The organism is Micromonospora sp. CNB394, assembly GCF_000374985.1.
In the GTDB taxonomy this organism is placed as follows: domain Bacteria; phylum Actinomycetota; class Actinomycetes; order Mycobacteriales; family Micromonosporaceae; genus Micromonospora; species Micromonospora marina.
Window position 1 is genome coordinate 1 of the sequence record NZ_KB895861.1, and the last position, 52,196, is coordinate 52,196.

The 52,196-nt window shown below is 71.9% G+C and carries 29 protein-coding genes and 1 pseudogene; 17 read left to right on the top strand and 13 right to left on the bottom strand.

The genetic code is table 11. From position 1 onward, the window contains the following. The 6 genes from C569_RS0126180 to C569_RS0126205 all read right to left on the bottom strand — a co-directional run. The coding region (locus tag C569_RS0126180) for a transposase (protein WP_026268672.1) at positions 1-231 on the bottom strand (231 nt) is incomplete at its 3' end. Then, positions 194-685 (bottom strand): transposase family protein, encoded by a 492-nt coding sequence (locus C569_RS32675; protein WP_018788701.1) that lies wholly within the window; start codon positions 683-685, stop codon positions 194-196. The genes C569_RS32675 and C569_RS0126180, both read right to left, overlap by 38 nt. A gap of 360 nt (positions 686-1,045) precedes the next feature. After that, on the bottom strand, positions 1,046-1,672 hold the full coding sequence (locus C569_RS0126190; RefSeq protein ID WP_018788702.1) for an isochorismatase family protein: 627 nt from the start codon (positions 1,670-1,672) through the stop codon (positions 1,046-1,048). Between the two features lie 3 nt (positions 1,673-1,675). Beyond that, the gene (locus C569_RS0126195; protein ID WP_018788703.1) at positions 1,676-3,268 is read right to left on the bottom strand and encodes a (2,3-dihydroxybenzoyl)adenylate synthase; all 1,593 of its coding nucleotides are present in this window, start codon (positions 3,266-3,268) and stop codon (positions 1,676-1,678) included. Beyond that, positions 3,265-4,419, bottom strand: a complete 1,155-nt coding sequence (locus C569_RS0126200; protein WP_018788704.1) for an isochorismate synthase — start codon at positions 4,417-4,419, stop codon at positions 3,265-3,267. Before C569_RS0126200 ends, C569_RS0126195 begins: the two co-directional genes overlap by 4 nt. A gap of 20 nt (positions 4,420-4,439) precedes the next feature. Beyond that, entirely contained in the window at positions 4,440-5,213 is a 774-nt protein-coding gene (locus C569_RS0126205; RefSeq protein WP_026268667.1) for a 2,3-dihydro-2,3-dihydroxybenzoate dehydrogenase, read from the bottom strand. Between the two features lie 150 nt (positions 5,214-5,363). Between C569_RS0126205 and C569_RS0126210 the strand changes: the two genes are divergently transcribed. From C569_RS0126210 to C569_RS0126285, 17 genes are all read left to right on the top strand, one after another. Then, positions 5,364-6,359, top strand: a complete 996-nt coding sequence (locus C569_RS0126210; RefSeq protein ID WP_231394896.1) for an ABC transporter substrate-binding protein — start codon at positions 5,364-5,366, stop codon at positions 6,357-6,359. After that, entirely contained in the window at positions 6,359-7,003 is a 645-nt protein-coding gene (locus tag C569_RS0126215) for a GNAT family N-acetyltransferase (RefSeq protein WP_018788708.1), read from the top strand. The genes C569_RS0126210 and C569_RS0126215 overlap by 1 nt, the downstream gene beginning before the upstream one ends. Before the next feature lie 56 nt (positions 7,004-7,059). Next, positions 7,060-8,412, top strand: a complete 1,353-nt coding sequence (locus C569_RS0126220; protein WP_018788709.1) for a lysine N(6)-hydroxylase/L-ornithine N(5)-oxygenase family protein — start codon at positions 7,060-7,062, stop codon at positions 8,410-8,412. Next, the gene (locus tag C569_RS0126225) at positions 8,409-8,663 is read left to right on the top strand and encodes a phosphopantetheine-binding protein (RefSeq protein ID WP_018788710.1); all 255 of its coding nucleotides are present in this window, start codon (positions 8,409-8,411) and stop codon (positions 8,661-8,663) included. Before C569_RS0126220 ends, C569_RS0126225 begins: the two co-directional genes overlap by 4 nt. After that, positions 8,660-8,881, top strand: a complete 222-nt coding sequence (locus C569_RS0126230; protein WP_018788711.1) for an MbtH family protein — start codon at positions 8,660-8,662, stop codon at positions 8,879-8,881. The genes C569_RS0126225 and C569_RS0126230 overlap by 4 nt, the downstream gene beginning before the upstream one ends. A 49-nt stretch (positions 8,882-8,930) precedes the next feature. Beyond that, on the top strand, positions 8,931-23,567 hold the full coding sequence (locus tag C569_RS0126235) for a non-ribosomal peptide synthetase (RefSeq protein WP_018788712.1): 14,637 nt from the start codon (positions 8,931-8,933) through the stop codon (positions 23,565-23,567). Beyond that, positions 23,564-30,925, top strand: a complete 7,362-nt coding sequence (locus tag C569_RS31100; RefSeq protein WP_018788713.1) for a non-ribosomal peptide synthetase — start codon at positions 23,564-23,566, stop codon at positions 30,923-30,925. Before C569_RS0126235 ends, C569_RS31100 begins: the two co-directional genes overlap by 4 nt. Before the next feature lie 2 nt (positions 30,926-30,927). Next, complete coding sequence (locus C569_RS0126245; RefSeq protein ID WP_018788714.1) at positions 30,928-32,589, top strand: ABC transporter ATP-binding protein; 1,662 nt, start codon at positions 30,928-30,930, stop codon at positions 32,587-32,589. Then, entirely contained in the window at positions 32,582-34,258 is a 1,677-nt protein-coding gene (locus C569_RS0126250) for an ABC transporter ATP-binding protein (RefSeq protein WP_018788715.1), read from the top strand. The genes C569_RS0126245 and C569_RS0126250 overlap by 8 nt, the downstream gene beginning before the upstream one ends. 4 nt (positions 34,259-34,262) lie before the next feature. Next, positions 34,263-35,063, top strand: a complete 801-nt coding sequence (locus C569_RS0126255; protein WP_018788716.1) for an alpha/beta fold hydrolase — start codon at positions 34,263-34,265, stop codon at positions 35,061-35,063. Next, on the top strand, positions 35,060-35,863 hold the full coding sequence (locus C569_RS0126260) for a siderophore-interacting protein (RefSeq protein WP_018788717.1): 804 nt from the start codon (positions 35,060-35,062) through the stop codon (positions 35,861-35,863). Before C569_RS0126255 ends, C569_RS0126260 begins: the two co-directional genes overlap by 4 nt. Next, a complete protein-coding gene (locus C569_RS0126265) occupies positions 35,847-36,884 on the top strand; it encodes an iron ABC transporter permease (protein WP_026268670.1) in 1,038 nt (345 codons plus the stop codon). The genes C569_RS0126260 and C569_RS0126265 overlap by 17 nt, the downstream gene beginning before the upstream one ends. Further along, on the top strand, positions 36,881-37,966 hold the full coding sequence (locus C569_RS0126270; protein ID WP_018788719.1) for an iron chelate uptake ABC transporter family permease subunit: 1,086 nt from the start codon (positions 36,881-36,883) through the stop codon (positions 37,964-37,966). The genes C569_RS0126265 and C569_RS0126270 overlap by 4 nt, the downstream gene beginning before the upstream one ends. After that, positions 37,963-38,775, top strand: a complete 813-nt coding sequence (locus C569_RS0126275) for an ABC transporter ATP-binding protein (RefSeq protein WP_018788720.1) — start codon at positions 37,963-37,965, stop codon at positions 38,773-38,775. Before C569_RS0126270 ends, C569_RS0126275 begins: the two co-directional genes overlap by 4 nt. Before the next feature lie 127 nt (positions 38,776-38,902). Further along, positions 38,903-39,121, top strand: a complete 219-nt coding sequence (locus C569_RS32680; protein WP_196806789.1) for a hypothetical protein — start codon at positions 38,903-38,905, stop codon at positions 39,119-39,121. Positions 39,122-39,497: 376 nt separating this feature from the next. Next, on the top strand, positions 39,498-43,895 hold the full coding sequence (locus C569_RS31105; RefSeq protein WP_155945615.1) for an AAA domain-containing protein: 4,398 nt from the start codon (positions 39,498-39,500) through the stop codon (positions 43,893-43,895). Positions 43,896-43,904: 9 nt separating this feature from the next. Then, positions 43,905-44,723, top strand: coding sequence for a hypothetical protein (locus C569_RS0126285; protein ID WP_018788722.1), 819 nt, complete (start codon positions 43,905-43,907; stop codon positions 44,721-44,723). A gap of 818 nt (positions 44,724-45,541) precedes the next feature. On the opposite strand, the gene C569_RS33850 is transcribed toward C569_RS0126285, so the two are convergent. The 7 genes and pseudogenes from C569_RS33850 to C569_RS0126320 form a co-directional block, all read right to left on the bottom strand. Beyond that, positions 45,542-46,201: a recombinase family protein gene (locus tag C569_RS33850; RefSeq protein WP_018788723.1), complete on the bottom strand. Its 660-nt coding sequence runs from the start codon at positions 46,199-46,201 to the stop codon at positions 45,542-45,544. Between the two features lie 603 nt (positions 46,202-46,804). Next, the gene (locus C569_RS33410; protein WP_155945616.1) at positions 46,805-47,035 is read right to left on the bottom strand and encodes a hypothetical protein; all 231 of its coding nucleotides are present in this window, start codon (positions 47,033-47,035) and stop codon (positions 46,805-46,807) included. A gap of 521 nt (positions 47,036-47,556) precedes the next feature. Beyond that, complete coding sequence (locus C569_RS0126300) at positions 47,557-49,863, bottom strand: ATP-dependent RecD-like DNA helicase (protein WP_081636037.1); 2,307 nt, start codon at positions 49,861-49,863, stop codon at positions 47,557-47,559. A gap of 72 nt (positions 49,864-49,935) precedes the next feature. After that, the gene (locus C569_RS0126305; protein ID WP_018788726.1) at positions 49,936-50,382 is read right to left on the bottom strand and encodes a hypothetical protein; all 447 of its coding nucleotides are present in this window, start codon (positions 50,380-50,382) and stop codon (positions 49,936-49,938) included. 103 nt (positions 50,383-50,485) lie between these two features. Beyond that, on the bottom strand, positions 50,486-51,067 hold the full coding sequence (locus tag C569_RS0126310; protein ID WP_018788727.1) for a TetR/AcrR family transcriptional regulator: 582 nt from the start codon (positions 51,065-51,067) through the stop codon (positions 50,486-50,488). Between the two features lie 219 nt (positions 51,068-51,286). Further along, positions 51,287-51,517: pseudogene (locus C569_RS33855) on the bottom strand (aldehyde dehydrogenase family protein); the annotation flags it as partial. Between the two features lie 411 nt (positions 51,518-51,928). Beyond that, positions 51,929-52,196 (bottom strand): transposase (locus C569_RS0126320; RefSeq protein ID WP_018786881.1); only part of this gene is annotated, 268 nt, incomplete at its 5' end.

Here is a 52,196-nt window from a genome sequence, read left to right on the forward strand (position 1 = left end):
CTTGCGCAGCCGACGCAGCTCCTCGCGCTCGTCGGCGTCGACCGGGTCACCGGCCCGCCCGCGAACCCGGGCGGCGGTCTCGGCGGTCTTCGCGGCGTTGACCCAGTTCCGCAGCGTCTCGTGGTTGACGCCGAGTTCTTGACCGACCTCACGCAGTGATCGACCCGACGAACGGACCAGATCAACAGCGTCCCTACGGAACTGCTCGGGGTACTTCGATGAACGTGCCACCAGGACATCCTTCCCCAGACCGCTGTCTGGGCTCAGGGTGTCCGGTCCGCAGGGGGAACTTCACGCTGTACACCTGCCGTCCACCGCCCGCTGGCGGCCGGGACGCGAGGATCCACCGGCCGACTGTGTCGTCCAGGGCGTCGGCGTCGATCCCGGCCAGGATCCGCCGGAACGTGGACTCGTCCGGAGCCCGGAACCGGCCGGTGAACGGATCCCGGAACACGCCCAGCTCGGCGAGAACCTGCTGCGGCGCGTCGTCGGCCCATTCCGCGACCGCCGTTACGGAGCGGGCACCGGTCAGTACCGCCGCGACGAGTGTGGCCAGGACTCCGGGCAGCGCATGGACGACACCGCGAGGGTCTCGCCGGTCCGGCACTGCCGCCAATGCCCCGACCAGGCTCGACCGGCGCCCGACCGGCACCGGCTCGTCCAGGCGGTCCGCGTGCACGGTCACAACGTCAATCAGCGATGATGATCCCAACGGGCGTGGTCCTCTTTGATCTTCCCAGACTCGACACCTGGATGATCATCGAAAGGCCGCGCCCGCCTCTATACCACCATGATCCGGAGCGTCTACACCCAAACGCCCACAACGGCCATATCGCTACCTTGCCGGAGCCCTGGGGTGACAGCTGAATTCGCGAGATCGCGGAATTCGGGGCCTCGCAGCCTGGTTTCCACTGGCCGACGGCGCGTGGTGCGAGACCGTGCGTCACGCGACCTCCCGACGCGGGCGGGGTCCATCGCGTCGTCGCCGATTCCGCGTCGCGCCTGCGTCCGGCCGTGGTGATGCGCCGCGGGCGGGACCACTGGCTCAGCCGAGCGAGGCGCGCACCTGCTCCAGGCTGAGCACCATCCCGCACCGCCGCGCCACGTAGCGCAGCGCGGCGAGGTGGTCGGCGCGGGTGAAGTCGGCCACCGCGTCACCGACCACGAATGCCTGGATACCCCGCATGAAGGCGTCGCACGCCGTCGCCGCGACCCCGATGTGCGCGTAGATGCCGGTGATCAGCAGTTGGTCACGGTCGCCGAGCAGGTCGCCGAACGGGCTGTCGACGAAGGCGCTGTAGCGACGCTTCTCCACCACATGGTCGCTCTCGGCGGGCCGCAACTCGTCGTGGAACGCAACGGCCGCCGGGTCGGCCGGCGGGCCCCATCCCCACATGTCGAGCAGCAACCCGCGGTCGTGGCGGCTCTGCCCACCGGGTTGCCGGGTGAAGATGACGGGAATGCCGAGATCGTCGCAGACCTTGCGCAGGTCGGCGATGTTCGCCGCCGCCCGGGCGAGCGGCTCGGCACCCTGAAAGGGCGCGGTGAAGTAGCGCTGCATGTCGTGGACGAGGAGGACGGCGCGTGCCGGATCCGGCCGCCACTGAACCCGGTTGGCCGGCAGTTCCCGCTCGATCGGCAGCGGATAGCCGGGGATCTCGGGCAGCGACACGGCTCACGCCTCCTGGGTCAGCTGGGCGCGCAGCGCGGCGCGCAGATCGGTACGACTGATCTTGCCCACCCCGGTGACCGGAAACTCGTCGACGATCCTCACCTTGTCCGGCACCTTGTACGCGGCCAGTCCCCGGGAGCGGACGAAGGAGCGTAGCTGGGCGGCGGTCGGCCGGGCGTCGCCGGGCCGCAGGGTCACGAAGGCGCAGGTGCGTTCACCAAGGTAGGGGTCGGGCACGGCGACCACGGCGGCGTCGTGCACGGCCGGGTGGGCGAGCAGGTGATTCTCGATCTCCTCGGCGGCGACCTTCTCGCCGCCCCGGTTGATCTGGTCCTTGGCCCGGCCGGTCACCACCAGATAGCCCTCGGGCGTGAGCCGGACCAGATCGCCCGTACGGTAGAAGCCGTCCGGGGTGAAGGCCACGGCGTTGTGCTCGTCGGCCCGGAAGTAGCCGCGGATCGTGTACGGGCCACGGGTGAGCAGATGACCGGTATCCCCGGCGGCGACCGGCACGTCGTGGTCGTCGACGACGAGCAGTTCGTCGTCGGCGGAGATGGGTCGGCCCTGGGTGTTCTCGACGAGGTCGGCCGGATCGCCCAGCCGGGTGTAGTTCACGAGCCCCTCGGCCATGCCGAAGACCTGCTGCACGGCGCAGCCGAGCACCGGCGGGATCCGTCGCGCCGTCTCGGCGGGGAGTTTGGCGCCACCCACCTGGAGCAGTTCCAGGCTGGAGAGGTCGTGTCCGGTGTGCTCGGCGGCGGCCAGCCAGACCAGGGCGAGTGGCGGTACCAGGGCGGTCAGGGTGACCCGCTCCCGCTCGATCAGGGGGAACGCCGTGTCCGGTGCCGGCCGGGGACACATCACGACCACGCCGCCGGCGTGCAGCACGCCGAGGACGCCGGGGGAGCTGAGCGTGAAGTTGTGCGCCACCGGCAACACGCAGAGGTAGACCGAGGCGGTGGAGAGGCCGCAGATGTCCGCGCTCTCCCGCACGCTGTAGAGGTAGTCGTCGGCGGTGCGGGGGATGAGCTTGGGCAGGCCGGTGCTGCCGCCGGAGAGTTGCAGGAAGGCGAGGGTGTCGGCGGCCGGGTCGGGCAGGTCGACCGGGTCGGCGCCGAAGTCCGCGCCGGCCTCCAGAACGAGACGCACACTCGGCGCGGCGGCGCGGATCGCAGGGATCAGCGTGCGGTGGTCGAAGCCGTCGTGGACGCCGGGCAGCACGAGGGCGACCGCCTCGGCGTGCCGGCAGAAGTAGCCGAGTTCGCTCTCGCGGTGCGCGGGCAGCGCGAACACCGGCACCGCGCCGAGCCGGAACAGGCCGAAGACGATGTCGAAGAAGTGGGCGGTGTTGGGCAGCTGCACCACCACCCGGTCGCCGGTGCGGATGCCTCGGACGGCGAACCCGGCGGCGAACCGGTCGGCCCGCTCGTCGAGTTCCCGGTAGGTGCGCCGGGTCTCGCCGTCGACCACCGCGAGGCGGTGGCCGTGGCGCGCGGCCCAGTCCCGCAACGCGGCACTGAACGACTGGCCCCGCCAGTGGCCGGCGGCCCGGTAGCGCTCGGCGAGGGCCGGGGGCCAGGGGGTCAGATCCGTCACAGGCCGAGCCCGGCGAGCATCGTGCGGAACTTTGCAGTGGTCTCGGCGAGTTCGGCGTCGGGGTCGCTGTCCGCGACGATGCCCGCGCCGGCGTACAGGCGAGCGGTGCGTCCATGGGTGACGGCGCACCGCAGGGCGATCACCCACTCGCCGTCGCCGTCGGCGTTCTCCCAGCCCACCATGCCGGTGTAGAAGCCGCGGTCGAAGTCTTCGTACTCGGCGATGGCGGCGCGGGCGTCACCGGTCGGGGTGCCGCACACCGCCGGCGTCGGGTGCAGCGCCATGCCGAGCGTCAGCGAGCTGATCGCCGGGTCGGCGACCCGGCCCCGCACCACGCTGGAGAGATGCCACATCGCGGCGGTGCGCAGGAGGGACGGTTCTGCCGGCACCTCGACGTCGGTGCAGTACGGGCGGAGTGCCTCGCCCACCGCCTCCGCGACCAGCGCGTGCTCGCGCCGGTCCTTGCGGGACGCGAGCAGCGCCTGGGCCTGCCCGAAATCCTCGATCGGGTCGGCGCTTCGCGGCAGCGAGCCGGCGAGCGGGTTCGCGGTCACCAGGTCGCCCCGCCGGGAGACGAGCAGCTCGGGACTGTTGCCGACGAGGGTGCCGGGAGCGAGGTCGACGGCGAAGGTGTAGCCGCCGGGGTCCCGGGCAGCCAGGTGACGCAGCAGCAGCCCGATGTCGATGGCCCGGTCGGTGGTGACGTCGAGGGCCCGGGCCAGCACGACCTTGTCCAGTTCCCCGGCGCGTAGCCGGGTCACCGCCCGCCGCACCCCGTCGACGTACGCGGCGCTGGCCGGAACCTCGACGGTGCGGGCACCGGCGGTCACCGGCGTGCCGGGCGCGATGATGCGGTCCGGCAGCGGTCCGGCGCGGTGGACGCGCCGCGGCACGCTGAGTTTCGGGCCGGCGTGGCTGTCGAACGGCACGGCGCCGACCACGACGGGAGCGTCGTGCCCGTCGCCGGCCGCCAGGTCGAGCACCCCGCGGACGGCCCCGGCCGGATCCCGGTCGTCCGGCACCGTGAAGTACCGGCCCTCGGTGGCGATCGTGCCCCGCGGCGAGGCGAAGAAGAACGGCGTCTCCGGGCGGTACTCGGTGAGCAGGGCGAGAGCGTCGGTGGACATGGCGTCGAACTGTGCGGTGGTCATCGGTGGGGTTCTCCCGGTGGTCAGGCGCGCAAGGTCGCGCCGCCGTCGACGTACAGGTCGTGCATCGTGATGTGACGGGCCTGGTCGGAGGCGAGGAAGAGGACGGCGTCGGCGATGTCGGCGGGGTCGGCGAGCCGGCCCAGCGGGATACCGGTGCGGTGGTCGGTCAGGGAACCCGCGATCACCGCGGCGGCGTCGTCGGGACCGGTCCACAGTGCCCGCTGCATCGCGGTGTCGGTGGAGCCCGGGGCGACCACGTTGCAGCGCACGCCGTGCTCGGCGAGTTCCAGGCCGAGGCACTTGGTCAGCATGGTGGTGGCGGCCTTGGCCGCGGCGTAGGCGGCCATCCCGACGCGGGGAATCCCGGCTGCGTTCGAGCTGACCGTGACGATGCTGCCCCGGCCGCGGGCCGCCATCCGCCGTCCGGCGCACCGCAGCACGTGGAAGACTCCGGTGGTGTTGACGTCGAACGTGGCGCGCCAGTCCGCGTCGGTCGTCGCCAGGAGGCGTGCGGGACGCAGGATTCCCGCGACCGACACGCAGATCTCCACCGGGCCGAGGTCCGTCTCGGCGGCGGTGAACGCCCGCTCGACGGCGGCGCCGTCGGCGACGTCGAGCGGATAGGCGCGGGCGCCGTGCAGTGTCGCGGCGCGCCGGCCGACCGCTTCACCGTCCACGTCAGTCAGTGCCACGAGCGCGCCGCGCGCGGCCAGCGCCGATGCCACCGCGGCACCGATGCCCCGCGCCGCTCCGGTGACCAGCGCTGTGCGGCCGCTGATGCCGTCGGGTGTCATCAGTGCGGCGCTCCTTCATTCGATTAGGTTAGGCTTCCCTAACGACGAGACTGTACCGCATGGGCCGACGGCACCACAGGGGCCCGGGCTTGTGGTCGGAGCCGATCATATTTTAGGTTAGGCGAACCTAACAAGCGAAGGTGAATACCTATGTCCATCAATATGCGGGCCCTGGTCCCGGTGCTCGTGCTCACGCTCGCCGGCGGCACGGTCGCGGCCTGCGGCAACGACGATTCGTCCGCACCGGCCACCGAAGCTTCCTCCGGCGCCGCCGCGTACCCCGTGACCCTCAACCACAAGCTGGGCACCACGACGCTGGAGAAGGCGCCCGAGCGCATCGTGGCGCTCTCCGACGCCGACCTCGACGCCCTGTTGCTGTTGGGAATCCAGCCGGTCGGTGTCGGCGCCTCGGTGCACGAGGGCGGCATCACGCCCTGGGCCAAGCCGAAGCTCACCGGCCAGCCCACGGTCCTCGAGCCGGGCGAGAACGGGGTCGACCCGGAACAGGTCGCGAAGCTCAACCCGGACCTGGTGCTGGCCGGCGGCGACTACTACGTCGACTCGGAGTACAAGGCGCTCTCCCCGCTGGCGCCGACCACCGCGTACGAGACCGGGCCTTTCGAGGACCCGTGGCAGACCACTCTGCGCCAGGTGGCCAAACTGGTCGGCAAGGTCGAGCAGGGCGAGCAGATCATCAAGGACGTCGAGGCGAAGATCGCCGGTGTCCGCACCACGTACCCGGCTCTCGTCGGCAAGACCTTCAGCCTCTCCCAGGCGTTCGAGGCCGGCACGATCGGCGTGCTGCGCTCGCCCGAGGACACCGGGGTCAAGTCGTTCAACGCCTTCGGCATGGAACTCGCCCCCGCGGTCAAGGAGTTGAAGAGCGAGGACTTCGCGGTCACGCTCAGCCTGGAGAAGATCGCCACGATCGACGCCGACGTGGTGATGGTGTACGCCACCGAGCCGCAGTTCAAGTCGGCGCTGGAGGCCAACACGCTGTTCAAGAACCTGACGGCGGTCAAGGGCGGCGGGTACGTCCCGCTGAACCTCGTCCAGTTCACCTCGCTGCGCAACCCCAGCCCGCTGTCGACCCCGTACTTCATCGACAACGTGCTGCCCACGGTCGCCGCGGCGGCGGCCTCCTGATGGGGGCGGCGGCCTGGTCGTCGGTGTCCTTCCGCGAGGTCACCGACGACCTCGATCCGAGGGTGCTGGCGGCCGGGCCGCCGCCGCTGCCCGGCCCGGCCGGATCCGACACCGGGGAGGCCTGGCGGTTCCGGCTCGCCGACCCTCGGTGCGGCGACGCCGATCTCGTCGCGGACTGGATGGCCCGGCCGCACGTGGACCTCTTCTGGGAGCAGGCGTGGCCGGCCGAGCGCTGGGCGGCGGTGCTGCGGCGGCAACTCGACGGCGAATGCACCCGGCCGCTGATCGCCGCGCGTGGCGGGCTGGACCTCGCCTACCTGGAGGTCTACCGCACGCCGCGCGACGTGGTCGGCCGACACTACCCGGCCCAGGTCCACGACCTGGGCGTCCACATCGCCATCGGGCCGCCCGAGGCGACCGGTCGTGGGGTCGGCCGGAATCTCGTGCGGACGCTGGCGCAGGCCCTGTTCGACGCCGATCCCGCGTGCCGGCGGATCGTCGCCGATCCCGACGTCCGGCACGAGGTCGCCCGCCGCATGTTCAGGCACGCCGGATTCAGCCCGATGTCCGAGGTGGACCTCGGGCACAAGCGGGCGACGCTGATGTCCTGCGAGCGCGAGTCTTTACCGCAGCTGCCTAGTTAGGGTAGCCTAACCTCGTGCACGACCTGTGCCGCGTCGCCCACGGAAAGGGCACTGTCTTGGTCCCCTCGGACGTTCAGGTCCACGATCTCATCGGTATCGGCTTCGGACCGTCCAACCTGGCCACCGCCATCGCCGTCGACGAGCACAACGCCCGGTGTCAACGGGTCGAGGACCGTGTCGAGGCGCTCTTCCTGGAGAAGCAGGCGGACTTCGGCTGGCATCGCGGGATGTTGTTCGACAACGCCACGATGCAGGTGTCATTCCTCAAGGACCTGGTCACCATGCGGAATCCCGCCAGTGACTTCAGCTTCGTGTCCTACCTGCACGCCCACGACCGGCTGGCGGACTTCATCAACTACAAGTCGATGTACCCGCTGCGGGCGGAGTTCCACGACTATCTGAGCTGGGCCGCCGGGCGGATGCGCAACCGGGTCGCGTACGACCACACCGTCACCGACGTCGTACCGGTCACCGGCCCTGACGGCGAGGCCTGGGCGCTCGACGTGATCGCCCGGCACGCCGGCGACACCCGGGTGTTCCGCGCCCGCAACGTGGTCGTCGCCGTCGGCCTGGAGTCCAGCCTGCCGCCCGAGGTGACCCCCGCCGAGCGGGTCTGGCACAACCTCGACATCCTGCACCGCGCCGCCGCCTTCGAGGTGGCCGAGCCGCGGCGGTTCGTGGTGGTCGGCGCCGGCCAGAGCGCCGCCGAGTCGGTCGCGTTCCTGCACGAGCGGTACCCGAGCGCCGAGGTGTGCTCGGTCTTCTTCCGCTACGGCTACAGCCCGGCCGACGACAGCAACTTCGCCAACCGGATCTTCGATCCGGCCGCCGTCGACGTCTACTACGACGCACCGGCGGACGTGAAGCGGATGCTGTTCGACTACCACCGCAACACCAACTACTCGGTGGTCGACGGCGACCTCATCACCGATCTCTACCGCCGCGCCTACCAGGAGCGGGTGCTCGGCCGGGACCGGCTCCGGATGATGAACGCCTCCCGCGTCACCGACCTGCGCCCCCGCCCGGACGGCGTCGACCTGGTGATCGAACACCTGCCGTCCGGTGAGCTGACTCCACTCGCCGCCGACGCGGTCGTGTTCGCCACCGGTTACCGGCCGGTCGACGCGGCCCGGCTGCTCGGTGCGACCGAGCCGCGCTGCCACCGCGACGACGAGGGTCTGCTGCGGGTCGGCCGCGACTACCGGGTGGTCACCGACGCCGCGCTGCGAGCCGGTGTCTACCTGCAGGGCGGAACCGAGCACGCGCACGGGATAACCTCCACGCTGCTGTCGGCCGTGGCCGTCCGGTCGGGGGAGATCGTCGCCTCGGTCGCCGCCGGGCTCGCCGAGCGCCGTCCGGCACCGGCCGCCGCGACGCGTGCCCTCCTCGCGACCGGGCCCCGCTCGTGACCGCCGGAGCGCCCTCGTCCGCCGCCGAACTCCAGGCGCAGATCGCCGAACTGCTCGGCGAGCCGGTCGACGGCTTCGGTCCCGACGACGACCTGATCGACGTCGGACTCGACTCGATCCGGCTGATGACACTGGTGGAGCGGTGGCGGTCCGGCGGCGTACGGCTCGGCTTCGTGGAGTTGGCCGACCACCCCACCGTCAACGGCTGGTGGTCGTTGATGACCGCACAGAAGGAGGACGCGACCCGATGACGATCAACCCGTTCGAGGACGACGACGCCACATACCTCGTCCTCGCCAACGACGAGAACCAGCACTCGCTGTGGCCGGCCTTCGCCGACGTGCCACCGGGCTGGGCCGTGGTGCACCCCGAGGACAGCCGCGCGAACTGCCTCGAATACGTGGAGAAGAGCTGGACCGACATGCGGCCGGCCAGTCTCATCCGCGCGATGGACGCGCAGACCGCCTGAACCACCGGTGCGCGACCCGCCGTCGATGCCGACGGCGGGTCCTTCACCCATGCCCAGACAACGGGAGATCGACACCGTGACCACTTCGCTGCCCCTCACCGCCGCACAGGCCGGCGTCTGGTACGCCCAGCAGATCGATGGCACGAATCCGATCTTCAACACCGGTGCCGGGGTCGTCATCGACGGTGTGCTCGACCTCGACGCGCTCGCCGAGGCCGGCCGGCGGCTGGTGACCGAGGCCGACGTACTCCGGATCCGCGTCGAGCCGGCCGCGGGACCGGACGGGGGCGAACCCCGGCAGGTGATCGACGACGCGATCCGGGGTGAACTCACCGTCGTCGACCTCCGGAACGAGTTGGACCCGGACGCCGCCGCCGACGCGTGGATCAGCACCGACCTCGCCACTCTGACCGACCTGCGGACCGGCCCGATCTTCCGGCACGCCCTGCTGCGGCTGAGCGACGACCGGCAGATCTGGTTCCAGACCTGCCATCACCTGGCGCTCGACGCGTACACGTTCGCGCTGCTCACCGGTCGTCTCGCTGAGCTCTACACGGCGCTGGCGGCCGGCCGGGAACCGGCCGCCACCCCGCTCCGGCCGCTGCGCGACATGATCGAGGCCGACGCCGCGTACCGGGCCTCGGCGGCGTTCGCGACCGACCGGGCGTTCTGGACCGAACGGTTCGCCGACCGCCCGGCGGTGACCGGGCTCGCGCCCGGTACGCCCACCACCGCCCACCGGTTCCGCCGCGTCGAGCACCGGCTTGCCGAATCCGTCTCGGCCGGGCTGACCGCCACCGGCCAGGAGGTCCGGGCCACCTGGGTCGAGGCGCTTCTCGCCGCGGTCGCCGTCTACCTGCACCGGCTCACCGGAGGCCGCGACGTGGTGCTCGGCCTGCCGGTGATGGGCCGGCTCGGCTCGGCCACCGCCCGGGTTCCGGGCACCGCCGTCAACGTGCTGCCGCTGCGCGTCGCGGTCGACCCGGCGCAGAGCGTCGGTGAACTGCTCCGCTCGGTCGCCGCCGAGCTGAGGGCGATCCGCCGGCACCAGCGCTACCGCGGCGAGGACATCCGCCGCGACCTCAAGCTGGTCGGCGGCGACCGTCGGCTGGTCGGCCCGTGGGTGAACATCAAGCCGTTCGGCGCCGAGCTGTCGTTCGGCGGCAACCCCGGCCGGCCCCTGTACCGCGCCGCCGGACCGGTCGACGACCTCTCGATCACCGTCGACGACCGGGGTGACGGCCGGCTCGCGCTGACCGTGGACGCCAACCCGGACCTCTACCCGATGCCGGCGGTACGCGAGCACGCCCGGCGGCTCGCCGACTTCCTGCGGCACTTCGCCGCCGCCGATCCGGCCGGTGCGGTGGGCGCGCTCGACGTGGTCGGCGCGTACGAGTGGGCACGGCTGCACGACGACGGGACCGGTCCGGCCGCCGCGCTGCCCACTGCGACGCTGTCCTCGCTGGTCCGCGAGCAGGTGGCCCGTACCCCGGACCGGCCGGCGGTGACCGACGGCCGCACGTCGCTGACGTACGCCGAGCTGGACGCCGCCACCGCGGAGCTGTCCCGGCTGCTGGCCGCGCGCGGCGCGCGACCCGGCACGGTCGTCGCGGTCTGCCTGCCCCGTTCCACCACGCTGCTCGCCGCGCTGCTCGCGGTGGGCCGCACCGGCGCGGCCTACCTGCCGCTCGACCCGGACTTCCCGCCCGACCGGCTGGCGGTCATGCTCGAGGACGCGGCGCCGGTGCTGGTGCTCACCGACGGCACCGCGGCGCTGCCCACGACCCTGCCGCTGGTCCGCCCCGACGAGCGCGCCGACGCCCCGGTGCCGGACGTGCCCGAGATTCCGGACGCGCCGGCCTACGTGTTGTTCACCTCCGGGTCGACCGGGCGCCCCAAGAGCGTGGTGGTGACCCAGCGCAACCTGGTGAACTTCCTGCTCGCCATGCGGGACGTCGTGCCGCTCACCGCCGGTGACCGGCTGCTCTCGGTGACCACCGTCAGCTTCGACATCTCCGGGCTGGAGCTCTACCTTCCGCTGCTGCACGGCGCCCAGGTGGTGCTCGCGCCCAAGGAGACCGTGCAGGACGCGACGGTGCTCGGGGAACTCGTCGCCACGTCGGGAGCCACCGTGCTGCAGGCCACGCCGACGCTCTGGCGCGAGATCGCCGACGTACCGCTGCCCGGCGTCCGGGCCCTGGTCGGCGGCGAGGCGCTGCCCGCCGAGCTGGCGGCCCGGCTGCGGGCGAACACCGCCGGGATGACCAACCTGTACGGCCCGACCGAGACCACCGTCTGGTCCACCGCGGCCGAGATCACCGCCGACGGCACCCCGACGATCGGCCGGCCGATCCTCAACACCTCGGTCTACGTGCTCGACACCGCGCTGCGCCCGGTGCCCCGGGGCGTGGCCGGCGAGCTGTACATCGCCGGCGCCGGGGTGGCGATGGGCTACCTCGGCCGCCCGGCACTGACCGCCTGCCGTTTCGTCGCCGACCCGTACGGACCGCCCGGCACGCGCATGTACCGCACCGGCGACCTCGCCGCCTGGCGCCCCGACGGGACCCTCGACGTGCTCGGCCGGGTGGACCACCAGGTCAAGCTACGCGGCTTCCGGATCGAGCCGGGCGAGATCGAGGCCACGCTGCTGGCCCACCCGGCGGTGTCCCGGGCGGCGGTCGTGCTGCGGGACGGGCGTCTCGTCGGCTACGTGGTCGGCGACGCCGACCCGCAGGCGCTGCGGGCCTTCGTCGGTGGCATGCTGCCCGACTACATGGTCCCGGCGGCGGTGCTGGCGCTCGACGAGCTGCCCACCACGCCCAACGGCAAGCTCGACCGCGACGCGCTGCCCGACCCGGTCTTCGAGGCCGCCGACGCCGGTGGGGCGCGCACCGCCGAGGAGGAGATCCTCGGCGGCATCGTCGCCGACGTGCTCGGGCTGGCCTCGGTCGGCCCCCGCGACGACTTCTTCGCCCTGGGCGGTCACTCGCTGCTCGCGGCCCGCGTGGTGGCCCGGTGCCGAACCCTGCTCGGCGCGGAGCTGACCATCCGGGACGTCTTCGACGCGCCGACCGTCGCCACCCTGGCGACCCGGCTGCGCCGCGCCGCCGACCGGCCGCCGCTGGTCGCGCTCCCGCCGGTCGACCGTCCGCCGCTGTCCGCCGCGCAGCGCCGGATGTGGTTCCTGCACCGGCTCGACGGCGCCGACCCCACCTACCACCTGCCGCTGGCGCTGACCCTGCGCGGCCCGCTGGACACCGCCGCGCTGTCGCGCGCCGTGACCGCGGTCGTCGCCCGCCACGAACCACTGCGGACGGTGTACGCGACCGACCCGGACGGTCGCCCCTACCCGGTCGTGCTCCCGCCACCGCCGGTCGAGCTGTCCCGGGTGGACGACTTGGCCACGGCGGTGCGCCGGCCCTTCGACCTGGCCACCGAGCCGCCGATCCGGGCGCACCTGCACCGGGCGGACGGCGACGAGCACGTCCTGCTGCTGGTGGTGCACCACATCGCCGCCGACGAGTGGTCACTGACCCCGCTGCTGGCCGACCTGGTGGCGGCGTACGCCGGGCAGGAGCTGCCGGCCCCGTCCGTGCGGTACGCCGACTACGCCCGCTGGCAGGCCGAGCTTCCCGTCATCGACCAGCTCGACTGGTGGCGGCGGACCCTGCGGGACCTGCCGGGACCGCTGCCGTTGCCGGTCGACCGGCCGCGATCCGCGAGTCCGTCCGCCGCCGGGGCCACCCTGAGCGTCACGCTGCCGGCCGGGCTGCCCGCGCGACTGCGCACGCTCGCCCGCACGAGCGGCACGACGATGTTCATGCTGACCCACGCCGCGACCGCCGCGCTGCTGCACCGGCACGGCGCCGGCGACGACATCCCGCTCGGCACGCCGATCGCCGGACGGCCCGACGAGGCCCTGGACGACCTCGTCGGCCTGTTCGTCAACACGCTGGTGCTGCGGACCGACCTGTCCGGCGATCCGACCTTCGCCGAGCTGCTGGCCCGGGTCCGTCGCGTCGACCTGGCCGCGCTGGCCCACGCCGACGTACCGTTCGACCAGGTGCTGGACGCCCTCGCCCCGGACCGCCGGATGCTGTTCGACGTGATGGTGTCCTACCAGCACGCGCTGCCCGCCGTCGGTGACTGGCCGGTGCGGTTCGTCGACACCGGCACGGCGAAGTTCGACCTCTCCGTCGATCTGGCCGAGCGGGGCGACGACATCGTCGCCACCATCGAGTACCGGACCGAGCTGTTCGATCCGGACACCGTGCGGGCGATGGGCGGACGGCTGGTGCGGCTGCTGGAGGCCGTCGCCGCCGATCCGGATGTGCCGGTCGCCGACCTGGACCTGCTCACCGCTGACGAACGCGCCGCGCTGCTCGCCGCCGGGCCGCCGGCGCTGCCGCCGGCCACCCTCGCCGCGCTGTTCGAGCGGCAGGTCACCGCCACCCCGGCCGCACCAGCGATCGAGGCACCGGACCGGCGGGTGATGACCTACGCCGAGGTCAACGCGCGGGCCAACCGGCTCGCCCGGCTGCTGATCAGCCACGGCGCCGGTCCGGAACGGCTGGTCGGTGTGCTGCTGCCACGCGGTGTCACGGCAACCGTCGCGCTGCTCGCCGTACACAAGGCCGGCGCCGGTCACCTGCCGCTCGACCCGTCGTACCCGGACGCCCGCATCGAGCAGGTGATCGACGACGCCGCGCCGGTGCTGGTGCTGACGGATGCGACGCTCGCCGGACGGGTCACCGCGCCGACCCTGCTGATCGACGACGCCGGCGACACCGGCCCGGCGCACGACCTGACCGACTCCGAGCGGACCGCGCCGCTGCGCCCGGACCACCCGGCGTACGTCATCTACACGTCCGGCTCCACCGGCCGGCCCAAGGGCGTCGTGGTGACCCACGCCGGCCTCGCCGACCTCGCCGCCTCGGTGGCCGAGACGTTCGGCACCGGCCCCGGCACCCGCGGTTCCCAGTTCGTGTCGCCGGGCTTCGACGTGGTCTACAGCGAGCTGGCCATGTCGCTGCTGTGCGGCGGCACCCTGGTGATCGTCCCGGACGAGCGGCGGGACCTCGGTGACTTTGTCACCTCGCGGCGGCTCACCCACGTCGACCTGCCCCCGGCCCTGCTCGCCGCGCTGCCCACCGACGCGCTTCCGGCCGGTACCACAGTCGTCATCGGCGGTGAGGCGGCCCCGTCGCGGCTGGTCGAGCGCTGGTCGGCGGGGCGGGCGATGTTCAACGCCTACGGTCCGACCGAGACCACCGTCACCGCGACGACCTGGCGCGCCACCCCCGGCCCGGTGTCGATCGGGCGACCGGACCGCGGCCGCACGGCGTACGTGCTGGACCGGCGGCTGCGCCCGGTCCCGCCCGGGGTGCCGGGCGAGCTGTATCTGGGTGGCTCGGGCCTGGCCCGCGGCTACCTGGGCCGGCCGGCCCTGACCGCCGACCGGTTCGTCGCCGACCCGTTCGGCTCCCCGGGCGCCCGGATGTACCGCACCGGTGACGTGGTGCGCTGGGTGGGCGGGGGGCTGGAGTTCGCCGGGCGGGCCGACGACCAGGTGAAGATCCGTGGTTTCCGGATCGAGCTGGGCGAGGTGGAGGCCGCGCTCGCCGCGGTACCGGGCGTCGCTCAGAGCGCGGCCCTGGTCCGCGAGGACACCCCCGGGGTACGCCGGCTCGTCGGCTACGTCACCGGCACCGACCTGACGCCGGACGGGGTTCGGGCCACGCTGGCCGCGGCGCTGCCGGACCACCTGGTGCCGGCCGCGGTCGTGGTGCTCGACGGGCTGCCCCTGACGACCAGCGGCAAGACCGACCGGCGGTCCCTGCCCGCCCCGGCGGCGGCCGCCACCACGCCCGCCGGCCGGCCGGTGAACCCGGTCGAGGCGATCCTCTGCGACCTCGTCGCCGACCTGCTCGGGCTCCCCGCGGTGGGGCCCGACGACGGCTTCTTCGCGCTGGGCGGGGACTCGATCGTCTCCATCCAGCTCGTCGCCAGGGCCCGCGCCGCCGGCCTGCGGATCACGCCGCGCCAGGTCTTCGACCACAAGACGCCGGCGGCCCTCGCCGCCGTCGCCGAGGTCGCGGTCGACGCGGTGGCGGACCCGGGTGCCGTCGGCGCGGTGCCGCTCACCCCGATCCTCGCCTGGGCCCGTGACCTCGGTGTCGGCCTGGCACGCTACAGCCAGGCGATGCTCGTGCACGCCCCGGCCGATCTGAGCCGGCTCGAGAGCGCGGTCCAGGCGCTGCTGGACACTCACGACCTTCTGCGCGCCCGCTGGACCGGCACCGGACTGGAGGTGCCCGTGCGGGGCGCTGTCGCCGCCGCCGCGCTGATCACCAGGTCCGACCTCGACCCGGCCGCCGCGCTGGCTGACGCGGTGCACCGGCTGGCCCCCCGCGACGGCGTGATGGCGCAGGTCGTCCGCCTGCCCGGCCGCCTGCTGCTGGTCGTTCACCACCTCGTGGTGGACGGCGTCTCCTGGCGCATTCTGCTCGACGACCTGGCCCGGGCCTGCGCGGGTGAGTCCCTGGCCCCGGCGACCACGTCGTTCCGCACCTGGGCGCGCGGCCTGCCGGCGGCAGCCGCCGCACGGGCCGGCGAAATGGCGCACTGGCTGGCCGTGACCGACGGGCACCCGCAGCCGTCCTCGCCGCTGGACGTCGCCGGCAACCTGCGGGAGCTGACCGTCGAGATCGGACCGGACGTCACCCGCGGGCTGCTCACCACGGTGCCCGAGGCCTACCGGGCGGGCGTGCCCGACGTGCTGCTCACCGGGCTCGCCCTGGCCGCCGGCCGGCCGCTGCTCGTCGGTCTGGAGGGGCACGGCCGGGAGGAACACGTCGTGCCGGGCGCCGACCTGAGCCGTACGGTGGGCTGGTTCACCACCGAGTACCCGGTCGCGGTCGACGCCGTCGGGCTGGACGGCCCGGTCGCCCTGAAGCGGGTCAAGGAGCAACTGCGCGCCGCCCCGGACCACGGCATCGGCTACGGCCTGCTGCGCCACCTCGGCGGCGGGGAGCTGGCCGGGCGGCGTGAGCCGGAGATCGTGGTCAACTACCTGGGCCGGTTCGACGGGTCGTCGGAGCAGCCGTTCTCCCCGGCGCCGGAGCTGCCCGCGCCCGCGGTCACCGTCGACGCGGACATCCCGGTCCGCCACCCGGTCACCGTCAACGCCGGCACCGCCGACACCCCGGACGGACCGGTGCTGCGCCTGCGGGTGTCGTATCTGCCGCACCGGGCGCCGTCGGTCGCCGGCCTGGTCGAGCGGTGGGTCGCCGCGCTGGCCGGGCTGGTCCGCGAGCCCGGTCCGGGCGGGCGCACCCCGTCCGACCTGCCGCTGCTCGACCTGCGTCAGGACGAGGTGGAGGAACTGGAGCGCCGGGTGCCGGACCTCGCCGACGCGTGGCCGCTGTCGCCGTTGCAGGCCGGCATCCACTTCCTGTCGTCGTACGCCCCCGACGGGGCCGACGTCTACGTGGTGCAGCAGCGGTTCGAGCTGGCCGGCCCGCTGGACGCCGGGCGGTTGAGGGCCGCCGTGGCGGCGCTGCTCGACCGGCACCCGAACCTGCGGATCGCCGTGCACGACCTCGGCCGCGGGCCGATCCAGGTGGTCCCGGCCACGGTCACCGTGCCGTGGACGGAGGTGGACCTGTCCGCCGGCGGCTCGCTGGAGGACCTGCTCGCCGCCGACCGAGCGCGGCGCTTCGACCTGACCGCCCCGCCGCTGCTGCGGCTCACCCTGGTCCGCCTCGGCGCGGACCGGCACGTGCTCGTCTTCACCCAGCACCACCTGCTGATGGACGGCTGGTCCGGGCCGCTGGCCGTCCGCGACCTGTTCACCTTCTACGCGGGCGGCAACCCGCCCACGCCCCGACCGTACACCGACCATCTCGCCTGGCTGGCCCGGCAGGAACCGGCGGCGGCCGAGGCGGCCTGGCGCGCGGCGCTCGCCGGGGTGGACGAGCCCACGCTCGTCGCGCCCGACGCCACCGGCGCGATGGTGCCGCAGGTCGCCGAGGCGTTCCTGCCGGCCGACGCGAACGCCCGGCTCACCGCTGTCGCGCGGGGCCTCGGCGTCACCGTCAACACCGTCGTGCAGGCGGTGTGGGCGGTGCTGCTCGGGCAGCTCACCGGCCGTGACGACGTCGTCGCCGGCGCGACCGTCGCCGGCCGGCCGGCGGACCTGCCCGGCGCGGAATCGATGGTGGGCCTGTTCATCAACACCATCCCGGTCCGGGTCCGGCCCGCCCCGGCGGACACCTGGGCGTCGTTGCTCACCCGGCTGCAGGCGCAGCAGGCCGCGCTGCTGGAGCACCAGCACGTTGGGCTCACCGACCTGCACCGCCTCGCCGGGCTGCCCCGGCTGTTCGACACCCTGACCGTCTTCGAGAGCTACCCGCTGGACCCCACCGAACTGGCCGCCGGCAGCGGCCTCGCCGTCACGCCCGGCATCCCGCTGGACGCCACGCACTATCCGCTGAGCCTGGTCGCCATTCCCGAGCAGCTGCTGCGGCTGCGCCTGGAGTACCGGCCGGACCTCTACTCGGCGCGCTCCGCAGGGGAACTGCTCGACCGGGTGGTCCGGCTGCTGGAGGCGGTCGCGACGGATCCCCACCGGCGCCTGGCCGCGGTCGGGGTGCTCTCCGCCGCCGAGGAGGCGGCGCTGGTCAGGTGGAACACCACCACCCGGCCGGTGCCGGCCGGCTCGGTGGTGGACGTGTTCCGCCGGCAGGTCGCGGCCACCCCCGACGCACCCGCCCTCGTCTTCGCCCACACGACGCTGACCTTCGCGCAGCTGGCGGGCCGGGTCGACGCGCTCGCCGCCCGGCTCGTCGCGTCCGGCGCCGGCCCGGAACGGGCGGTGGCCGTGCTCCTGCCCCGCTCGGCGGAGTCGGTGGTCGCCTGGCTCGCGGTGCTGGCCGCCGGCGCGGCGTACCTGCCCGTCGACGCCGACCTGCCGGCCGAGCGGATCGACTTCATGCTGGCCGACGCCCGGCCGGCGGTGGTGCTGCGGGACACCGTGGCACCGGCCGCGCCGGCGCCGGCGGTCGGCATCGATCCGCGCTCTGCGGCCTACGTGCTCTACACCTCCGGCTCCACCGGCCGGCCCAAGGGCGTCGTCGTGCCGCACGCCGCGGTGGCGAACTTCTACCACCACCACGCCCAGGTGATCTTCCCGGAGCTGTCCGGGGGCCGGCGCGTCCGGGCCGCCCTGACCGCCGCGCTGTCCTTCGACACCTCCTGGGAGGGTGTGCTCTGGCTGCTCGCCGGCCACGAGCTGCACGTCGTCGACGACGAGACCCGCCGCGACCCGCGACTGCTCAACGACTACGTGGCCGGCCACGGCATCGACTTCCTGGACGTCACTCCGTCGCTGGCGGACCGGCTCGTGGCAGAGGGCCTGCTGACCGATCCCCGGCACGTGCCGGCCTCGCTCGCCCTCGGTGGCGAGGCGGCCGGCGCCGCGCTCTGGACGGCGCTGCGCTCGTCGCCCGTCCGGGCGATCAACCTGTACGGCCCGACCGAGTGCACGGTGGACACGTTGCTGGCCCGGCTGGCCGACAGCGAGACGCCGTCGGTGGGCCGCCCGATCGGCAACACCCGGGCGTACGTGCTCGACCACGCGCTTCGTCCGGTGCCGCCCGGCGTGTCCGGCGAGTTGTACCTGGCCGGCGCCCAGCTCGGCCGGGGTTACCTGAACCGGCCGGGACTGACCGCCGGGCGCTTCGTCGCCGATCCGTTCGCAGCACCCGGGACGGTCATGTACCGCACCGGCGACGTGGTGCGGTGGACCGCCGACGGCAGTCTCGACTACCTGGGCCGCGCCGACGACCAGGTGAAGATCCGTGGCTTCCGGATCGAGCTGGGGGAGATCGAGAACGTCCTGCGGGCCCATCCGGACGTCGAGCAGGTCGTGGTGGTCGCCCGGGACGAGCCGAAGCGGCTGGTCGCGTACGTGGTGGGTCAGACGGCAGGGCTGCGTGAGCACGCCGCGACGAGGCTGCCCGACTACATGGTGCCGGCCGCGTTCGTCGCGCTCGACGCGCTGCCCACCACCACCGCGGGCAAGGTCGACCGGCGGGCGTTGCCCGAGCCCGACCGCACCGCCTTCCCGGTCACCGCCGCACCACGCACGCCGGTGGAGGAGGTGCTGTGCGGCCTGTACGCGGACCTGCTCGGGCTGCCGGCGGTCGGCGTGCACGACGACTTCTTCCTTCTGGGCGGGCACTCGCTGCTGGCGACCAGCCTGGCCGCACGGATCCGCGGGGCCCTCGGCGTGACCGTGCGGATCCGGACCGTCTTCGAGGCGCCGACGGTGGCCGATCTGGCCCGGCGGCTCGCCGACGACGCGGGCGACGAGCGTCCACCGCTGGCCGCCCGCGAGCACGGGGTCCGGCTGCCGCTGTCGTTCGCCCAGCGTCGGCTCTGGTTCCACGACCGGTTGCACGGGTCGAGCGCCACCTACAACGTGGCGTTCGCGTCCCGGCTCACCGGGCCGCTCGACGTGCCCGCGCTGGCCGTGGCGCTCGCCGACGTGGTGGCCCGGCACGAGAGCCTGCGTACCGTGTTCGCCGACTCCGACGGCCAGCCGTACGCCCGCCTGCTGCCGCCCGCCCCCCCGCCGCTCCCAGTGGTGGACTGCGCCCCGGACGAGGTCGGTGCGCTGCTGCGCGAAGCCGCGCGAGAGCCGTTCGACCTGGCCACCGGTCCGCTGCTGCGGTGCACCCTGTTCGCCACCGGGCCGGGGCAGGCGACGCTGCTGCTCCTGCTGCACCACATCGTCACCGACGAGTGGTCCGAGGGTCGATTGATGACCGACCTCGGCACCGCCTACGCGGCCCGTCGCGGCGGCGGCGCACCGGCCTGGACCCCCCTGCAGGTGCAGTACGCCGACTACGCGGTCTGGCAGCGCGAGCTGCTCGGCGACCCGGCCGATCCGGCCAGCCGCGCCGCCCGGCAGGCCGCCCACTGGCGTGAGGCGCTGGCGGGCGCCCCGGAGGAACTCACGCTGCCCACCGACCGGCCCCGCCCGCCGGTGCCGTCGCACACCGGCGGGATCGTGACCTTCGACGTGCCGGCCGCGGTGCACCGGCGGCTGCGGCGGCTGGCCGGCGAGACGGGCGCGACCGCGTTCATGGTGGTCCAGGCGGCCACCGCGGTGCTGCTGAGCCGGCTCGGCGCCGGCGACGACATCCCGCTGGGCAGTCCGCTCGCAGGCCGGGACGCCGAAGCGCTCGACGACCTGGTCGGGTTCTTCGTCAACACGCTGGTGCTGCGCACCGACGTGTCCGGCGACCCGACCTTCCGGGAGCTGGTGGGCCGGGTCCGGACCACCGACCTGGCCGCCTACGCCCACGCCGACCTGCCGTTCGAGCGTCTGGTGGAGGCGGTCAACCCGGAGCGCTCGGCCGCCCGCAACCCGCTGTTCCAGGTCATGCTCGCCTACCAGCACGTGCCCGCCGAGGTGCCGGGCCTGCCCGGCCTGCGGGTCGACCCGGAGCCGGTCGACACCGGGGTGGCCCAGTTCGACCTGGGCATCGTGGTCACCGAGCGGCACGGCATGGACGGCCTCATCGGCGTCGTCGAGTACGCCGCCGACCTCTACGACCGCTCCAGCGCCGAGGCGCTGGCCGCGCGCCTGGTCCGGGTCCTCGACGCGGTGACCGCCGCGCCGGACCGGCCGGTGGGCGCCGCCGAGCTGCTCACGCCGGCGGAGCGGCGGGAGGTGCTGGCGGCCGGGCGCGGTCACGCCGCGCAGCACCCGCCGAGCACCCTGCCCGAGCTGTTCGAGGCGCAGGTGCGGCGCAGCCCGGACGCGGTCGCGCTGATCGACGGCGCCACCCGCTACACGTACGCCGAGCTGGACGCCCGCGCCAACCGGGTCGCCCGGGCGTTGCGCGAGCGGGGGGCCGGCCCGGAGCAGATCGTGCTGGTGCGCCTGCCGCGCGGGGCGGACCTGGTGGTGGCCGAACTCGCCGTCGCCAAGGCCGGCGCGGCGTACCTGCCGGTCGAGCCGGGCCACCCGGCGGACCGGCTCGCCACCATCGTCGCCGAGGCCCGGCCGGTGCTCACAGTGGACGGGCCGCTGCCGGAGCACCCGGATGCCGGGCCGCTCGGCGACCGGCCGAGCCCGCTGCACCCGGCGTACGTCATCTACACCTCGGGCAGCACCGGGCGGCCCAAGGGCGTCGTGGTTCCGCACGCCGGCCTGGCCGCTCTGGCCGGCACGTTCCACCGCACCCTGCGGCTGGGCGCCGGCAGCCGGATGACGCAGTTCGCCTCGCCGAGCTTCGACGTCACAGTGGCCGAGGTGGTGGCCACCCTGACCGCCGGGGCCACCCTGGTCGTCGTACCGGAGGAGCAGCGACTCGGGGAGGCGTTCGCGGCCTTCGTCCGCGACCAGGGGATCACCCACTTCGCGCTGCCGCCGTCCGCGTTGGGCGCGGTGCCGGCCGGCAGCGTCCCGGCGCACGTCACCGTCGTCACCGGCGCCGACCGGTGCCCGCCCGAGCTGGTCGAGCGGTGGACCGCGACCAACCCCATGATCAACGCGTACGGGCCGACCGAGACCACTGTCAACGCGACCTTCTGGCGGTGCGCGCCGGGACCGGTGCTGATCGGTCGGCCGGACCACGACCGCTTCGCCTACGTGCTGGACCATCGGCTGCGTCCGGTGCCGCCGGGTGTGCCCGGCGAGCTGTACCTCGGTGGCGCCGGCCTGGCCCGCGGCTACCTCGCGCAGCCGGGGCTGACCGCCCAGCGCTTCGTCGCGGACCCCTTCGGCCCGCCCGGCGCCCGGATGTACCGCACCGGCGACGTCGTGCGCTGGGTGGACGGGCAGCTCGAATTCCTCGGCCGGGCCGACGCCCAGGTGAAGATCCGCGGCTTCCGGATCGAGCTGGGCGAGGTGGAGAGCGCCGTCCGGGCGCTGCCGGGGGTGCGGCGGGCGGCGGTCGTCGTGCGGGACGGCCGCCTGGTGGCCTACGTGGTCGGTTCCGCCACCGAGGCGGACCTGCGCCGCGGCACGGCCGACGCGGTGCCGGACTACATGGTCCCCGCCGCGTTCGTGCCGCTCGACGAGCTGCCGCTGAACGCGGCCGGGAAGGTGGACGTCCGACGGCTGCCGGCGCCGACGTTCACCGTCGGCGACTCCGGAGCCGCCACGAGCCCGGTCGAACGGCGGATGCGTGAGCTGTTCGCCGAGGTTCTCGGCCTGAGCGAGGTGGGCGGCGCGGACAGCTTCTTCGCGCTCGGCGGCGACTCCATCGTCTCCATCCAACTCGTCGCCAGGGCCCGCGCCGCCGGTCTGCGGATCAGCCCCCGCCAGGTGTTCGAGGCGAAGACCCCGGCCGCGCTCGCGGCGTTGGCCGGCACGGACGGGACGGTCACGGAGGCGCCCGACGCGGCGCTCGGCGACGTGCCGGTCACCCCGATCGTCGGCTGGCTCCGCGACCAGGGCGCGCCGATCGGCCGGTTCCACCAGTCGATGCTGCTGCGGGTGCCGGCCGAGGTGACCACCGCGGACCTGACGGTGGCGTTGCAGGCCGTGCTGGACCGGCACGACGTGCTGCGGGCCCGGTGGACCGGCAGTGGTCTGCACGTGCCGCCGGTGGGCGCGGTCGACGCCGCCGCGCTGATCCACCCCGCCGGAGGGGACCTGGGGGCCGCGTACGCGGCGGCGGTGCGCCGCCTCGACCCGGAGGGCGGGGTGATGGTGCAGGCCGTGCCGGCTCCCGGCCGGCTGTTGCTGGTGGCGCACCACCTCGTGGTGGACGGGGTGTCCTGGCGCATCATCGGACCGGACCTGCGCGACGCCTGGGAGGCCGTGGTCGCCGGCAAGCGACCTGACCTGGCACCCACCGGCACCTCGTTCCGGCAGTGGGCCAGCGGCCTGCGGGACGCCGCGCTCACGCGTGGCCCGGAGATGGCGTTCTGGCGGCGGACAGTCGCCGGGCTCACCCAGCGCACCTGGCACGGCGAGCCGCGCGAGATCGTCCGGGTGCTGCCCCCGGAGCGCGCCGCCCCGCTGTTGACCACGGTGCCCGCGGCGGTGCACGGCACCGCGCAGGACGTGCTGCTCACCGCCCTGGCCCGAGTGCTGGGCGGCCCGGACGGCGAACTCGTCGTCGAGCTGGAGGGGCACGGCCGTGAGGAACAGGTGGTGCCCGGTGCCGACCTGTCGCGCACCGTCGGCTGGTTCACCACCACCTTCCCGGTCCGGTTCGGCGGCGAACTCAAGCAGGTCAAGGAGCAGCTACGCGCGGTGCCGGACAACGGCATCGGGTACGGCCTGCTGCGCGATCGGCTGGGATCCGCCCGGCCGCCGGTGCTCTTCAACTACCTCGGTCGGTTCACCGCCGACGAGGGCCCGTGGTCGCCGGACCCGACGGATCTCGGCACTGTGCCCGACGGGCTGCCCCGCGCCCACGGCCTCGAGGTCACCGTCACCACGCTCGACAGCGTGGCCGGTCCGTCACTGGAGGTGCGCTGGTCGTGGCCGTCGGACGCGCATGCCGAGCACACGGTCACGGGCTGGGCGGACGACTATCTCACGGCCCTGGCCGCGCTGGCCGCCGGTGACGCGAACGGCGGGCTCACCCCGTCCGACCTGTTGGTGCAGTTGAGCCAGGACGAGATCGACGACTTCGAGGATGGGTGGGAGACCCTGTGAGCAAGCCGCCTGGACTGCAGGACATCCTGCCGCTGTCCCCGTTGCAGGAGGGCTTCTACTTCCTGTCCTCCTACGCCGGGCAGGACGCCGACGTCTACACCGTGCAGCAGGTGCTGGAACTGTCCGGGCCGGTCGACACCGACCGGCTGCGCGCCGCCGCCGCCACGCTGCTGGAGCGGTACCCCAACCTGCGGGCCGCGTTCCGGCCGCGCAGGAGCGGCGAGCCGGTACAACTTGTTCCGGCCCGGGTGGAGACGCCCTGGTCGGTGGTAGATCTGCGCGGGTCGGGCGAGGCGGCCGGTGCGGCGGCGCTGGCCCGGCTGCTCGACCAGGAGCGGGCCCGCCGCTTCGACCTCGGCCGGCCGCCGCTGCTGCGCTGGGTGCTGGTCCGGCTCGCCGAGGAACGGCACCGGCTGGTGCTGACCGCCCACCACATCCTGTTCGACGGCTGGTCCGGTCCGCTCCTGGTGCGCGATCTGCTCCGGAGCTACGCCGGCGAACCGCTGCCGCCGGCCCCGCAGTACCGGGACCACCTCGCCTGGGTGGCCGGGCAGGACACCAGCGCCGCCCGTTCGGCGTGGGCGGCGTACCTGGACGGGGTGACGGAACCGACAGTGCTCGGCCGGGCGGACCCGCACCGGCGGGCCGTCGTTCCCGTCGAGACCTCGACGACGGTTCCGGCGGGCGCACTGACCGCGTTCGCCCGCAACCACGGCGTCACCCTGAACACCGTCGTGCAGACGCTGTGGGGGATCCTGCTGGGCCGGCTCACCGGTCGCGACGACGTGCTCTTCGGTGCCACCGTGTCCGGTCGGCCGGCGACGCTGCCCGGCGCCGACGAGATGGTCGGCCTGTTCATCAACACCCTGCCCGTACGGGTCCGGCTCGCCCCCTCCGACACCCTGCTCGACGTGCTGCGCCGGGTGCAGGCCGAGCAGGCGGGCCTGCTCGACCACCAGCACCTGGGCCTGGCGGAGATCCAGCGGCAGGCCGCCGCCGGGCCGCTGTTCGACACCCTGGTGGTGTTCGAGAGCTACCCGGTGGACGCGAGCGGGCTGGCCGCCTCGCAGGACGCGGCGGGCCTGCGGGTCACCGCGGTCACCGGCCGCGACGCCACCCACTATCCCGCCACGCTGACCGTCGTGCCCGACGCGGAAACGGTGACGTTCAGCCTCGACCACCGGCCGGACGAGTTCCCCGCGACGTGGGCGGCCGAGGTGCTGCGGCGCCTGACCGACCTCCTCGCGATGATGCTCGCCGACCCGGCGGCGACGCTCGCCTCGGTGCCGATCGGCCCGACCGAGACGCTGGTGGGGGAGATCGCCGCGGTCCCACCCGAGTCGGTCGTGGACATCTTCCGGCGGCAGGCGGCGGCCACCCCCGACGCGGTGGCGCTGGTCGCCGGCGACCAGGTGCTCAGCTTCGCCGGACTCGCGGCCCGGGTGGACGCGCTCGCGACGCGGTTGCTCGCCGAGGGAGCCGGACCGGAGCGGGTGGTCGCGGTGGCGCTGCCACGGTCGGCGGACGCGCTGGTCGCCTGGCTGGCGGTGCTCGCCGCCGGCGCGGTCTACCTGCCGATCGACGCCGGCCTGCCGGCCGAGCGGGTCGACTTCATGGTGGCCGACGCCCGCGCGGTGCTCGTCCTGCGGGACGCCGGGGCGCCGGCCGCGACGGCGCCGTCGGTCGCCGTCGATCCGCGTTCGGCGGCCTACGTGCTCTACACCTCCGGTTCCACCGGCCGACCCAAGGGCGTCGTGGTCGCCCACGACAACCTGGCCAACCTGTACGCGAGCCAGCGGTCGCTCTTTCCCGCCGAGCGGCGGATCCGGGTCGCGCTGACCGCCGCGCTGTGGGTCGACACCGCTGTCGAAGGGCTGCTCTGGCTGGTCGCCGGGCACGAGCTGCACCTGGTCGACGACGAGACCCGGCACGATCCGGAGCTGCTGGCCCGCTACGTGGCGGCGTGCGGCGTCGACTATGTGGACGTCACACCGTCCTTCGCCGAGGCGCTGCTGCCCCAACTCACCGCCGTGCCGCGGTATCTGGTGGTCGGTGGCGAGGCGACCGGGCCGGCACTGTGGACCGCCCTGCGTGGCTGCGGCAGCACCGTGCTCAACCTGTACGGCCCCACCGAGTGCACCGTGGACACCCTGGTGGCGGACGTCGCGGACAGCGTCACCCCGCTGGTCGGCCGCCCGATCCGCAACACCCGTGCGTACGTTCTCGACCGGGCGCTGCGGCCGGTGCCGGCCGGAGTCGCGGGGGAGCTGTACCTGGCCGGCGCGCCGCTCGCCCGGGGCTACCTGGGCCGGGCCGGACTCACCGCGACCCGGTTCGTGGCCGATCCGTTCGGAGCGGCCGGATCGCGGATGTACCGCACCGGCGACGTGGTGCGCCGCACCACCGACGGACGCGTCGAGTTCGTCGGCCGGGCGGACGACCAGGTGAAGATCCGGGGCTTCCGGATCGAGCTGGGCGAGGTGCGGGCGGCGGTCGAGGCCGCGCCCGGGGTACGGCAGGCCGTCGTGGTGGTCCGCGAGGACGGGGTGCGGCGGCTCGTCGCGTACCTGACCGGGGCGGGATCGCTGGACGCGGTCCGCGCGCACGTCGCGGCCTCGCTGCCGGAGCACATGACGCCGGCCGCGTACGTTCGGCTCGACGCGCTGCCGCTGACCCCGGCCGGCAAGGTGGACCGCCGGGCGCTGCCCGCCCCGGAGGTCGCCGTTGGCGCCACCCGCGCGCGCAACCCGGTGGAGGAGACGGTCGCCGGGCTGTTCGCGCAGGTGCTGGGGCTGCCCGCGGTCGGTGTCGAGGACAGCTTCTTCGCTCTCGGCGGGGACAGCATCCTCAGCCTGCAACTGGTCGCCCGGGCCCGCGCCGCCGGATTGCGGATCACGCCGCGGCAGGTGTTCGAGGAGCGCACGGTCGCCGGCGTCGCCGCCGTCGCGGAGGCGGCGACCGAGCCGCCGCGCCCCGGTGTGCCGCCGGCCGGGCCGGTTCCGCTCACCCCGGCCGTCGCCCGGCTCGCCGAGCAGGGGGTGCCGGCCCGGTTCACCCAGTCCATGGTGTGGCACACCCCAGCCGCGCTGACCCGCCCAACCCTGGTCGCCATCCTGCGCGCGCTGGCCGACACGCACGACCTGCTGCGGGCGCGCTGGACCGGCACCCACCTCGCCGTACCCCCGCCCGGTGGGGCGCCCCGGCTGACGGTGCTGCCCGGCGGCGCCGACGTCGACGCCGCCCGCGCGGCGGCCGTGGCTCGGCTCGACCCGGTCACCGGTGCGATGGCGGAGGCGGTCTGGTTCGACGGCGGTCGGGACGCGCCGGGCCGGTTGCTGTTGGTCGCGCACCACCTGGTCGTCGACGGGGTGTCGTGGCGGGTGCTCGGCGACGACCTGAGGGCGGCGTGGGCGGCGGTCGCCGAAGGCCGCGACGTGGCGCTGCCGCCGGTGCCGACTTCCTTCCGAGCCTGGGCGACCGGGCTGGCCACTGTGGACCGGACCGCGGAGGCGGCCCACTGGTCGGCGGTGCTGGCCGGCGCGGAGCCGCCCCTGGGGGCGCGGGCCGTCGATCCCGCCCGGGACACCGTGGGCGGCAGCCGGGTGGTCACCGTGTCGCTGCCGCCGGAGCGTACCCGGGCACTGCTCACCACCGTCGCCGAGGCGTTCCGGGCCGGGGTGCACGAGGTGCTGCTCGCGGGGCTGGCCATGGTGCTGGCTCCGCGCACCGGCGGCCGGATCCGGGTGCAGCTGGAGGGGCACGGCCGGCACGCCGAGGCGGTGCCCGGCGCCGACCTGTCCCGCACGGTCGGCTGGTTCACCACGGAGTACCCGGTGCGGCTCGAGCCCGGCGACGGCGGAGTCGCGACCGCGTTCAAGCGGGTCAAGGACCAGTTGCGGGCCGTGCCGGGCGACGGACTCGGCTACGGGCTGCTGGGCCTGCCGGCCGTCTCGGCGCAGGTGCTGTTCAACTACCTCGGCCGCTTCGACGGCGACGCCGACCACGGGGACTGGACGCCGGTCGACGGACTCGGTGGCGACGCCGACCCGTCGACGCCGATGACCCACGCGTTGGAGGTCAACGTCTCGGTGACCGGCGACCGGCTCACCGCGCACCTGGCCTACCCGGCCGGCGTGCTCACCGAGGCCGAGGTGCGGGAGATGGCCGCGCGGTGGTTCGCCGCGCTGGAGTCGCTGGAGCGCGCGCCCGGCGGGCGGAGCACCGCCGACCTGCCGCTGCTCGACGTCACCCAGGACGATGTGGAGGACCTGGAGCGGCGCTTCCCCGACCTGGTCGACGCCTGGTCGCTGGCGCCGTTGCAACGCGGCCTGTACTTCCTCTCCTCGTACGACGAGGCGGCCGGTGACGTCTACACCGTGCAGCAGGTGCTCGACCTGACCGGCCCGCTGGACGTCGGCCGGTTGCGGGCGGCGGCGGCCGACCTGTTCGAGCGGCACCCCAACCTGCGAGCCGGCTTCGTGACCAGCGCGTCCGGCGTGCCGGTGCAGATCCTCCCGGCGAAGGTGGAGCTGCCCTGGCGAGAGGTCGACCTGTCGGGCGCCGTCGACCCGGAGGCGGCGACCGCCGAGGTGCGGGCCGCCGAGCGCGGGCATTTCGACCTGTCCCGGCCGCCGTTGCTGCGCTGGACGCTGGCTCGGCTCGGCCCGGACCGGCACCGCCTGATCAGCACCGAGCATCACATCCTGCTGGACGGCTGGTCCGGTCCGCTGGTCGTGCGCGACCTGCTGGCCCGCTACGCGGGCGTGGACGTCGCGCCGCCGCGGCCGTACCGGGCGCATCTGGAGTGGCTGGCCACCCGGGACACCGCGGCGGCCGAGCGGGCCTGGCGGGACGCGCTGGCCGGGATCACCGACGCGACCCGGGTGGTTCCGCCGGACGCGGGCCGGCCCGCCGAACCCGGATACCTCGACGCGGAACTCCCCGACGACCTGCGTCGCCGCCTCGCCGCGCTGTGCCGCGAACGTGAGGTCACGCTGAACACCGTCGTGCAGGCCGCCTGGGGTGTGCTGCTCGGTGGGCTGACCGGCCGCGACGACGTCGTGTTCGGCGCCACCGTCTCCGGCCGGGAGTCCGGCCTGGACGGCGTGGAGGACATGATCGGGCTATTCATCACCACCGTACCGGTGCGCGTGCGGCTGCGCGCCGCCGAGCCGTGGTCCGCGCTGCTGCGCCGGCTCCAGACCGAGCAGTCCCGGTTGCTGGACCACCACCACCTCGGCCTGGCCGAGATCCAGCGGGCGCACGGGCGGGGCGAGTTGTTCGACACTCTCACCGTCTTCGAGAGCTATCCGGTGGACGCCGCCGCGCTCGCCGCCGGCGAGGCGTCGGCCGGTCTGAAGATCGACGGGGTACGCCAGCACGACGCCACCCACTACCCGCTGACGTTGGTGGCCGGCGACGAGGGTGGGCTGGCGATCAACCTGGAGTACCGCCGGGACCTGTTCACCGCCGAGGCGGCGCGTACCCTGCTCGACCGGTTGACCGGGATCCTCACGACGCTGACCGTCGATCCGGACCGGCCAGTCGGCCGCACCGACGTGGTGGCCCACGCCGAGCGGGAGCGGATGCTGGTGGCCTGGAACGCCGATCGCACCCCGGTCGACCAGGTCACGCTGCCCGCGGTGCTGAACGGCTGGGCGGCGCGGACCCCGGACGCCCCGGCGCTGACCGTCCGCGACGAGACGCTGGACTACGCGTCCTTCGCGGCCCGTGCCAACCGGCTGGCCCGGCTCCTGATCGAGCGGGGAGCGGCACCGGAACGCCGGGTCGCGCTGGTGCTGCCGCGGGGCGTCGACATCGTGGTGGCGATCTGGGGCGTGCTCGCCTCCGGCGCGGCGTACGTGCCGATCGACCCGGACTACCCGGCGGACCGGATCGCGTCGATGCTCGACGACGCCGATCCGGTGCTGGTACTCACCGACGCCGCCCACGCCGGCCTGCTGCCGGCCGGCCGGCAGCGGCTGCTGCTGGACGACGACCCGGCGGCGGGCCACGACGGCGCGCCGGTCGAGACGACGCTCACCCCGGACAACGCCGCCTACGTCATCTACACCTCGGGCAGCACCGGCCGGCCCAAGGGCGTCGTGGTGCCGCACCGTACCGTGGTCAACCTGTTCACCAACCACGATCGCGACGTGCTCACCCCGGCCGGGCAGGGCAAGCTGCGCATCGGGCACAACTGGTCGTTCGCCTTCGACGCCTCCTGGCAGCCGATGCTGGGCCTGCTCGGCGGCCACCACCTCGACCTGGTGACCGAGGAGACCCGCCGGGACCCGGCGGCGCTGGTGTCGTTCGTCCGCGACCGGGGAATCGACTTCATCGAGGTGGCGCCGTCGCACCTGGAGCAACTGCTCGCCGCCGGGCTGGCCGAGAGCGGCCGGACCGGGCTGCGGGTGCTCGGCGTCGGCGGCGAGGCGATCCCGCAGCCGCTTTGGGAGAAGATGCAGCACCTGCCGGGGACGGCGGCCTTCAACTTCTACGGCCCCACCGAGTGCACCGTCGACGCGGTGGTGGCCGACGTGCGCGACTCGATCCGCCCGCTGATCGGCCGTGGTGTCACCAACAGCAGCCTCTACGTGCTCGACCACTGGTTGCGCCCGGTGCCCCCGGGTGTGGACGGTGAGTTGTACATCGGCGGAGCACAGGTGGCCCGCGGCTATCACGGCCGGCCGGACCTGACCGCGGGCCGGTTCGTCCCCGACCCGTTCGGTCCGCCCGGCAGCCGGATGTACCGCACCGGTGACGTGGTGCGCTGGACCGCCGACGGCCGGATCGACTTCGTGGGGCGGACCGACAACCAGGTCAAGATCCGTGGCTTCCGGATCGAGTTGGGCGAGATCGAGGCGGCGCTCGCCGCCCATCCGGCCGTCCGCCAGGCCGCGCTCGACGTGCGGGACGATGACGGGGTGCGCCGGCTGGTCGGCTACGTCGTCGCCCCGGCCGACGTGACCGCCGGGGACCTGCGTGCCTTCCTCGCCACCCGGCTGCCCGCGCACCTGGTGCCGGCCGCGTTCGTCGTCCTCGACCGACTTCCCGTCACCGTCAACGGCAAGATCGACCGGGTGGCGCTCCCGGCTCCGGTGATCGAGGGCACCGGGCGGGCGCCGCGGACCGGCACGGAGCGGGTGCTGTGCGAGGTCGCCACCGAGGTGCTGGGGGTGCCCGGCGTCGGTGGCGACGACGACCTGTTCGACCTGGGCGCGGACAGCATCTCGGCGATGCGGCTCGTCGCGGCGGCACGCGCGCGTGGCGTGGCGCTGCGGACCCGCGATGTGTTCGCGGGGCGCACGGTGGAGGCCGTGTCCCGGCTCGCGGACGATCAGGTTAGGCTCGCCTAATCATGACGACCCCTGCCCTGTCGCCGCGTGCGCTGCTGAGCTGGGCGCTGCGCGACAGCGCCCCGCATCTGGGTGTGTCGTGGCTCAGCGGCCTGCTCTACCAAGGTGGGCTCCTGGCGCTGCCGATCTGCCTCGGCCGGGCGATCGACGCCGGGATCCGCACCGGCGACACCTCCGGCCTGCTGATCTGGGTCGGCGGGCTACTGGCCGTGTCGGTGGGGCTCACCGCGGGCGAGACCGGCATGCGCTGGTTCGGGATGCTCGGCGCGGCGCGTACCGGCAACCGGCTCGTCGCCCGGATCGCCGGTCACGTGCTGGGGCTCGACCGGGTCGGCGTGCAGCGGTACGGCTCCGGAGATCTCGTCACCCGGGCGACCCGTGACGTCGAGGCTGTGCGCATCCTCCTGGCCGGGTCGCCGTCGCTGCTGAGCGGGCTGGTCGGGTGCGCGGCGGTGATCATCGCGATCGCCCTGCTGGAGCCGGTGCTCGCCGTCGTCGGCCTGGCGACGCTGCCACTGCTGGTGCTGGTCAACCTTTGGTACCCGCCCCGGTTCGAACGGTCCAACCAGGACGTCTCGCGGGCACACTCCGAGCGGGCCGACGCCGTGGAGGATCTGCTCGTCGCCGGCACCGCGGCCCGCGGCCTGGGCGGCCGGCAGTTCCTGGTAGACCGGCACCACGAACGCAGCGCCGTCGTGACCGCCCGGACGCTGAGCCTGGCCCGGATCACGGCGAACTGGTCCGCTCATGCGCCGTTCGTGCCGGCTCTCGCGCTGGCCGTGGGTGTGCTGCTGGGCGGCCTGGCCGTGCTCGACGGCGACCTGACCGTCGGTGGCCTGGTCACCTTCGCCGGGTGGATGAGCCTGCTCAGCCTGCAGGTGGAGCGGATCACCGGCCGGTTCGCCCAGGTGGGTCAGGGCTGGACCGCCGCCGGCCGGATCGCCGAGGTTCTCCGCACCGGGATCACCGTGACCGATCCGGTCCATCCCGTGCCGCTGCCGCCGCGCGGCGACCTGGTCGCCTCCGGGCTGCGGGCCGACCTGCCCGGTCGCACCCTCACCTGGGCGGACCTGCACGTCGCGACCGGCGAGTTCGTGGCGGTCACCGGTGCGGTCGGCAGCGGAAAGAGCACGCTGCTACGCCTGCTGGCCCGGCTCGAGGACCCCGCCGCCGGGACGATCACCTACGGCGGAGTGCCGCTGCCCGCCGCCTCCCTAGCCGATCTGCGCCACCGGATCACCGGCGTGCCGCAGCGGCCGGTGCTGCTCTCCGGGACCATCGCCGAGAACCTCCGCCTCGGCCGGCCCGATCTGACCGACGGGGACCTGCGTGCGGCGTGCCACGCCGCGGCGTTCGACGTGGACGCGCTGCCCGACGGGTACGCGACCGAGGTCGGCGAACGCGGCGACGCGCTCTCCGGTGGGCAGGTGCAGCGGCTCGCCCTGGCTCGGGCCCTGTTGCGCCGCCCTGCGGTGTTGCTGCTCGACGACGTCACGTCGGCCTTGGACGCGACCACCGAGACGGCGCTGCTGGACCGCCTGCGCGGCTGGCTCCCGGACGCCACGATCGTGGCGGCCACCTCCCGACCCGCGGTGATCGCTTGCGCTGACCGGGTGATCGAGTTGCCCATCGCCGAGAGGGTGGGGGTGGCCGCCGATGGCTGACATCCGGATGCTCAGCGAGGAACCGGACCAGCGCCGTGTCCTGCGGCGGGTCTGGCCCTACCTGCGCCCGCACCGGCGGCTGCTCGTCCTGGCGGTCTGCGTCAACCTCCTCTCCACCATCGCGCTCAGCCTGGTGCCGGCGGTCGTCGGCCGGGCCGTCGACGCGCTCACCGAGGCTGACGCGGACCGGCTGCTGCACCTCTGCGCGTTGCTGTTCGTCCTGGTGACGGCGCGGATGGTGCTGCTGCGCCAGGCCGAGCTGCTGCTGGTGCGCCTCGGCGAGCGGGTGGTCCGGGACCTGCGGGACCGGGCCGTCGAGAGGATCGCTGCGGCACCGCTGCGCTTCCTGGAGTCGCACCGGGGGGGTGACCTGTTGCAGAGGGTCACCGTCGAGGTGGCCGAGCTGGCCACCTTCGTCCGCCAGCAGATCCCGGACCTGATCTCCCTGACCGGGTACGTCGTCTTCACCGGCGTCGTGCTGTTCGTCTCCTCGTGGCAGCTCGCCCTGCTGCTCGTGGTGCTGTTCGCGCCGATGATGTGGTTCGTCGGCCGGCGGTTCCGGCGGGCGGCGGGTGCGGCGTACGCGGGGGAGGCCGCCGCGGAGGCGGCGGTGACGGCGAGCGTGCGGGAGACGCTGGACGCGCGCGAGCAGGTGCAGGCGGCGGACGCGGCCGGTCCATGGCGCGCGCGTCTCGGCGAGCGGCTGGACGACCGGCTCGCCACGGTCCGCCGTACCCAAAAGGCGTTGACCTGGTTGGAGACGGCCTGGATCGTGCAAGGCGTCGTCACGGCGGGCCTGCTGGCGGCCGGCGGCGCACTGGTCGCGGCGCAGGCGGTGACCGTCGGTGTCGTGGTGACCTTCGTGCTGGCCAGCCGGGAGCTGTTCAGCTCGGCCGACGATCTCACCTATGTGGCCGGCGAGCTGGTCGGCTCGCAGGTGAACCTGGCCCGGCTGCTCGACCTGCTCGACGCCACCGAGCCGCCGCGGCCGGTGCCGGCTCAGCCGCCCGGCGGAAACGGCTCGGCGGACCTGGTCGTCGAGGGCGTCTGCTTCTCCTACGGCACCGATCGCGTGTTGCACGAGGTGAACCTCGTCTTTCCCGCCGGTTCCCGGGTGGCTCTGGTCGGCGAGACCGGATCCGGCAAGACGACGCTGGCCAAGGTGATGTGCGGCCTCTACGCGCCGGACGCAGGGGTGGTCCGCCTCGGCGGGGCCGACCTCGCCGCCCTCGACGAGGGGGAGAGACGCCGCCGGCTCGTGCTGGTGCCGCAGCAGGTGCACCTGATCACCGGCACCCTCGCCGAGAACCTGGCGCTGGCGCCGGGCGGCGCCGACCCCGGGCGGGCGATCCACGAACTCGGCCTCGACGACTGGGTCGCCTCGCTGCCGGACGGGTTGCACACGCACCTCGGGCCACGCGGCGCCCACCTCTCCGCGGGGGAGCGGCAACTCGTCGGCCTGATCCGGGCCGCGCTGCTCACCCCGGACGTGGTCGTGTTGGACGAGGCCACCGCCGACCTCGACCCGGCGACGGCGCACCGCATCGAGACCGCGGTCGCCCAGCTGCACACCGACCGTACCCTAGTCGTCATCGCCCACCGGCAGGCCACGATCGAGCGTTTCCCGCGCGTCGTCCGGCTCGCCGGCGGGGTCCTCGTCGGAGCGTGATCACGTGCCTGTCCTGACCGTCGGCGACCTCGACCTGCACTACGAGCAGGCCGGGTCGGGTCCGTCCGTGGTGCTGGTGCCCGGCACCGGGGCGCGGGGGCGCACCTGGTGGCTGTACCAGGTGCCGGCCCTGGTCGCGGCCGGCTACCGGGTTCTCACCGTCGACAACCGCGGCGCGGGCAGCCCGCACACGGGGCCGCTGACGGTCGGCGCGTTGGTCAACGACCTGGCGCTGTTCGTGGAGCGGGTCGCCGGCGGGCCCTGCCGGCTGGTCGGCTCCTCGATGGGCGCGCACCTGGTGCAGGAACTCCTGCTCAGCCGCCCCGACCTGGCCGTGCAGGCGGTGTTGATGGCCTCGCGGGCCCGCCCCGACGCGCTGTCGCGGGCGCTCACCGCCGCCGAGAAGCAGTTGTACGACAGCGGGGTCACGCTGCCGCCCGGCTATGCCGCTGTGGCGCGGGCGATGCAGAACCTGTCGCCGCGCACCCTCGCCGACCCACAGCGGGCCCAGGACTGGCTGGAGATCTTCGAGCTGTCACCGGCGGGGGACGCGGGCGGCCGGGCCCAGCTCGACCTGGACTGGGACACCGACCGCCGCGACGCCTACCGGGCGATCACCACGCCGACGCTGGTGGTGTCCTTCGCCGACGACCTCGTGACGCCCGCCCCGCACGGCCGGGAGTTGGCGGACTGCATACCCCACGCCCGGTACGCCGAGATCCCCGACGCAGGTCACTACGGCTACCTGGAACAGCCCGACGCGGTCAACGACGCCGTCCTCGCCTTTTTCAAGGAGTTCCCATGAGCACGCCGGTACGCGAGATCGAACTCGTCTGGCACGATCTGGTGCCGCGCCTGCTCACGGTGGTGCGCGCCGAACGGATCACCCCGCGCATGGCGCGGATCACCCTCACCGGCGACGACCTGGACACCTTCGCATACGCCGCGCCGGAGGACCACGTCAAGGTGTTCTTCCCCGAGCCGGGCGCGGAGCTGCCGGTGATGCCGACGATCGGGCCCGAGGGCTTCGAGCCGCCCGGCCCCGGCACGCCCCAGCCGATCTTCCGGGACTACACGGTCCGCTACGTGCGCCGGGAGCAGCGGGAGATCGACATCGACTTCGCGCTGCACGGGCACGGCCCCGGGGCGTCCTGGGCCGGTGCCGCCCGGCCCGGCCAGCGGCTCGGGGTGCTGGGCCCGCGCGGCTCGTACCTGAATCCGTTGACCTTCGACTGGTATCTGGTCGCCGGGGACGAGACCGCACTGCCGGCCCTGGGCGCCTGGCTGGAACAACTGCCGGCCGGCGTGCCGGTGTACGCCTTCGCCGAGGTCGCCGACGCCGCCGAGGAGCAGGATCTGGCGATCTCCCCCGACACCGTCCTCACCTGGCTGCGCCGCGACGCCGGCCAGTCGCTCGGCGCCGCGCTGGCCGACTTCCGCGCCCCGGACGGCGCCGGCTACGTGTGGGTGGCCGGCGAGGCCACCGCGCTCAAACCGATCCGCCGGCGGCTGCGCTCGCTCGGCCTGCCCCGCGAGCACGTCGAGGTGGACGGCTACTGGAAGCGTGGCACCGTCAACCTCGACCACCATGACGTCGACGAGTGACGTGGCGCTGCGGTCCGGCCGGCGCAACCGGATCCCCGGCCTGATCGGGCTGTTCGCGCTGCTCGCGCTCGTCGGTGTCGCGGTGCTGCTCAGCCTCGGGCTGGGCGCGCAGGACGTAGCCCCGGGCGAGGTGTGGCGCGCGCTCGTCAGCCCCGACGGGTCCGACGCCTCAGCGGTGATCCGGGAACTGCGCGCCCCGCGTACCGCGCTGGGGGTGGCGGTGGGCCTCGCCCTCGGCGTGGCCGGCGCGCTGATCCAGGGCCACACCCGCAACCCGATCGCCGACCCCGGCCTGCTCGGGGTGTCGGCCGGTGCCTCGTTCGCCGTGGTCGTCGCCATCGCCGTGTTCGACGTGACGTCGTTCGGCGGCTACGTCTGGTTCGCCTTCGCCGGTGCCCTGGCGGCGAGCGTGGTCGTCTTCGCCGTGGGTTCCGGCGGCCGGCACGGTCCCACGCCGGTGACTCTTGCGCTCGCCGGGATGGCCATCGGCGCGCTGCTCGCCTCCTTCACCTCCGCCATCCTGGTCAACTCGCCGGAGACGCTGAACGTGTTCCGCTTCTGGGTCGTCGGCTCGCTGGCCGGCCGGGACCTCGACACGGCCGGGCAGGTCACCCCGTTCATCGCCGCGGGTCTGGTGCTCGCCGCGGCCAACGCGCCCGCGCTGAACGCGCTGGGCCTCGGTGAGGACGTCGCCCGGGCCCTCGGCCAGAACATCGCGCTGGCCCGGGTCGTCGGCGTTCTCGCGATCATGCTGCTCACCGGAGCCGCGACCGCCGCGTGCGGGCCGATCGGCTTCGTCGGCCTGGTCGTGCCGCACGTCGCCCGCGCCCTGACCGGTCCCGACCACCGTTGGCTGGTGCCGTTCTCCGGGCTGCTCGGGGTGGTGGCCGTGTTGCTGGCCGACGTGGCGGGGCGGCTCGTCGCCAGGCCCGCCGAGGTGCAGACCGGCATCGTGCTGGCGGTCGCCGGTGCCCCGTTCTTCATCTGGCTGGTCCGCCGGGTCAGGCTGGTCCGGTTGTGAGCCTGCTGACCAGAACCGCGGCGACGGAGCCCGCCCGGCTGCCGTTGCCCGGCCGCCGCGTCGTGCGGGTCGGTCCGGTCTCGGCGCCGGTGCCGCTGCGGGCGGTGGCCGTCGCGCTGGCCGCCTGTGTCGCGGCCGTCGCGCTGGCCCTGGTCGCCGTCTGCCAGGGCGACTTCCCCATTGCCCCGCCGACCGTGTGGGAGGTGTTCACCGGTGGTGGAACCCGCATCGAGCGTCACATCGTGCTCAACCTGCGCCTGCCCCGGGTGCTCTGCGCGCTGCTGGTCGGCGCCGCCCTCGCGGTCGCCGGGGCGCTCACTCAGACGTTTGCGCGCAATCCGCTGGCCAGCCCGGACGTGCTGGGCGTGACCAACGGCGCGGCGGCCGGGGCGGTCGCCGCGATCGTGCTCGGCGGGGTGGCCGGCTCGTACGGGGTGCCGCTGGCCGCCCTGGGCGGTGCGGCGGTCAGCGCCACCCTGATCTACCTGCTGGCCTGGCGCCGGGGGATCGACGGGTACCGGCTGGTGCTGGTCGGGCTCGGCGTCGGTGAGATCCTCGGCGGCTTCACCAACTGGGTGCTGATCCGGGCCGAGCTGGTCGACGCGACCCGCGCGAACATCTGGCTCAGCGGCTCCCTGGCCGGCCGCGACTGGGGCCATGTCCGGCCGCTCGCGACCGCGCTGGCCGTGCTGCTGCCGCTCGCGCTGGCCGCCTCGGTCGCGCTGCGGCTGTTGCAGTTCCGCGAGGACACCGCGCGCGGACTCGGACTGCGGCTGCGGAGCGCGCAGCTCGCCGTCGTCGCCGTCGCTGCCGCGCTCGCCGCCGCGGCGGTGGCCGCCGCCGGTCCGATCGAGTTCGTGGCGTTCGTCGTGCCGCAGATCGCCCTGCGACTGTGTGGTGGGAGCCGCCCGCCATTGCTCCCGTCGGCGTTGCTCGGTGCGCTTCTCGTCGTCGGAGCCGACCTGGCCGGTCAGGTAGTGATCGCGCCGAGGGAGCTGCCCGTCGGCCTGCTCACCGCGATGATCGGCACCCCCTACCTGCTGTGGCTACTGCTCCGTCGATCCAGGAGGCTCAGCGCATGAACGCCCGGCTGCGCGGCGAGGGCCTGAGCCTCGCGTACGGGGACCTGACAGTCGTCGACGGCCTCGACGTCGACATCCACGACGGCCGCGTCACCACCATCATCGGCCCCAACGGATGCGGCAAGTCCACACTGCTCAAGGCGCTCGGCCGGCTGCTGCGGCCGACCGGCGGCCAGGTGACGCTGGACGGCAACCGGATCGACCGGATGTCGACCCGGGAGGTGGCCCGGATCCTCGGCGTCCTGCCCCAGTCGCCGAGCGCTCCCGAAGGGCTGACGGTCGCCGACCTGGTGATGCGCGGACGCCACCCGCATCAGAGCTGGTTCCGCCAGTGGTCGCGGGATGACGAGGTGCTGGCCGCCGACGCGCTGCGCTGGACCGACATGTCGGAGTACGCCGACCGCCCGGTCGACGCGCTGTCCGGCGGGCAGCGGCAACGAGCCTGGATCAGCATGGCCCTCGCGCAGGGCACCGACCTGCTGCTGCTCGACGAGCCGACGACATTCCTTGACCTGGCGCATCAGATCGACGTGCTCGACCTGGTCCGGCGGCTGCACCGGGAGATGGGCCGGACCGTGGTGATGGTCCTGCACGACCTCAGTCTCGCCGCCCGCTACGCCGACGTGCTGGTCGCCATGAAGGACGGGCGGATCGTGGCGACGGGCTCGCCGGCGGAGGTGTTGACCCCGGACCTGCTGGCGGAGGTCTTCGGGCTGCGTGCCTTGGTGGTGCCGGATCCGGCGACCGGGACGCCGCTGGTCGTGCCCCTGCCGCGTGCGACCGTTCCCGGTCCGGTGCCGGCCGGCTGAGCGGGTCACCGGGGTGGGAACCTGCCACGCCCGGAGACACGAGCGCCGCCGGTCCCGGATACGGTGTCCGGCATGGGGTACCGGCCGGCGCGGCTGGACCGGCTGGCACCGGTTCATCACCCTGGCCATGCTCGCCCTGGCCGTCCTGACCATCCTCGCCGCTCAACAGCCCGATTCCGACCCGAAGATCATCGCGTTGACCGTCGCCGAGATCCGCCGACTCCTCAACGCCTTCGTCCTCGCCCTGCCGCTACCGCCAGCGCACACCCTGCACTGGTCGATCTGGCGACGAACATCCCAAGCCCGAGCACGACGATCGCACTACCAGCGCAGACAGGCGAACTGACGTTGGAGTATTAGGCAGCCGTCTGGTTGTCGACGACGGCAGCTGCCTGGGGTTGACATACGGCGTCCTGTTCCGCCAACGGTGCCGACTAGTCATGTTGTGGCAGGTCGTAGGTGGCCGCAACAACGAGGCCCGACCTGAGGAGCAGCTTACCCGTCGGGTTCCGGTCGGTCTGTCGCGTCAAAGCGCGGCACAGCCGACGTCAACTTGCACCCTGTGCGCTGTCTCGAGGCGCTAGATGTCTCACTTCCGGCAGATGGTTGCCTTCAGTAGTTGATTACGTGCATCCTGTGGGGCTGGGCGAGCCCGAGGAGGCATAGTGCCGGACCCCGTGTCCCCGACAAGTCCTACCGTCAGACGTCTGACCCAAGGTCTCGTGGCGCACCTGCTCGCGCAGGTCAAAAGCAGCGAGCGGCCGAATCGCGACGCGATCGACGAGGCCAACACCTACTGGCTTCGTAGGCCACCACAAGACAACGCGCGTTCCCGCGGACCGGTCATCATGCAGGTCGCCTACCCTCCGCCACCTGAACCACCTGTACCCCCAACGGCGCTCCGTGACCTGCTAGACGGTACGGAGTACGGCAATGCCGAAGGCCCGCCACTCCAGCTCGTGACGAACGACAGCGGCCGTCTAGCAATAGGTCCGGCAATCCCCGATTCCCTTCGGCAGGAGTACGAGGGCTGGCTCGCCGTGTGGACGAAGTGGGCCGAGCAGGAGCGCCGCGTAGGGGAGCAGCGCGCGACCTACACCTACCTGGAGCGACTTCAGCGCCTGGCACAGCAACGCGGCGATGCCGAGGAGCTTGTGCTCGGTGTCGGTCTCCTTACCTCCAGCGCCGCTGGCCGTTGGGCCATTCGACGGCACCTGCTGGTCTGGAACGCGGCCATCGTCGAGGACCCGGCGACCGACAGCCTGCAGGTCACCATGTCCCTCGACCAGCGTATGAAGATCGAGGACCAGGACTTTCTCACGTCGCAAGACGGATACCGCGCCAAACCCTTCGAATCTCCTTGGTTCGATACCGGAGCGCAGCTGCACCCCTTCTCGCCGGAGGTGGTGCGCCTACTGCAACTCTGGCGGCGCCGTTGCTGGGAACGTCCTCTTCACCTTGCTGAAGACCGGTGGGAACCTCCGCTCCTCGACGAGGCCGACACGACACGGCTGACCCTCGCCCCAGCCCTATTCCTCCGCCGCCGTGACCGCAAGGGACTGGAACGGATTTACCGCACCATCGCTTACAGCCTTGAGGACGCAGACTCTCCTACCCCTCTCGGCCTGGCGCAGCTCGTGACCCCGATCGAGGCAACGCAGCGCAGCAATTGGCTCAAGGGCGCAGGGCGGGATCGCCCGGTCACCAGCGACGATCCGCTGTTTCCTCTCGCGAGTAACCGAGAACAGCGCAGGGTGCTGGCCAAGCTCAGCGACGACACGACCGTCGTCGTGCAGGGCCCACCAGGCACGGGCAAGACACACACGATCGCCAACCTCATCTGCGCGCTGCTCGCCGACGGCCAGAGGCTGCTCATCACGAGCCAGAAGGACCAAGCGCTGCGCGTGCTCCGCGAAAAGTTACCCGAGTCGGTGAGACAACTGTGCGTACTCATGACGGGCATGCAACGGACAGGCACAGACGAACTCGACCGCAGCATCACCGCGCTGTCGGAGCTGTCATCCACGATCACCGTCGACGAACTACGTAACGACATCAACCAACTTCGGCAACAGCGCGCCAGCCTGAGTGCTCGCCTCGAGCGGACGATCCGTGATTTGGGCGTGATCCGCGAACAGGAGTACGCGACCCACGAGCCGACCGCCGCTGGCTATGGCGGCACGCTCGCGCAGATCGTCGAACAACTAAACGCCGGCCGCGATCAGCACGGCTGGATCGAACCCCTACCCACCGGCGCCTGCCCGGATGCGCCCCTGTCGAACGACCAGGCCCAACAGTTGTGGCAGCTTCTCACCTCCGCCACACCACAACGCGCCGCACGAGCCCAGCAGTTCATTCCCGACTCCGACCAGGTTCCACACGCCGCGGACGTCGCCGCCATGATCGCCACCATCGCTCACGCTGAGCGGATCCTCGGCTCCGACCACACCGCCACCGCTTGGTCACTCACCACCCTCGACGACGCCAGCCTTGCTGAAATTCAGCGCCACGTCGTGGTTTCCACCGACGCCCTGGCATCCTGCGGACTACCCGACACGATCACTGACTGGGACGCCGCAGACTGGCGACGCAGAGCCGCCGAAGCTCTCCTGACCCGTCAAAGCCCCGCCTACTGGGAGGCCCTGTTCGCCGAACTGCGAGAGGTGGAGCCCCACGTACGTGCCCTCACGGCGCTCAACGACTGCGACATCGATCTGGGCACCACACCCCTGACCGCAGCCCACCTCAGCCGCCTCTCGGGCCAGGCCAAACGCCTGCGGCGGCACCTGGTCAATGGCCGACGCCTACGCCGCTACCTGCCCCCGCGCGCCCAGCTCGACGCCACCGACCTGCTGCAAAGTTGCACGGTCGACGGCGCCCCGCCCACCACCACCTCAGAACTGACCGCGCTGTCTAACTTCCTTCAGGTTGAGACAGCCGTAACCACAGCTCTGGAAGCATGGGCCCAGGTGGGCGTTCCGACGTTCCACGGGCCGCTCCGCCGTCGAGTGGCACACCTCCACGACATCTCACACAACGCCTCGGCCCTGCGCACGCTCGCCGCAGCACGGGACACGGTAGAGCGCCTCCTACGCAGCCACGGAATCCGCTTCGCAGTCCGCAGCCCGCAAGATTGGGACCTCCTCGTCCGCATTGGCCACAACCGAACGACCGTCACCAGGGCACGGCAGGCGTCTGAGGCCATGACTGAGCTCACCCTCACGATGCAGACATGGTGCCGTAACCCAGACGTCGCCCCCGAAGCCGCCGAGCTCAGCGTCGCTCTCAGTTGCGGCGACATCGACCGTTACTCCGCCGCCCGCCGACAGCTTGATCTGGCCAGGAGCGACAAGGACTCACAACAGCGCTGCGAACAACTGCTCCAGAGTCTCTCCGCCGCCCACCCGGCACTCGCCACCCAGATCAGGGAGAACCTCGACGATCCAACCTGGGAACACCGCCTCAACGACCTCGAAGCGTCGTGGGCCTGGGCCGCAGCAGCGGCCTACCACCAGAAAAGCCGGCCGACAGACACCGAGCAGATCCACGAGCAGCGAATCAGCGATGTTGAACTAGAACTCAACCGCGTCACCGCCGAGCTAGCTGGCAAACAGGCTCTACAACACTGCCTGGAGCAAATAACGGAAGAACAGCGTCAAGCCCTTCAGTCCTACAAGACCAACATGGGCGCCTACGGCCGAGGGCAGGGAAAGAACAAGGACCGGTACCTCACCGCAGCGTTCGAGGCGATGAAGAACGCCCAGCAGGCCGTCCCCGCCTGGGTCATGCCCCTATCAGCCGTGATCGACACCGTCACGCCACAACCCAACGCTTTTGACGTCGTCATCGTCGATGAAGCCAGCCAAGCCAGCGTCGACAACCTCTTCCTCCTGTGGCTGGCACCACGAGTCATCGTCGTCGGCGACGAGAAGCAGTGTGCACCCGGCGCCAACTACCGAAACAACGACTCCGAAGCCGTCCAAGAGAGCCTCGATCGGCACCTAGCCGACATGGCAATGAACCTGCGCAACGGCTTCCTCCCCACCTCCAATCTCTACGAACTCCTAGCCACCCGATTCTCCGATGTCGTTCGACTCTCCGAACATTTCCGATGCATGCCCGAAATCATCGGATGGTCCTCAGCGCAGTTCTACGACAGCAGGCTCATCCCACTCCGCCAGTTCGGAGCCGACCGCCTCGACCCCCTCAGAGTCGTGCAGGTCGACGACGCCATGGAAGAGGGGCACCGGGCAACCCTGCGCAATCAGGTCGAAGCCAGTGCCATCATTGATCACGTCCAAAAGATCATCGACGATCCGATGTGCCGCAACAAGACCATCGGCATCATCGCGTTGCAGAGCGGCAAACAGACTCAGATCCTTGAAAAGCTGCTCTACGAACGCATCGAACCGGCCGACATACGCCACCGGCAAATTCGAGTTGGCCAACCACCCGACTTTCAAGGCGACGAACGCGACATCATCCTGCTGTCCATGGTCGTAACGAAGGCCAGAACGGCTCTCACCGGCCGCACCGAGCAGCGCCGGTACAACGTCGCCGCCAGTCGCGCCCGTGACCAACTCTGGCTGTTCACCTCGGTGCCCCCTAACAGCCTGAATCCCAACGACCTTCGCCACTCCCTGCTGACCTACATGCTCCACCCTCCCGCGACCTTCACGGTCGATCCCGAGCTCGACGACGTCAGCCCCGACACCCGCACCGAACCCTTCGCCTGCCTGCTGCAACAACGCGTCTTCCTGGAACTGCGCCGCCGCGGCTACGCCGTAATCCCGCAGTACCCCGTCGACCACCGAACCATCGATCTTGTCGTCGTCGGCGACAGCGGCCGGCTGGCCGTCGAGTGCGACACGCCGTCGCGGTTCCGACAACCCGAGCAGGTCCAGCAGGAGCTACATCGCGAGCGAGAACTACGCCGAGCCGGCTGGCAGTTCATCCGCATCCGTGACAGCGAGTACCTGCACAACCCTGCTGCCACCCTCGAACCACTCTGGCAGCGGCTACAGCAACGAGGCATCGAGCCCCGTTCACTGCCCGCAGCGCCGCGCCAACAGCCACGTTGGAGACCCACAACGCTGTCCGACGACGAAGACGACCTCTAGGAGACCCGCGTGCTCGAGAGTATCGACGACAACACCCTCGATGAGATCGCCCGAATCGCCTGCGGCGGCGAAGACTACCCCGTGTACCGACGTGGGGCTGAGCTGCCCAAGCTTCTCCAACAAGCCGGCTGGGAGAACGTCGCGCCCTACAACGGCGAACAGCGCCGAAGCTGGCTCACCAACCAGCTCCGTCAACGTCGAGACACACCCGGGGCCATCGACGCGCTCGTCTGCCGCCTTGCTGACCGACGTGAGTACGTTCATCGCAACGAGCCCTTGGCCGCCGCCGAGGTCACCGAGCTACTCAACAGCATCCTCGCCATCGAAGGCTTCGAGATCGCACACAGCCAGGGGCGGCCCGTCATCCGTCCCTACAAGCAGCCAGAGGACCAAGAGCAACAGTCACCAGACGTCATGCTCCACGTGGCCATGGCAGACATCGTCCGCGACGTCGACCTCGCGATCGTCCTCGAAAGTCGGCTCAACGAGGCACGCATCTGCGACCGCAACGGCGCCTATGCCAGCGCCATCATCATGCTCGGCAGCCTTCTGGAAGGCGTTCTCCTCGACGCCGTCAAGGCCCGCACGCCCAACACACCAAAACCTCTCGACAAGTGGACCCTGCACGAGCTGATCGAGACCGCCCACCGAGAAAAGTGGATACAAGCCGACGTCCGCGGCTTCGCTGGAAAACTCCGCGAATACCGCAACCTCGTGCATCCCAACGCCCAGGTGAAGATCGGCCACGCTCCAGACCGAGATACCCTCAGCATGTGCTGGCCCGTGATCAACGCAGCCCTGAACGACTTGGCAGCCACCGCAACCTGACACCGAGGCTGAGGCTTGCCGCTCGACATACTCGACATGCAAAAACAGATCCGTGCGCCAGCAGGCCCCAGCTCTCGTCGGCCGGGTGACCAGCCGCGGGCCTCGAACAAGGGCGGTGAACCTCGTGCCCCAGCGCTGAAGAATCCGAGGGCTACGGCTGCAGGCACGCCGGCCAGCTAAAGAACATCAAAAGTAGAAACGTTTGGCGACGGCTCGCGGCCGCCTGATTGAGCGGCCATAGGGGATAACTGCACAGTCATCTTGGTCGGTCGATGGCGGAGCGAGCCGCTGCGCAAGGCATTCTGCCCAATTATTCTGAGCTGCCATCCATGCTCACGCACGGTGATGTGGAGTTTGGGATTGAACCAACCCTGCCCGTACCGTAACCTATGAGCATGAGCACCCAGAATGGTGCACAAATGATGCGCCCAAGAGTTCAAATCCCCCCTCGGACACGAACCGAATCCCAACGGTGCGCGGCAAGATCCAATCTTGCCCGCACCGTTTGTGTTTCCGGGTCGTACGACAGGTGAAGCCCGAGGCTGCGGTAGACCTCCAGCTTGTGTTCCGGCTCGGCCCTCCGGAGCGTGCTTACCAGGTCCCCGAGTTCCTCGACGGCGGCGATGATCTGCTCCTCGCTGAACTGGCCGGGGCTGTCAGTGTTCTCTTCGACCGGCGTGTGCTGGTGTTGCTCGGCGCGTCGGCGTTCGGCCTGGGTTTCGGCGATCCAACCGGCGACGACGGCGGGGTCGGCGCCGGCCTCGAGTGCCGCCCGGTAGCGGGCCAGTTTCGCGTCGCACTCGGCGACGGTCGGTCCTTCAGTGGCGACCGGCGTCCGGTTGGCATGCCAGTGTGGGCTTGGTCGAGGAGCGTGGCGATGGTGTGCCGCCGCTGGAGTGGCGGTGGTCGACCTTGTTGGCCAGGGCGTACTCCTGCGGGAACCGGCACCGGTAGTAGGCGACGCCGTGGGAGTGCTGCCCTTGCATCTTCCTGCCGCAGATGCCGCAGTGGACCAGGCTCCTGAAGACGTAGGGGTGGCGGGATCGGTGCGTGCGTCTGGGCGCGGTGGCGGTGCGAGCTCGGCGGCCGAGCATCTCCTGGACGCGGTCGAAGTCTGCCTGCTGGATGAGGGGTTCGTGGACCAACTCGTTGGAGACGATCCACCGGTCGCGCTGATTCCATCGCATGACCGGGGTGTGGCCGAGCGCGACGTCGTCCACGTCGAGCAGCACTTCATCGGTGCGCTGCTTGTTCCAGACCTGCCGGCCGGTGTATCGGGGGTTGATCAGGATCGTCCGTACAGCGGTCTCGGACCAGGCGAGCCCGTCGCGGTGGGGGCTGCGGGCACGGTCGTACGCCGAGGGGCAGGGAATGTCGTCTCGGGTGAGCGCCTCGGCGATAGCGAAGATTCCGTATCCGGCCAGATACATGGCGAAGATGCGCCGGACGACGGGTGCGGTCTGCGGGTCGGCATTCAACCCGCGTAGGCGTTTGCCGTCGGGCGGCCTTCGCCGGGTTCGGGTGAGGCCCAAGGTCCTTGAGCGTGTAACCGTACGGTGGGCGCCCGCCCAGGAAGCGGCCCTCCAGTTGCGTCTGGGAAGCCATAGCCATGCGGACCCGCACCTTGACCCGGTTCCGCTCGCCCTTGCTCATGCCCCCGAAGACAGACATGACGAGGTCGTGCGCCTCGTTGTCGGGATCGATCACACCGCCGACCTCCGGCACCCACAACTGGACGCCGTAGTGCGTGAACAGCGGCATGGTCAGACCGAACTGGTTTCCGTAGAAGGCGCGATGCGGCTCGCCGATGACGACTGCGCTGAAGCCGCGACGCGGCGAGCAGTCCGCTGGCTTCCGGGCGACGCTGCCACGGCAAGGAGCGGCTGTGGCCCACGTCGAAGAACTCCTCGACGATCACGCCGCCCCTGGGCGTGATCAGCGTCCGGGCGAGCGAGAGTTGCCAGTGTCGGGAGGACTCCGGGTCCTGGTTGTCCTCGGTGGAGACGCGGCCGTAGAAGGCGAAGGAGAGCTTCGGGGCTTCGAAGCTCTTCGTCGCGAGGTCGTGTCTCAGGCGTTCATGGTCAACGGTCATTCTTCTCCACGAGATCTTCAACAGCATCCGAGCAGTCGCGGCGTGCCTCGACGAGAAGCCGTAGGAGGGCGCGCGCAGCGACCGGTCCGAATTCCGGCGGTTCCAGCGGCACGATCACCCGTATTCCACCCGACGGTGTCGCGTCGATGGTGCCCGGATCGCCATTGGTATTGTATTCCGGATCTGGCTGATTCTGCAATTCTGGCTGCAATTCCGGCATATGGTTTTCCTCATTGTGTCGACGATGTTCGCGCGTGGCGCATAGGGCGGGAATTCATAGCGCGGTGCTCCTTCCTGGGACGTCGAGTTCGTCGAGGGCGCAGGCGTTGTGCTCGTTCGGCAGAGATTCGAGTCCGCCTTGAGCTGCCGTCAACGCCTTCGCTGTTCTGGGGTGTTCGCGATGCTATTTATGCGGGGCTTCCCGCAGGACTGCCTTCAGGCTCCACTCGTTTGCGCGATCCGTCAGGCGGCGCAGCGCGGCCGGGATGTGGAGGAAGGCGAGTGAACGCAGCCGATCTGACGCCCTGTCAGCGGTTAGGGCCTGTGTCGAAGTCGGTGCCCAGGGCTTGAGCTGTTGGTGAGGGTCTTTGGCGTATCGGTGTTCGAGATGTAGCGAGGTCTCCGGTATCTGGTTCAGCGACCAAGCAGAACCCGATCACCTCGTGGACACCCTAGCGGTGACGAGGCGGCATGACACGCCCTCGGCTTCGGGGGGACTTGCCGCTCGCCGGGCGTCGGCCGTCAGTCGTCGGTGCCGGCGGCTGCAGGGACGCGGCCGAGGTCGCGGTTCCTGAGCCGACGGCTGTCATCGTTCACCGAGATCACCTCGGCATGGCGAGTGAGGCGGTGGGTGAGGGCGGTGTGCCTGCGGCCTGCCCCGACGGTGCGCACGGCAGCGGCGAGGGCACGGCGGGAGCCGACGAGGACGACGAGTTGCCTGGCACGGGTGATGGCGGTGTAGAGCAAGTTCCGTTGCAACATCATCCAGGCGCTGGTGGTCAGCGGGATGACCACCGCGGGGTATTCGGAGCCCTGGGACCGATGGATGGTCATGGCGTAGGCATGGGCGAGTTCGTCGAGTTCGTCGAAGTCGTAGTCGATGTCCTCGTCCTCGTCGGTTCGCACCGTGAGGGTCTGCTCCTCGGGGACGAGGTGGGTGATGATGCCGAGGGTGCCGTTGAAGACGCCGGTTTGTCCCTTGTCATAGTTGTTGCGGATCTGGGTGACCTTGTCACCGACGCGGAAGACCCGCCCACCTGCGCGCCGTTCGGGCTGTCCCTCGCGATGCGGAGTGAGTTGCCGTTGCAGCAGCGTGTTGAGGGCGGCTGCGCCAGCGGGACCGCGGTGCATGGGTGCGAGGACCTGCACGTCGCGGCATGGGTCGAGCCCGAACTTGGCGGGAATGCGGGTACAGGCGACGTCGACGGTGAGGTCTGCGGCGGCCTCGGTGTCGTCGCAGGCGAACAGGAAGAAGTCGGGCAGGCCGTGGAGGACGGGTGGGCGGCCGACGTTGATGCGATGGGCGTTGGAGACGACGCCGGACTGGGCAGCTTGGCGGAAGATCTGGCTCAGCCGCGTGCGGGGGATGGCGGGGGCGGCGAGCAGGTCGCGCAGCACTTCACCGGCGCCGACGGAGGGAAGCTGATCGACATCGCCCACGAACAGCAGGTGAGCCCCGGGCGGGACGGCTTTGACGAGCTTGTTGGCGAGGACGAGGTCGAGCATGGATGCCTCGTCGACGACGAGAAGGTCGACGTCGAGGGGATTGTCGCGGTCATAGCAGGCGTCTCCGCCTGGGCGTAGTTGCAGGAGCCGGTGGACAGTGGCGGCCGGGTGGCCCGTGAGTTCGGAGAGGCGTTTGGCCGCGCGACCGGTCGGGGCGACGAGGGTGACCTTGGCTTTCTTAGCGACGGCGAGTTCGACGATCGAACGGACGGTGAAGCTCTTGCCGCAGCCGGGGCCGCCGGTGAGCACCGATACCTTGGAGATGAGGGCGAGGCGGACAGCCTGTTCCTGTTCGGGGGCGAGGTCCGCGCCGGTGCGCGCCTTCAGCCAGCTCATGGCCCTGTCCCAGGCGACGTCGGTGAAGTGGGCAAGCCTGTCGGCTCGGTCACCGAGCAGGCGCAGGAGCGCGGCGGCGAGGGACTGTTCGGCACGGTGGAACGGCACCAGATAAACGGCCTCCACCGGGTCCCCGTCGACGCCGGGCAGGACCTCACGGATGACGCCCTCGTCGGCTACGAGCTCGTCGAGGCAACGGGCGACAAGTTCCGCGGGCACGTCGAGGATCTTCGTGGCGTCGGCGACCAGTGCCAGTTTGGGGAGGTAGCAGTGACCTGAGTCGGTGGCCTCGGACAGGGTGTATTGAAGGCCGGCCATGACCCGCTGCGGGCTGTCGTGCGGGATCCCGACCGCGCGCGCGATCGTGTCGGCGGTCTTGAACCCGATGCCCCAGACATCCGCAGCCAGCCGGTACGGCTCCTTCGACACGACGTCGACGGAAGCGTCGCCGTACTGCTTGTAGATCCGCACGGCTAGTGAGGTCGATACGCCGACGCCCTGGAGGAAGACCATCACCTCTTTGATGGCCTTCTGCTCCTCCCACGCCGCGGTGATCTTAGCCGTGCGCTTCGGTCCGAGTCCGGGTACCTCGACCAGGCGGGCGGGTGCTCCTTCGATGACTTGCAGGGTGTCCAGACCGAAGTGGGCGACGATCCGCTCGGCGAACACCGGCCCGATGCCCTTCACCAGGCCGGAGCCGAGGTAGCGCTGGATGCCCTGGATCGTGGCCGGTAACACCGTCGTGTAGGAGTCGACCTCGAACTGACGACCGTACTTCGGGTGTGACGACCACCGGCCGTGTAGCCGGAGCGTCTCTCCGGGCTGTGCGCCCAACAGCGCGCCGACCACCGTCAGCAGATCGGAGCCGCACTCTGTGGCGACGCGGGCGACGGTGTAGCCGGTCTCCTCGTTGACGTAAGTGAGCCGTTCGAGGACCGCGTTCAGCGTGGCGAACGCGGGACGGGTCGTAGTGGTCACGCGTCCGATCCTGCCGTCCACGGCCACCACTGTGCCAGCCCGGCAGCCCTCACTGCGCCGTAGGTCTTCAGCCCAACGTGATCAGACCACGTTCTTCCGGGCCTTGTCGCGTGCCTGGGCCACCTTCGGCATGTGAGAGCGCCGCAGCCAGGATTCGGCTTCGCAGTTGCTGCAGGTGCGAACCGAGCCGATCCGGGTGTGGGTCTCCTCGCCCTGTCGGCATTGAATCTCGTGCGTCTCCGCCAGCGGTTGCCCGCAGCTCGCGCACTGGTCGACGCTGGTGCTGGTGGCGGTGTAGGCGACCTCGTTGGTGGTGTAGCGGACGGTCGCATACGCCTTGTCGTCATCGTCGATTTTCAGCTTCGGATTGCGCGGGGCTCCGGCGTAGGGACCCGTGTCCGCGTGGGAGACCGCGCTGGCGATGCCGCCGAAGGCTTTGAAGTGTCGACGGAACCATCCCATGAGCGAGGACCGCCGCTCTTCCAGCCACTCGTCGTCGGCCTCGGCGCGCCACTGTTGATCCGGCATGTCGTCCTCTTTGGTGTCGTAGCTGGATGGGACCTAGCCTTGCGCGTCTGCGTATACCTCGCCGCCTCCGCGGCTGATCATGCGGAGCGGACGAACGGCCCGATCATGTGCCGCGTCCCTCGGCGTCAGGGAAGACGGTGGTGAGGAAAGTCTTGGTGATGCCTGCCATGTCGATCGCCGGGTCGATGGCCCATCTCAGGGTGAGACCTCCGCCCAGCGCGCCGAGCGCCATTACCAACTGGGACAGCGGTATGGCGGGACGGATGTGCAAGCGGCCGCAGTGGCGGGAAACGATCTCGACGATCTGCTCGTCGAGGCGTCGCTGCAGGGTCGCCAGCGCGGCAGCGTGTTTGGGCTGGGTCGTGGTCACGGCGGCCAGGTATTCCGCGGACGCGATGGCCCAGCGGGCGGCCTGCGGATCCGAGACCGTTCCACCCGGGTCCAGCGCAGAAATCAGTTCGTCACGGTTGCCGGCCTGCGTGAGGGCGTCCTGCAACTGCGTGAGATACGACTCGACCTGAATGTTTATGAGGGCGTGCCACAGGCCCTCCTTGCCATCGAAGTGCTTGTACAGGGCACCTCTTGTGTAGCCGGCCTCGGACGAGATCTCTTCCACCGTGGCGGCGAGGAAACCGCGCCGAAGGAACACTTCACGGCTGGCCTCTAGGAGCCGCTGGTGTGTCACCGACTGCTGTTGCGCCCTTGTCAGCCTCGGCAAAATGATTCACCCGCTCGGTAAACGATACGTTTCCAGATACACCATGATACCACGCCTCGTTCAGGGCGGACCGGCCGTCGGTACGCCCCGGCCGGATGATGATCGATGGTTGCCTAGCCGGTGTTCCGTACTCGAGGCCGGGCTCGATGTGCCAGCTCGGGCTGGCCCTGGCCGAGGCGGCCGGCATCAGAACGGCATGTGTGGCTGGTCGGTGCGGACGGTCAGCCACTGCCACTGGGTGAACTCCTCCAGGCTGTGCTCGGCCCCGTACCTGGTCCCGTTGCCGGACGCGCCTCGCCCGCCGAACGGCACGAAGGCGTTGTCGTTGATCGTCTGGTCGTTGATGTGGGCTATCCCGGTACGAAGGCGGGACGCCAACGCCAGCCCTCGGGCCGCGTCTGCTGCGCGGATGGCCGCAGTGAGACCACTCGACGCTGCTTGCCACCCGTGCGGCCTCTAAAGCGCTTTGCCGGACCGTCACCGGACCGGCCGGCGGCTTGAGCAGCCCGGTTGTCGTCCACTGCGGGCGCCTCGGCGCGGACGCGTCGTCTGGCGCGCTGCTCGCCAGCGCCAGCTGCATGCGCCAACGAGCGAGGCGAGCGGTCGGTGGCTGCGGGCCAGGCGTCGCGCACCCCCTTAAGCCCGGGCCGGTCACCCCCGACACCGCTGGCCTCCGAGGGACGGTTCGCTCCCGGCTCGGACGGTCCGAGGTCGGGTCCCGCACCCGGCGGAGAGCCGCTCGGTCCTGCGTCCCGGTGGGCTCTTGATTCATGTCATCGGAGCCCACAGGCTGCCCTGGGGACCGCCATGACTGCCTAGTGTTCTGTCTCAGTTTTGACTAGCCGCTTCTTGGAGGGCGACTCGTCCACGTCGGACCTTGGCCAGGATCGATTCGGCGGTGGCGGTCCAGACGAAGGGTTTCGGGTCGTCGTTGTGTACGCGCAGGTATTCCTCGATCGCGGTGACGAGGTCGTCGACGCTGCGGAACACGCCACGGCGGATCATCTTGTCGGTCAGTTCGGCGAACCAGCGCTCGACCATGTTCAGCCAGGACGAGCTGGTCGGGGTGAAGTGCAGGTGGAAGCGGGGATGCTTG

Bases quoted from the DNA above. Each gene is read 5' to 3' on its own strand.
- C569_RS0126265 (WP_026268670.1), top strand. From the start codon at position 35,847: ATGACGTCGACGAGTGACGTGGCGCTGCGGTCCGGCCGGCGCAACCGG.
- C569_RS0126250 (WP_018788715.1), top strand. From the start codon at position 32,582: ATGGCTGACATCCGGATGCTCAGCGAGGAACCGGACCAGCGCCGTGTC.
- C569_RS0126235 (WP_018788712.1), top strand. From the start codon at position 8,931: ATGCCCAGACAACGGGAGATCGACACCGTGACCACTTCGCTGCCCCTC.
- C569_RS0126260 (WP_018788717.1), top strand. From the start codon at position 35,060: ATGAGCACGCCGGTACGCGAGATCGAACTCGTCTGGCACGATCTGGTG.
- C569_RS0126200 (WP_018788704.1), bottom strand. From the start codon at position 4,419: ATGACCACCGCACAGTTCGACGCCATGTCCACCGACGCTCTCGCCCTG.
- C569_RS0126305 (WP_018788726.1), bottom strand. From the start codon at position 50,382: ATGCCGGATCAACAGTGGCGCGCCGAGGCCGACGACGAGTGGCTGGAA.
- C569_RS33410 (WP_155945616.1), bottom strand. From the start codon at position 47,035: ATGCCGGAATTGCAGCCAGAATTGCAGAATCAGCCAGATCCGGAATAC.
- C569_RS0126275 (WP_018788720.1), top strand. From the start codon at position 37,963: ATGAACGCCCGGCTGCGCGGCGAGGGCCTGAGCCTCGCGTACGGGGAC.
- C569_RS0126205 (WP_026268667.1), bottom strand. From the start codon at position 5,213: ATGACACCCGACGGCATCAGCGGCCGCACAGCGCTGGTCACCGGAGCG.
- C569_RS0126245 (WP_018788714.1), top strand. From the start codon at position 30,928: ATGACGACCCCTGCCCTGTCGCCGCGTGCGCTGCTGAGCTGGGCGCTG.
- C569_RS0126230 (WP_018788711.1), top strand. From the start codon at position 8,660: ATGACGATCAACCCGTTCGAGGACGACGACGCCACATACCTCGTCCTC.
- C569_RS0126210 (WP_231394896.1), top strand. From the start codon at position 5,364: ATGTCCATCAATATGCGGGCCCTGGTCCCGGTGCTCGTGCTCACGCTC.
- C569_RS0126215 (WP_018788708.1), top strand. From the start codon at position 6,359: ATGGGGGCGGCGGCCTGGTCGTCGGTGTCCTTCCGCGAGGTCACCGAC.
- C569_RS32680 (WP_196806789.1), top strand. From the start codon at position 38,903: ATGCTCGCCCTGGCCGTCCTGACCATCCTCGCCGCTCAACAGCCCGAT.